Source organism: Cellvibrio polysaccharolyticus, assembly GCF_015182315.1.
Taxonomy (GTDB): domain Bacteria; phylum Pseudomonadota; class Gammaproteobacteria; order Pseudomonadales; family Cellvibrionaceae; genus Cellvibrio; species Cellvibrio polysaccharolyticus.
Genome location: NZ_PRDL01000001.1, coordinates 3686142 through 3740000 on the forward strand (window position 1 = coordinate 3686142; position 53859 = coordinate 3740000).

Sequence of the window (53859 nt, forward strand, 5' to 3'; positions counted from 1 at the left end):
CCACACAAAAAGCCACGGTGAGATGGACAAGCGCAAAAGAAGCAGTTTTAGCCATGGTATTAACCCCGAAAACGTCTGGAAATCAGAACATGGCTCTTATACTAGGCTCGCCTGTAGCATAACCAAAGAAAATTGACTGAATGGATTTGATAGCCAATAACTATGCAAGCATTTGCAGCGACTACCACTGCGACCAGGGATGCCTTACCAGGCTCGCATTGTAATAACGCGCATCGCTGGTAACTTCTTCACCGACCCAGTCCGGTCGAGGGAAATCCGCATCTTCTGAAGGCAGCTCAATCTCGGCAACTACCAGCCCGGCATTCGCCCCGAGAAACTCATCCACCTCCCACACAAAATTCGCTGCCGGAATCTTGCGGCGATACTTCTCAATCAACGGCTGCTCACACATCGCCAGCAACGCTTTGCCATCAGCCAGCGGAATCGGATACTCAAACTCCTGTCGACTAAAACCCTGCGTCTCGCCCTTGATCGTCAAAAATGCCTCATCCCCGGCCACCCGCACACGCACCGTCCGCGACTTTTCCGTACTCAAATAACCCTGCGCAAAATACACCGCTGGCGCTTCGCGCCAGGTGTCGCCTGCCACCAAAAATTTTCGCTCTATCTCTACCACCACAAAATCCTCCAAAATAGTTAGCCCTTACTTGGCACAAAAAAATAAACCTTTATTAAAAAGAATAAAATTTAAGCAACTTTAAATGCACGATCTATGGCATTTTTTTCAACAATGGCTTTAAATACTTCAAAAAGATAAACAAGGGACGTCACGGTTTGACACACCACCGAAACCGGGAAACCCAATAAATACCGGATCTTAAACCTACTTTTATAAAACATTAAACATATAAGGCTGGCAGACAGCCGTAAGGAATATCCTATGGCAAGGAGACCTGATGGGCTAAAAACCCTAATCAAGGTGGTTAAAACCATTAATAAAGCGCAAAAACAAGCGGAGCAGGCCCGGCAGCGCAGTATTAGAGAAAAAGACAAAGCAGAGCAAGCTCAGCAGCGTGCCCAACAACGGGTTCAACAGCAGAAGACGCGCGAAGTAAGCCAGCGCATCAAACAAGCAGAAAAAGCATTCTACCTAAGCGAAAGAGAAAAATCTCAAGCTCAAAAAAACCAAATCAAGGAGAACAACAAGGCAATTAAAGATGAACTAGAAATGGCAAAGCGATCCTATGAAGAGAGAATTGAAGAAAGACGTTTGGCCAAAAACAATATAATGGATAAATTTTTGAGATAACAAAATGGATATAATTTTAGCTCTCGCATTTAGTATTGGCTGTATTGTAACCACCCACTTTCTAACACGGAACAGTCTTAATAAAAGAATAGGGGAATTTAAAAACATAAAAGAGGCAGTAGACTCAATATCTTTAAGAAAAGCAGAATCTGACATAGCACTTAACGAAACTCTAAAAAAAATCGAAGAGTCCAGCACTCAACTTGGAAAACTGGACTTGGAGACAAAAGAGCTACAAGACCTGAAAAAAACATCTCACCAACTAAGAGATGATTTTTTCCGCAACGAAGCCTCACTGATTGATATAAATAATTTAATCGAAAAGCAAAATAGCCAAGCACAGGAATCCAAAAACTCATTGCAAGCGCTAATGGGAAAAATAGATCTTTATAGCCGGCTAGATAATTTTGTAGAACATGGGCACTTTGAAACGCCTGAATATCTATTTGAAACAAGTGAGCGCTTTTCAGCAAGAATCAAAGTAATCAGAGAAAACCAAAAAATTTTGATCCAGAGTGGGCTAGCCATCACCGGCCCCAATATTCCCCGCATTACTGGAGACAAGGTCTTTGACAAGAGAATCATTGACGGGCAAATGAAGCTGACTCTTCGCACATTCAATATTGAGTGCGACTTATTAATAGCTAAAGTAGCACCATCGAACTTTCAAAGAACTCTGGACAGAATTGAAAAGCTGGCAAATGATTTGGAGAAATTGACGGCATCTCTGCGCTGCGGCATCAGCAACGAATATGTAACATTAAAGTATGAAGAGTGCGGCGTTCAATATCAGTACACACTTAAGAAAAAAGATGAACAGGAAGAGCAAAAACTCATCAGAGAACAAATGAGGGAGGAGGCAAGGATTGAAAAAGAATATCGCGAGGCATTAATCGCAGCGGAAAGAGAAGAAAAGCTCTATCGAGATTTGCTTGAAAAAGCCCGGACTGAGCTCAACACATCATCACATGAAGAAAGAGCCGCAGCAGAAGCAAGAATAGCAGAGCTGGAGCGACAACTGGCTGAAGCAGAAGCCAAGGAGCAGAGAGCTAAAAGTCTTGCAGAACAAACCCGCCGCGGCCACGTGTACGTCATTAGCAACGTAGGTTCTTTTGGAGAAAACGTATATAAAATTGGCATGACAAGAAGACTGGATCCAATGGATCGCGTGAGGGAACTAGGGGATGCTAGCGTACCATTTTCATTTGATGTTCATGCAATCATTTTTACGGATGATGCACCAACGATGGAAGCAGCATTACACAGGAAATTTAATCATCACCGTGTTAACGCAGTAAATCTACGTAAAGAATTTTTCCGGGTAGAACTCGAAAAAATCCGGGATGCTGTAGCTGAAATAGATGGAGAAAATCTGGACTTCAAAACCACAATCGTGGCTGAAGAGTATTTTGAAAGCAAAAGATTACGAGAGACAAAGAGTCTGCAACCAGAGAAGCGAGAAGCTTTCGATACAGTTTAAACTGCATTAATAACCCCGAAAAAACCGAACCTTGGGATCAGCCCCCTTAATAGATAAGGGGGGCACCCATCAAGCAACATTGTACCCGGAAAGCCATATCAACACCCAAGGTAGTGTCCTTGTAATCCTTGCAGCCTCAGCGACTACTACTCTTGTTACGACTAACCTATTTTTGATCTAATCGATGTCGTGCAACCTGATAATTTCAATCCATGAAGGATTTTGTCCGGCAGCAATACGTTGCACTGCTTCAAGCTCGCCAGTTTCTGCATTAATGCTGTAAATACTGGCGTGATCAGATTTTTGCCCCACAACTACAAGGTGGCGGCCGTCCGGGGATATTTGAAATGCACGAGGCTGCGTTTCGGTTTTCCATTTTCCTATCGGTGTTATGCGCCCGCTTTTTTTGTTCAGCCGAAAGCCGGACATTTCACCGCTCGTGCGCTCGCTGGCGTAGAGAAAATTTCCGTCCGGTGTTAGATGAATATCGGCAGCCCAGGGCTTTGTGGCCGAACCAGCCCCCAACAGAGCATGATTTTCCAGGTGCGAGCTTTTGCCGCTGATGGGGTTGCGTTTGAGCACATGAATGCGGGCATCCAGCTCGCCAATTACATACCAGTACTTTTCGTCAGCCGATGCCACAAAATGTCGTGGGCCAGCACCCTGTGGAAAAGTCGCAGCGAGACGGGTTTCTGTTGCCTGCGCTTTACCGGAAACGAGTGAACTGAAACGAAAAAAATCCAGCCGGTCTTCGCCCAGCACCGACAGATAAACAAACCGATTGCGGCTGTCTGCCGTAATTTGATGCGGATGTTTGCCTGTTGCAAAAATGCGGGGAGGAACTTCCGGAATACCCGCATCATTTAACGAGTGAACACTGATTTTGTTACCGCCGTAAGAAGCCGCAAAAAGATAACGCCCGCTCGAATCAACAGAAATATTTGCCATGCTGTCGACCAATGGCGTAACCGCTTTTGGCGATAAACGCCCATTGGCAGGGTCAATATCGAGAACCAGCAAGCGATAAGGTTCTGAACGAATCGCGACGTATAAGCGGCGATTATCTGGTGACAATGCCATTGGCATAACGGTGCCTTTTACAGCATAACGCTGCAATAACAGCGGCTCATCAGTGTCGTTATTCAATTGAAAAACAGCGATATCTTGCGAGTCGGCATTTGCGATATAAATTATTGTTTTTGCGAAAGCTGCCGGGTTGAGCAATAACAAAAACAAGACAGCCGCATAAACGCCTGCGCCAGAAAATAACCGGGCATAGCGTTTCGCACCCGGCCTGAAGAGCTTCAATTTACAAGACACATCAATCACCCGACATACGCAGACAAAGTTTGCCCGTTAACGTGAAAAGCACTGGAGATTGAACACTGGAAAGCCACACAGGGCTTCCGTTGATTCCACTCCAGTCTTTGCTTTTTTGGTGCATAAAAAACCCCGAGAGCAGCGCTTTCGGGGTTTTCGGAAGTTACTTTACCAACGCAACCGGAGCCTACCGTTAAAACGGGATATCATCATCAAAACTGTCAAAACCGGCTGGCGATTGTGACGGGTTGTTTTGAGGGTTGGATGGCTGCTGGTTGAAGCCGCCCTGGTTGAAATTGTTGTTGGGGTTGCTGTTGTTCTGGTTAAAGTTGTTACCAGCGCCCTGGTTGTTGTAGCCACCTTGTTGTGGTGGCTGCTGGGCGTAACCGCCCTGTCCGCCTGGCGCCGGTGCAGCCGGGCGTTGTTGTGGTTGCTGGTTGTAGCCGCCATTGTCGCCACCAAACCCGGCGCCGGCGTTGCCGCCTTCATTGCGGCCACCGAGCATTTGCATGGTGCCGGTAACATCAACAACAATCTCTGTGGAATAACGATCGGTGCCGTCCTGCGCTTGCCATTTACGGGTGCGCAGTGCGCCTTCAATATAAACCTGTGAACCTTTACGCAGGTATTCACCGGCAATTTCTGCCAGCTTGCCAAAGAATACAACACGGTGCCATTCGGTACGCTCTTGCGGTTGGCCGGTGTTTTTGTCTTTCCAGCTTTCAGAGGTGGCAATGCTGATGTTGGTGACTGCACCGCCGGAAGGCATGTATTTAACTTCCGGGTCTTGCCCGACGTTGCCAACCAGAATTACTTTATTAATACCTCGAGCCATTGCTGCAATCCTCTTTTTCGGGCGATGTCGTTGCATCGCCATTCAATTTTACATGCGCCGTAGAAACGGAACACATTTGTGTAATACCAACTACCGGGAATACCCGAAAGCGTCAGCCGCCTGCCACCGGCATGGCTTCTACCATGGCCGTTAGCGTTGGGCGGTCAATACGACGCGGGTCTACTTTTAACCAGGCGGTTTGGTCGGAGGTGATAATCAGCACCTCTTCCACACCGTCAACTTGCCGCAACTGCGCCGCCAGCGCTTCGCCATTTCGGCCATGCAGCGGGATGAGTATGCTGGCGAGATACCGTGGTGGCGCCATGAACAAGGCGACCACAAACCATAACAATACCAGCAGCGCACACATTAACAAGACGGCGAGCACACCGTAGTGATGCAGTACCGCACCGCCCGCCGCACCACCGAGAAACGCGCCTAAAAACTGAAAACTGGAGTAGATGCCGGTGGCCGTGCCTTTGGCGCCAGCCGGTGCAACCTTGCTCACCCAGGATGGCAGTGTAGCTTCCAGCAGGTTGAACGCCATAAAAAACAAAAACAGCCCGGGCAGAATCACAAAGTGCCAATCCGGCGCCAGCATCAATAACAATTCCATCGCCGCCAGCAGCGCAATCGCCAGCAGGAAGACAGGCTTCATGCGGCGTTTTTTCTCGGCAACAATGATAAAAGGCAGCATGGCGATAAACGCCCCGACGAGCAAGGGAAAATACACCATCCACAGGTTATCGCGGGCGATTTCCAGTTCGTGCTCCAGCAGCAGGGGCAATACCAGGAAGCTGGCCATCAGCACAAAATGCAGTACAAAAATGCCCACATTCAGGCGCGCCAAATCAACCTGTTTAAGCGTGCTCCATAACAGCGGCAGCACCGCACCGGCATCACGCCGATTGGCCGCCGGTTGCTGCACCGCAGGAATAACGCGGTAAAGGATGTAAATGCCCACCAACCCCAGCAATGCCGTTAACCAGAAAATGGAGGCCATTCCCCAGCGCGAGGCAAGCAAGGGGCCAAGCACCAGCGCTACCGAGAATGACACACCAATAGAGGCACCAATGGTTGCCATGGCGCGGGTGCGCTTTTCTTCCGAGGTGAGGTCAATCATCAACGCCATCACAGCGGCCGAGATAGCACCGCAGCCCTGCAGAAAACGGCCGGCAATCAGTTCGTAAACGCTATCAGCCATCGCGGCGACGACACTGCCAGCGGCAAAAATCAGTAACCCGGCCAGAATCACCGGCTTGCGCCCTACCCGGTCAGACAGCACACCAAAAGGGATTTGCAACAAAGCGTTGCTGAACCCGTAGGCACCCATCGCCAGCCCCAGCAAAAAGGCGTTGGCGTGCTGATAATCCTGACCATACAAGGCCAGCACCGGCAGCAACATAAACAACCCGAGCATGCGGAACGCGTAAAGGGAAGCCAGCGAGAAGACGACCCGCCGCTCAAAGGGTGCAGTAGAAGACACCACAGACAGAACTCCGGTGAAAAAGGGGCAATTCTAACAAGAGGTGTGTGGTGCAATCCATGTAAATACGCGAATGCTGTTATCTGTGCGCCAATTAAACAGGCTCCTGACATTCCCTGACAGGGTTTGTCGTATAATCGGAGACTTTCGTTTTTTTCGGGTAGCAGCGTTTATGGATACCATTATTGTCAGGGGTGCTCGCACCCACAATTTGAAAAACATTGATCTGGATATCCCCCGCGACAAGCTGGTTGTCATCACCGGCCCTTCCGGGTCCGGCAAGTCGTCTCTGGCGTTTGACACGCTCTACGCCGAGGGCCAGCGCCGTTACGTTGAGTCGCTGTCCACCTATGCCCGTCAGTTTTTGTCGATGATGGAAAAGCCCGATGTGGATCATGTGGAAGGCCTGAGCCCTGCCATCTCCATCGAGCAAAAATCTACCTCGCACAACCCGCGCTCTACCGTGGGCACCATTACCGAAATTTATGATTACCTGCGTTTGCTGTATGCCCGCGTGGGTGAACCGCGCTGCCCCATTCACCACGAACCGCTTACTGCCCAGACCGTGAGCGAGATGGTCGATACCGTGCTGGCAATGCCCGAAGGTACCGCGCTGATGTTGCTGGCGCCGGTGGTGCGCGATCGCAAGGGCGAGCACCTGCACATTATTGAGCAACTGAAACGCGATGGCTTTATCCGCGTTCGCGTCAACGGTCTGCTGTGCGATCTCGACGATACGCCCAAGCTCGACAAGAAGAAAAAGCACAGCATCGAAGTGGTGGTTGACCGCTTTAAAGTCCGGGAAGATATCAAACTGCGTTTGGCAGAATCCTTTGAAACCGCATTGAAGCTGTCGGAAGGCATTGCCGCTATCAGCCCAATGGATGGCAAGGGCGCCGATCGCCTGTTTTCTTCCAAGCACGCCTGCCCGGTATGTGATTACAGCCTGACCGAGCTGGAACCCCGCCTGTTTTCCTTTAATAACCCGGCCGGTGCTTGCCCTGGTTGTGATGGTTTGGGATTGAAGCAATTCTTCGACGAAGAAAAAGTAATCCTGAACCCGGAAGCCTCATTAACCGATGGCGCTATTCGCGGCTGGGACAAGCGCAATGTTTACTATTTCCATATGTTGGCGTCGCTGTCAGACCATTACGGTTTCAGTGTCGACACCCCTTGGAAAAAACTGAAAGCCGGTTTTAAAAATGCCATTTTGAACGGCTCCGGCAGCGACGTTATCGAGTTCACGTACATCAATGATCGTGGTGATGTGTATCAGCGCAGCCATGCCTTTGAGGGCGTGCTGCCGAACATGGAACGCCGCTACCGCGATACAGAATCCAGCATGGTGCGCGAGGAACTGGCGAAATTCCTGTCCAGCCAACCCTGCCCGGATTGCAACGGCACCCGCCTGCGTACCGAAGCGCGCAACGTGTTTATTGATGAGCGCACCCTGCCGGAGATTGCCGATTTACCGATCGCTACCGCTTACGATTATTTTCAGCAGCTGGCGTTCACCGGCCGCAAAGCCGGCATCGCCGACAAGATTTTGAAAGAGCTGCGCGATCGCTTCCGCTTTCTGGTGGATGTAGGCCTGAATTACCTGACGCTCAGCCGCAGCGCCGATACGCTGTCCGGCGGTGAAGCCCAGCGTATCCGCCTCGCCAGCCAGATTGGCGCCGGTCTTGTGGGCGTTATGTACATTCTCGACGAGCCGTCTATCGGCCTGCATCAGCGCGATAACGAGCGCCTGCTGAAAACCCTGACCCATCTGCGCGATATTGGTAACACCGTTATTGTGGTTGAGCACGATGAAGATGCTATTCGTCAGGCCGACCACGTAATTGATATTGGCCCGGGCGCCGGCGTTCACGGCGGCATGGTGATTGCCCAGGGCAATGTTAAAGCGATTATGGCCAACAAGGACTCCATCACCGGCCAATACCTTAGTGGCGCCAAAGCCATTGAAGTACCGTCAGAACGCCATCCTTTTGATACGGCCAATGTATTGCGGCTTGAAGGCGCTACCGGCAACAACCTGAAAGATGTCACCTTGGAGATTCCGGTCGGTTTGATGACCTGCGTTACCGGTGTATCCGGCTCCGGCAAATCGACGCTGATCAACGCCACCCTGCACCCGCTGGCAGCGACCGCACTGAACGGCGCCAGCACCCTGAAACCGGCTGCCCACACCGCTGTTCACGGGCTGGATCTGTTTGATAAGTGCGTGGACATCGACCAAAGCCCTATTGGCCGCACACCGCGCTCCAACCCCGCCACCTACACCGGTATTTTTACACCGGTGCGTGAGTTGTTTGCCGGCACCCAGGAAGCGCGCTCACGCGGTTACCAGCCAGGCCGCTTCAGCTTTAACGTCAAAGGCGGCCGCTGCGAGGCTTGTCAGGGCGATGGCGTAACCAAGGTAGAGATGCACTTCCTGCCCGACGTTTACGTGCCCTGTGACGTTTGCAAGGGCAAGCGTTACAACCGCGAAACCCTCGACGTGAAATACAAAGGCAAGAATATCCATGAAGTACTGGATATGACGGTAGAAGACGCGCACAACTTCTTTGAAGCGGTGCCATCTATTGAGAAGAAACTGCAAACCCTGATCGACGTAGGCCTTTCCTACATCCGCCTGGGGCAGGCAGCGACGACGCTTTCCGGCGGCGAAGCCCAGCGGGTAAAACTCGCCAAAGAGCTGTCCAAGCGCGATACCGGCAAGACCTTATATATTCTCGACGAACCCACCACCGGTTTGCACTTCTACGATATCCAGCAACTGTTGAATGTGCTGCATCGTCTGCGCGATCACGGCAATACCGTAGTGGTTATTGAGCATAATCTGGATGTGATTAAAACCGCCGACTGGATTGTCGATCTGGGCCCGGAAGGCGGTAGCGGCGGCGGTGAAATTATTGCCACCGGCACGCCGGAAGATATTGCAGAACTGGAACACTCTCACACGGGCCGCTTCCTTAAACCCATGCTGGCAAACACCCGCAAAACAGCCAAAGGGATCAGTAAGCGTAAAAAATAAAATCAATGCGGCATAAGATTTTGAAAGTCTTATGCCGCCATCCGCTCGCAACTATCTCTGCAAAAAATACAGAAATACAAGTTAACGCGACCTGTAAATTATTTACAGAAACATCTGACAGAGATGCAAATGATTTCAGCAAAATATTACAGGCATAAAAAAACCGGCCGAAGCCGGTTTTTTTATGGGGATGAAACAGAAACTTATTCAGCTTCTACTGCAGTTTCAACCGCACGAGCAGGACGATCTACCAGTTCAACGTAGGCCATAGGAGCCTTATCGCCAGAACGGAAACCGCACTTAAGAATACGCACATAACCACCTGGGCGACCCTGGTAACGAGGACCGAGGTTGCTGAACAACTTACCTACCGCTTCTTTGCTTTGCAGACGAGCAAAAGCCAGACGACGGTTTGCAACGCTATCAACTTTAGCCAGAGTAATCAGCGGCTCGATAACACGACGCAGCTCTTTAGCTTTTGGCAAAGTGGTTTTGATCAACTCATGCTCAACCAGTGACGCAGACATGTTGCGGAACATAGCTTTACGATGAGAAGCGTTACGGTTAAGTTGACGACCGCTAAGACGATGACGCATGACTCAATTCCTTCAAAATGGACCACTATTATGTGGTCTCGTTAATCGCCCGCACCGAAGAGAGTTAACGGGCGAATTAATAATTAATCGTTTCGCAAACTGGCCGGTGGCCAATTTTCCAAACGCATACCTAAAGACAAACCGCGAGAAGCCAGAACATCTTTAATTTCAGTAAGAGATTTCTTACCGAGGTTTGGTGTTTTCAACAGCTCAACTTCAGTGCGCTGAATCAAATCGCCAATGTAATAGATGTTTTCAGCTTTCAGGCAGTTAGCTGAACGCACGGTCAATTCCAGATCATCAACCGGACGCAACAACACCGGATCGATAGCTTCTTCTTTCTGCTCAGGAACTGATTGTTTTTCGCCTTCAAGATCAACGAATACAGCCAGTTGCTGTTGCAGAATAGTAGCTGCACGACGAATCGCTTCTTCCGGATCAATGGTACCGTTGGTTTCCAGGTCCAGAACCAGCTTATCCAGGTCGGTGCGCTGTTCAACACGAGCACTTTCAACAGAGTACGCCAGACGACGTACCGGGCTGAAAGAAGCATCCAGTTGCAAACGGCCAATTGCACGACTTTCGTCATCATCACGACGACGGCTGTCAGCTGGCTGATAACCACGGCCACGAGCAATGGTCAAACGCATTTTCAACTCGGTATTGCCGGTAATGTTGGCAATAACGTGATCAGGATTTTTAATTTCTACATCATGATCCAGTTGAATATCCGCAGCTGTTACAACGCCGGGGCCTTTTTTGCTCAGGGTCAATACAGCCTGGTCTTTACCGTGCATGATCACAGCAACACCTTTGAGGTTCAGCAGGATTTCAATCACATCCTCCCGAACACCTTCGATATCACTGTACTCGTGCAACACGCCGTCAATTTCTGCCTCAACAATGGCACAGCCGGCCATGGAAGAAAGCAGAATGCGACGTAAAGCATTGCCAAGCGTATGTCCAAAACCACGCTCCAGAGGCTCCAGAACCACGCGAGCGTGGGTCGGGCTGCTCTCTGAAACATCGATATGACGCGGGGTCAAAAATTCGTTTACTGCTGTCTGCATAGCCACACCTGTTAGCGGTTAGTCCCTTACTTGGAGTAAAGCTCGACGATGAGGTTTTCGTTGATGTCAGCTGGTAAATCAGCACGATCCGGAATGCGCTTGAACACGCCTTCTTTCTTCTCTGCGTTTACTTCAACCCACTCAACATTGCTGCGCTGACCAGCCAGGTTAATTGCGTTTTGGATACGCAATTGGTTCTTGGCTTTTTCGCGAACAGCAACAACGTCACCAGCGGCGACCTGGTAAGAAGCTACGTTAACGGTTTTACCGTTTACGATAATAGCTTTGTGAGAAACCAATTGGCGGGATTCCGCACGAGTTGAACCAAAGCCCATACGATAAACAACGTTATCGAGACGGGATTCGAGCAACTTCAACAGGTTTTCACCGCTAGCGCCTTTACGACGGGCAGCTTCTTTGTAGTAGCCACGGAATTGCTTTTCAAGTACGCCGTAAATACGACGAACTTTTTGCTTTTCACGCAACTGAACACCGTAGTCGGACAAGCGTCCACGACGCTGGCCGTGCTGACCCGGTGCGGTTTCAATTTTACACTTGGAATCCAGCGCACGAGCACCGCTCTTCAGGAAGAGGTCAGTGCCTTCGCGACGGGATAACTTACAAACTGGACCAATATAACGTGCCATTTATGAAATCCCCCTTAAACGCGACGTTTCTTCGGCGGACGACAGCCGTTGTGAGGAATCGGCGTAACGTCAGTGATGTTGGTAATTTTGTAACCAACATTGTTCAGAGCGCGAACAGCAGATTCGCGACCCGGGCCTGGGCCCTTCACTTCAACGTCGAGGTTTTTCAAGCCGTATTCTTTAGCGGCTTCACCGGCACGTTCAGCAGCAACCTGCGCTGCAAACGGGGTAGATTTACGAGAGCCACGGAAACCTGAACCACCGGAGGTAGCCCAGCTCAGGGTGTTACCCTGACGGTCTGTGATAGTGACAATCGTGTTGTTAAAAGAAGCATGGATGTGGGCAACCCCATCAACCACCGTCTTTTTGACTTTCTTTTTCGTTGCGGTTTTATTACCTGGCTTCGCCATAGCAATCTCTTCCTAACCTGTTGTTACCGTACTTGAATGACTAACGTAAGCAGCAATTATTTCTTAATTGGCTTACGCGGACCTTTGCGGGTACGAGCGTTGGTTTTAGTACGCTGACCACGGAGCGGCAAGCTGCGACGATGACGAAGGCCACGGTAGCAACCCAGATCCATCAGGCGTTTAATGTTCATAGATATAACACGGCGCAAGTCACCCTCAACGGTGAACTTGGCTACTTCGTTACGTACTGTGTCCATTTGTTCTTCAGAGAGAGAACCAATTTTGGTATCTTCAGAGATACCAGCGGCGGCACAGATTTGCTTCGCTGTAGTACGGCCAATCCCGTAGACATAAGTCAGAGAGATAACCGCGTGTTTGTTATCTGGTATGTTTACACCAGCAATACGGGCCATTCAAATTACTCCAGTAACACATAAATTGCAGCGTTGACAGCAATTAACGCCACGCCAACACACCAAAAGGGCGCGCAGCATAGCTGAAAAATTACCCAAAAACAATAGCCTGACCGTTTCCGGTCAAGCGACAGTCAACGCCCCCAGTGGGCAAAACAGCTTTGCTCCAATCAGCAAACGGGCAGATAGAGTTTATCTGCCCGCTACCGACTGAAAACAGAATGTTTTAGCCCTGACGCTGCTTGTGGCGCGGCTCTACGTTACAGATAACACGCAGAACACCATTACGACGCACCATTTTGCAATTGCGACAAATCTTTTTAACAGAAGCACGAACTTTCATGATCCAACCTCAAAATACCGGATTAGCGAACGTTTCCGCTGCCATATCCCTTTAAGTTTGACTTCTTCATCAGTGAATCATACTGATGAGACATCAGATGTGCCTGGACCTGAGACATAAAGTCCATAACCACAACCACCACGATCAGTAACGATGTGCCACCGAGATAAAAAGGCACATTGGTAGCAACGATCAGGAACTGTGGCAGGAGACAAACGGCCGACATATAAATAGCGCCTACCACAGTTAACCGGGTCAGAACACTATCAATATATTTGGCAGATTGCTCACCGGGACGAATACCAGGAATATACGCGCCGGATTTTTTCAGGTTATCGGCAACTTCTTTCGGGTTGAACATCAACGCCGTGTAGAAGAAGCAGAAAAACGCAATCATTACCGCAAACAGTAAAATGTTCAGTGGTTGACCCTGGCCAAGTGCCAGCGCAATTTCCTGAAGAATTTCACTACCGAGACCTTCGCCACCCTGACCGAACCACTGCGCAATGGACGCAGGGAACAACAGAATACTACTGGCAAAAATCGCCGGGATTACACCAGCCATATTCACTTTTAACGGCAAGTGGCTGCTTTGTGCGGCGTAACCTTGCTGGCGCTTGGCATAGTTTACCGTAATGCGGCGCTGACCGCGCTCAATACGTACAACAAACCAGATAACAGCCAAAGCCAGTGCGGCAATAACCAGAACCATTAACAGGTGCAGATCACCCTGACGCGCGCTTTCGAACGTTTGACCGATCGCTCCAGGCAATCCGGCAACGATACCGGCAAAAATCAGCATGGAAATACCATTACCAATTCCGCGCTCGGTAACTTGCTCACCCAGCCACATCATAAATACCGCGCCTGTTACCAGAGATACGATACCGATGAAGTAGAAAGAGAATCCTGGTTCACCACCGTAAGCGTAGGATGAAAAGCCGACAGTCATCGCCAGACCCTGAACAGTAGCAAGAACTACCGTAAAGTAACGGGTGTACTGATTGATTTTTCTACGGCCTGCATCACCTTCTTTCTTCAACTGCTCCAGTGACGGAGTTACCGCAGCCAGTAGCTGCATGATAATGGAAGCAGAAATGTAAGGCATGATACCCAATGCCAGAATACTCATACGCTCCAGAGCACCACCGGAGAACATGTTAAACAAACCCAGGATGGTTCCCTGGCTTTGGTTAAACAGGTTAGCGATACGCTCTGGATCCAGTCCTGGAACCGGAATATGAGTACCGATACGGTAAACGACGATAGCTAAAAACAGAAAGCGAAGGCGAGCCCATAGCTCGCCCAAGCCTCTTTGATTGGCTAACGGCAGATTCGGAGTTGCCATTCGCGCCTCGTTTATTCCTCGATTTTCCCGCCAGCGGCTTCAATCGCAGCTCTGGCACCCTTGGTTACTGCAAGGCCTTTCACAGTAACAGCTTGCTTCAACTCGCCAGACGCAAAAATTCTTGCGCGCTTGACGTTAACACCGATGACATCAGCTTGCTTCAGAGTTTCCAGGTCGATTACACCACCTTCTACTGCGTTCAATTCGGAAAGACGAATTTTTGCAGTAACGCGGCCAATGCGAGAAGAGAAACCATACTTGGGCAGACGGATCTGCAAAGGCATTTGACCGCCTTCGAAACCAGGTCTTACCGAGCCACCAGAGCGGGATTTCAAACCCTTGTGACCACGACCTGCGGTTTTACCCAATCCGCTACCGATACCACGGCCTACACGCTTCTTCTCACGTACGCGACCGGGTGCAGGACTTAGCGTATTCAGACGCATCTTATTCACCCTCTACCTTGACCAGATAGTTCACTAAATTAATCATGCCACGAACTGACGGAGTATCTTCTACTTCGACAGTGTGACCGATACGGCGCAAGCCCAATCCGGCAACGCTGGCTTTATGGTTCTTCAACCGGCCTGCAGTGCTCTTGATCTGAGTCACTTTAATCATTTTCTTAGACATGGTCGTATTCCGTCATAAGTAATCGGCAGGCCGATCAGTTAAGAATGTCTTCTACTGATTTACCGCGCTTTGCAGCAACAGCTTCCGGAGAAGTCATTGATTTCAGTGCGTTAAAAGTAGCGCGTACAACGTTTACCGGGTTGGTAGAACCGTAGCACTTGGACAATACGTTTTGAACGCCGGCAATTTCAAGAACCGCACGCATTGCACCACCGGCGATAACACCGGTACCCTGGGAAGCAGGCTGCATGTACACTTTGGAAGCGCCATGTGCACCTTTGGTCGGGTACTGCAGGGTGTCACCATTCAATTCAACGGTGATCATGTTGCGACGAGCGGCTTCCATTGCTTTCTGGATCGCAGCAGGCACTTCACGCGCCTTGCCACGGCCAAAGCCGACTTTACCGTTACCGTCACCAACAACAGTCAGTGCGGTAAAAGCAAAGATACGACCACCTTTAACAGTTTTGGCAACACGATTTACTTGAACGAGTTTCTCTTGCAAGCCTTCGCTGTTGTCTTCATCTTTCTTGGAGTAAGCCATATCTTAACCTTTAGAATTCCAGTCCACCTTCACGCGCAGCATCGGCCAGAGCTTTAACACGACCGTGGTATTTGAAACCACTACGGTCAAACGCAACCTGGGTAACGCCGGCAGCTTTGGCTCGCTCTGCGATCAGAGCACCTACTGCTTTTGCGGCATCAGCATTACCTGTTTTACCACTACGCAGATCTTTATCAAGAGTAGAGGCGCTTGCTACGACTCTTGAACCATCCTCTGAAATAACTTGTGCATAGATGTGACGCGGTGTGCGGTGAATCGACAAACGTGTAACGTTCAGTTCACGAATCTTTGCACGGGCACGGCGCGCACGGCGAAGACGAGATAACTTCTTATCGCTCATAACCTTGGCCCTTACTTCTTCTTGGCTTCTTTACGCAGTACTGTTTCATCCGAGTAGCGGATACCTTTGCCTTTGTACGGCTCTGGCTCGCGGAATGCACGGATTTCAGAAGCAACCTGACCAAGCAATTGCTTGTCAGCGCTCTTCAGTACAATTTCAGTCTGGCTGGGGGTCTCTACGGTAACGCCAGCAGGAACTTTGTAGTTCACCGCGTTAGAAAAACCAACAGACAGGTTTACAGTGTTGCCTTCTGCTTTAGCACGGTAACCCACGCCTACCAGTGTCAGTTTTCTTTCGAAACCCTGATTTACACCGATAACCATGTTATTTACCAGAGCACGGGTAGTACCCGCTAATGCATCAGACTGCTTGGCGCCATCGCGAGGAGCGAAGGTCAGGACATTGCTGTCCTGCTTCACTTCAACGCTGGGATGGATTTCGAGCGCCAATGTACCTTTGCCGCCTTTAATAGACAGTGATTGCCCGTTCAGGGTAACACTGACTGCAGCAGGTACTTCAACCGGACTTTTTGCAACTCGTGACATGACGATTTCCCAATTAGAATACTGTGCAGAGGACTTCACCGCCCACGCCAGCAGCGCGAGCAGCACGATCAGTCATAACACCTTTACTGGTTGAAACGATCGCGATACCCAAACCACCGCGAACGCTTGGCAACCCGGCTTTCCCGGCATAATTACGCAGGCCAGGACGGCTCACACGGTCAAGCTCGGCGATTACTGCCTTGCCTTCAAAATATTTCAAGTCAACAGTCAGTTCCTGCTTAGCAGCTTCGCTAACGGAAAAACCATTGATGTAACCCTCGTCAGAGAGTACTTTTGCCACACTGATCTTCAATTTTGAAGATGGCATGGTCACAGAAGTCTTGCCCACCATTTGCGCGTTGCGAATGCGGGTCAGCATATCTGCTAACGGATCTTGCATGCTCATCAGATTTTGCTCCTAAAATTAAGCCGTTGGCTTACCAACTGGCTTTAACCAGACCCGGCACATCACCGCGCATGGCCGCTTCACGCAATTTATGACGGCACAAGCCGAATTTGCGGTAAACGCCATGAGGACGGCCGGTTACACGGCAACGGTTACGCTGACGTGAAGGGCTGGCATCACGAGGCATCTTTTGCAATTTGATTTGCGCTTCCCACACCTGCTCTTCAGTAGACGAAGGACTCACGATAATTGCTTTCAACTCGTCGCGCTTGGCGGCGAACTTGTTAGCGGTTTCTGCACGCTTGACTTCACGTGCAATCATCGATTTCTTAGCCATAACGTTACCTTTAGCCTTTGAACGGGAAGTTGAACGCTTTTAACAGCGCACGACCTTCTTCGTCTGTTCGAGCTGTGGTTGTGATACAAATATCCAAACCACGCAGTTTGTCGACTTTATCGTAATCAATCTCAGGGAAGATGATTTGTTCAGTCACGCCCATGGAGAAATTACCACGACCATCAAACTGCTTCGGGCTGATACCGCGGAAGTCACGAATACGTGGGATGGCTACAGCAATCAGGCGATCCAGGAACTCATACATCCGATCACTACGCAGAGTTACTTTGCAACCGATTGGCCAGCCGTCACGAATTTTAAAACCCGCAATAGATTTGCGAGCATTTGTGACAACGACTTTCTGACCGGAAATTTTAACCAGGTCATTAACCGCGTTCTCAAGCACTTTCTTGTCACCAACAGCTTCACCTACACCCATGTTCAGGGTAATTTTGGTGATGCGTGGCACTTCCATAACGTTTGCCAGACCGAGCTCTTCTACCAGCTTGGGGGCAAGTTCTTTTTTGTACAGTTCTTTTAGCCTAGCCATGTTTCATTACGCCCCTACGGCTTCGCCATTGGATTTGAAAACACGAACTTTGTCGCCATTTTCAAGGACCTTGAAGCCAACACGATCAGCTTTCTGAGTTGCACTGTTGTAGATGGCAACATTGGAAGCATGAATTGAGGCTTCTTTTTCAACAATTCCACCAGCCACGCCCAGTTGCGGGTTTGGCTTTTGGTGTTTTTTGATGATGTTAACACCGGATACGATCAGGCGATCTTCGGCCAAAACGCGAACTACTTTACCACGTTTGCCCTTGTCGCGACCGGCGATAACAATCACTTCGTCATCACGTTTAATTTTACGCATTTGTCTGCCCTCGGTTCTCTGGTGAGGAAAGTGCTTAGAGCACTTCCGGAGCCAAAGAAATGATTTTCATAAATTTCTCGCCACGCAACTCACGAGTTACGGGTCCGAAAATACGGGTACCGATCGGAGCATCCTGGTTGTTCAGCAGTACGGCAGCATTATCGTCAAACTTGATTAATGAACCGTCTTGGCGACGCACACCTTTTTTGGTGCGCACGACAACTGCTTTCATTACCTGGCCTTTTTTCACCTTACCGCGAGGAATTGCTTCCTTTACGGTTACTTTGATGATGTCGCCCACTGCGGCATAGCGACGGTGGGAACCGCCAAGAACCTTGATGCACATGACACGGCGAGCACCGCTATTGTCAGCAACATCTAAGTAGCTTTCTGTTTGAATCATCGTCCGTCTCCGAAACTTTAAGTCGCCAGGAGTCTATCAGACTCCGGTGGCGCGCTCTTCAATATTAACCAAAGTCCAAGTCTTGGTTTTAGACAGAGGACGAGACTCAGCAACTGTAACAACGTCACCAATTTTGCATTCGTTGTTTTCGTCGTGAGCTTTTACTTTGGACGATTTGGTAGTGTACTTACCATAAAGCGGGTGCTTTACACGGCGCTCAATCAGAACAGTGATGGTTTTATCCATCTTGTCGCTAACGACCTTACCGGTCAGTGCGCGAGCCAGTGTTGTTTCCTGGGTCATCGTTAGTTACCTGCCTTTTGGTTGAGCACAGTCTTGATCCGAGCAATGTCTTTGCGAACTTGCGCAAGCAAGTGAGACTGAGCCAATTGACCGGTTGCAGCTTGCATACGCAGCTTGAACTGCTCTTTCAATTGGTCCAGAAGTGCGCCATTCAGCTCTTCGACGGACTTTTCGCGGAGTTCTGAAGCTTTCATCACATCACCGAACGTTTAACAAAGGTTGTTGTAACAGGCAATTTCGCCGCTGCGAGAGAGAATGCTTCACGAGCCAACTCTTCGCTCACACCGTCCATTTCATAAAGAACTTTGCCCGGACGAATTTGCGCTACCCAGTATTCCACGTTACCTTTACCTTTACCCTGACGAACTTCCAGAGGCTTTTCGGTAATCGGCTTGTCCGGGAACACACGGATCCAGATTTTACCGCCACGCTTAACGTGACGAGTCATCGCACGACGTGCTGCTTCGATCTGACGAGCAGTAATGCGACCGCGACCAGTTGCTTTCAAGCCAAAATCACCAAAGCTAACTTTGGAGCCACGCTGGGCCAGACCGCGGTTGCGGCCCTTCATTTGCTTGCGAAACTTTGTACGCTTAGGTTGTAACATTATGCGTACTCCTTACTTGGATTTTGCAGGTTTTTTCTTGGATGCAGCTTCGGTTTCTACTACGTCACCGATAACTTCACCTTTGAAAATCCATACTTTTACACCGATGATGCCGTAGGTGGTGCTGGCTTCTGCAGTTGCATAATCAATATCTGCACGCAGAGTATGCAAAGGTACGCGACCTTCACGATACCACTCACTACGAGCGATCTCGGCACCACCCAAGCGGCCACCCACCTGGATTTTGATACCTTCAGCGCCCTGACGCATGGCGTTTTGTACCGCGCGCTTCATAGCACGACGGAACATTACACGACGCTCAAGTTGCTGGGCTACGCTTTGCGCTACCAATACTGCGTCCAGATCCGGCTTGCGAATCTCTTCAATATTGATGTGCACTGGCACGCCCATTTGCTTGCTGATGTCAGCACGCAATTTATCAACATCTTCACCTTTCTTACCGATCACGATACCCGGACGGGCAGTGTGAATGGTAATGCGAGCAGTGTTGGCCGGACGCTCGATATCTACGCGGCTAACAGAGGCACTCGCCAGTTTTTTCTGAATGTACGAACGCACTTTCAGATCGATGTTCAGTTTGTCTGCGTAATCAGTACCATCGGCATACCATACAGAAGTATGCTTTTTGACGATTCCCAGACGAATACCGTTCGGATGTACTTTCTGACCCATAACGCCTGCTCTCTTACTTGTCGGCTACTTTAACGGTGATGTGACAAGTGCGTTTGACAATGCGGTCGGCACGGCCCTTGGCGCGCGGTCTGATGCGCTTCAAGCTGGTACCTTCATCCACAAAAATTGTCGACACTTTCAATTCGTCAACATCAGCGCCTTCGTTATGCTCTGCGTTTGCAATTGCAGATTCGAGCACTTTCTTGATAATTTCTGCGCCTTTCTTGTTGCTGAAAGCAAGAACATCAAGAGCGTCTTCAACGCCTTTACCGCGAATTTGATCTGCTACCAAACGCGCTTTTTGCGCCGACAGACGAGCACCGCTTAACTTTGCTGCTACTTCCATCGTATACCTCGATTAGCGCTTTTTAGCTTTTTTGTCGGCAGCGTGACCACGGTAAGTACGTGTTGCTGCAAACTCGCCAAGTTTATGACCAACCATTTCTTCGTTGACCAGGACCGGTACGTGCTGACGCCCGTTGTGAACAGCCAGAGTCAAACCAACCATTTCCGGCATAATCATTGAACGACGTGACCAGGTTTTGATCGGACGACGATCATTACTCTCGATCGCCGCTTCGACCTTCTTAATCAGGTGAAGATCGATAAAAGGACCTTTTTTCAGTGAACGTGGCACTGTTGCTTCCTCTACTCAGCTCAGATGTTATATCGACGCTTATTTCTTGTCGCGACGACGAACGATCATCTTATCGGTGCGCTTGTTTTTGCGCGTTTTGTAACCCTTGGTCGGGATACCCCATGGAGATACAGGGTGACGACCACCAGAGGTACGCCCTTCACCACCACCGTGCGGGTGATCTACCGGGTTCATCGCAACACCGCGCACTGTCGGACGCACACCGAGCCAACGTTTGGCACCAGCCTTACCGAGAGAACGAAGATTATGCTCACTGTTGGATACTTCACCCAAAGTTGCACGACAATCAGTCAACACTTTACGCATTTCACCACTGCGCAAGCGCAGAGTTGCGTAAGCGCCATCACGCGCAACCAATTGAGCAGATGCACCGGCAGAACGTGCAACTTGCGCACCTTTACCTGGCTTGAGCTCAATACAATGAATCACGCTACCGAGCGGGATATTACGCAGAGGCAAGCTGTTACCAACTTTAATACCTGCGGTATTACCTGATTCAATTTTATCGCCGGCATTCAGACCTTTTGGAGCGATAATGTAACGACGCTCACCATCGGCATAAACAACCAAAGCAATATTGGCAGTACGGTTAGGGTCATATTCCAGACGCTCTACAGTCGCCGGGATACCATCTTTGTTACGACGGAAATCAACCAGACGATAGTGTTGCTTGTGACCACCACCAACATGACGGGTAGTGATACGACCAGTATTATTACGCCCACCGGACTTGGATTTTTTCTCCAGCAAAGGAGCATAAGGTGCACCCTTGTGAAGACCTTCGCTCACGACGCGAACAACAAAGCGGCGGCCTGGCGAGGTTGGTTTACTTTTTACAATAGGCATTGCAACAATCCTCTTACTCAGCTACCGCAAAGTCGATGTCCTGACCTTGCTCAAGACGTACATAAGCTTTTTTCCAGTCGCTTCTTCTGCCAACACCGTAGCGAGTACGTTTGGTTTTGCCCTTTACGTTCAAAACACGCACGCTTTCAACTTTAGCGTTAAACAAAGACTGAACAGCCGCTTTGATTTCAAGTTTGCTTGCATCAGCAAGAACCTTGAATACAACCTGGTTGCCTGACTCACCTGCCGCTGCAGATTTTTCAGAAACCACAGGACCTAACAACACTTTATAAATGCGTTCTTGGTTCATCCCAGGATCTCCTCAAATTTTTTGAGTGCAGGAACGGTAACAACCACTTTCTCAAAACGGATAAGGCTGACCGGATCAACACCCTGAACGTCACGAACATCAACCTTGTGCAGGTTGCGTGAAGCGAGGAACAGGTTTTCACTCAATTCTTCAGTAACGATCAACGCTTCAGACAAATCGTATTGAGCCAGTTTCTGGATCAGTGATTTGGTTTTCGGCGCATCAACATCGAAACTCTCAACAACCAGCAGACGGTCCTGACGGTTCAGCTCGGACAAGATACATTGCAGCGCAGCGCGATACATTTTCTTGTTCAGCTTCTGATCAAAACTACGTGGCTTGGCAGCGAAAGTAACACCACCGGAACGCCAGATCGGGCTACGGATGGTACCGGCACGAGCACGGCCAGTACCTTTTTGACGCCATGGCTTTTTACCACCACCGGATACTTCAGCACGAGTCAACTGTGCTTTGGTACCTTGACGTCCACCAGCCATATAAGCAACAACAGCCTGATGCACCAGATCCTGGTTAAACTCTCTTCCGAAAGCAACCTCGGATACGCTCAGCGTACTTTTGGCACCTTCAGGCGTAACAATATTTAATTCCATCGTCGATTCCCCTCGGATACTTAAGCGTTGTTGCGCGCTTTAACAGCTGGACGCACAATCACATCGCCACCTGGAGCACCAGGAATAGCACCCTTGACCAAAAGCAGATTGCGTTCGACATCAACACGAACCACTTCAAGGTTTTGAACGGTTACGCGCTCAGCACCCATGTGGCCTGTCATTTTCTTGCCTTTGAAAACGCGACCCGGAGTTTGACACTGACCAATAGAACCTGGAACACGGTGAGAACGCGAGTTGCCGTGAGTGGCATCTTGCATGCTGAAGTTCCAACGTTTTACTGTACCAGCGAAACCTTTACCTTTGGAGGTACCGGTAACATCAATGATTTGACCAGCTTCGAAAGCAGCTACGGTGATTTCACCACCGACTTCGAAAGCGTCTTGAGAGTCGTTACGCAATTCCCACAGACCACGACCTGCTTCAGCATTTGCTTTGGCATAGTGACCGGCTTCGGATTTGGTAACACGGGAGGCGCGACGAGAACCTACAGCAACCTGCACAGCAGAGTAACCATCGGTTTCGACATTCTTGACCTGGGTGATGCGGTTAGGCTCAACCTCAATCACAGACACAGGAATGGAAATACCATCATCGGTAAATATACGAGTCATGCCGCTTTTGCGGCCGACAATACCAATCGTCATTGTACTAACCTCTTAGTGTACGGGGCTTTTACCCGCTATGGCCGCCCATTTCAGAGCGTTACACACCCCTGAAGCCCAATGCCGCAGGGGTTTAAACATTTACTTAACCGAGACTAATTTGAACCTCGACGCCTGCAGCCAGATCCAGCTTCATCAGGGCATCTACGGTTTTTTCAGTAGGCTCAACAATATCCAGCAAACGCTTGTGTGTACGAATCTCATACTGATCACGCGCGTCTTTGTTGACGTGCGGGGAGATCAATATTGTGAAGCGCTCTTTACGAGTCGGCAGCGGAATCGGGCCGCGAACTTGTGCACCTGTACGCTTTGCTGTCTCGACAATTTCCTGAGTAGAAGCATCGATGAGCTTATGATCAAAAGCCTTCAGGCGAATTCGAATGCGTTGATTCTGCATGTGAACCAAACTCCAGTTATGTATTAAAGAACAACCTTGCTTACCGACGCAGGATCACCCCGGCAAAAGGAGGCGCAATAGTAATGACGAAGACAGACACTGTCAACTGGCTTGTCAAAAAAGAAGCAGTGGCGATTAAAATTTCATCAGACAGCAATAAAAAAGGCGCCCGAAGGCGCCTTTTTTATCTGAAACGGTATTACTGAATGATTTTGGCTACAACGCCAGCACCAACAGTACGACCACCTTCACGAATGGCGAAGCGCAGACCTTCTTCCATCGCGATCGGGTGAATCAGGGTAACAGACATTTGAATGTTGTCGCCCGGCATAACCATTTCAACGCCTTCCGGCAATTCACAAGCACCGGTTACGTCGGTAGTACGGAAGTAGAACTGAGGACGGTAACCTTTGAAGAATGGAGTATGACGACCACCTTCATCTTTACCCAGTACGTATACTTCAGCTTCGAACTTGGTGTGCGGAGTTACTGAACCCGGCTTGCACAAAACCTGACCACGCTGAACGTCGTCACGCTTGGTACCACGCAGCAGAACACCAACGTTCTCACCGGCACGGCCTTCGTCCAGCAGCTTGCGGAACATTTCAACACCGGTACAAGTAGATTTCTGAGTATCGCTGATACCAACGATCTGAATCTCTTCACCAACCTTGATAATGCCACGCTCAACACGACCGGTTACTACAGTACCACGACCGGAGATAGAGAATACGTCTTCTACCGGCATCAGGAACGGCAGGTCGATTGCACGAACCGGCTCAGGAATGTAGCTGTCCAGAGTTTCTACCAGAGTTTTAACAGCGGTAGTACCCAGACCGTTTTCATCTTCACCGTTCAACGCCATCAGCGCAGAACCCGGGATGATCGGAGTGTCGTCAGCAGGGAAGTCATAAGTAGACAGCAGCTCACGCAGCTCCATCTCTACCAGCTCCAGCATCTCATTGTATTCGTCAGTGCCTACGCCGCCACAGTCAGCAGCCAGCAGGTCAGCTTTGTTCAGGAATACCACAATGTAAGGTACACCTACCTGACGGGACAGCAGGATGTGCTCACGGGTTTGCGGCATAGGACCATCGGTCGCGCCACATACCAGGATAGCACCATCCATCTGCGCAGCACCGGTGATCATGTTTTTCACATAGTCGGCGTGGCCCGGGCAATCTACGTGCGCGTAGTGACGAGACGGTGAATCATATTCAACGTGAGAGGTGTTGATGGTGATACCACGCTCACGCTCTTCCGGTGCATTGTCGATACCGTCGAATGCTACTGCTTTACCGCCCCAGATTTCTGCACAAACGCGAGTCAGCGCTGCAGTCAGAGTGGTTTTACCATGGTCAACGTGACCAATGGTGCCCACGTTGACGTGGGGCTTGTTACGTTCAAACTTTTCTTTAGCCACTTTTCAATTCCTCCAAAAAAGAGATACGAATAATTAATCTTCGTCTTTTTTAACTTTGCTTTTGGCAATAACTTCTTCAGCTACGTTGCGCGGCGCTTCAAAATACTTCAGGAATTCCATGGTGAAGGTCGCACGACCCTGAGTTTGTGAACGCAGAGAAGTGGCATAACCGAACATTTCAGCCAGCGGAACTTCAGCGTTAACAATACGACCACTCGGGCTGTCATCCATACCCAGGATCATACCGCGACGACGGTTCAAGTCGCCCACTACGTCACCCATGTTTTCTTCCGGAGTAACCACTTCAACCTTCATGATCGGCTCAAGCAGTACTGCACCACCGTGCTGAACCAATTTTTTGGTTGCCATGGAAGCAGCGATCTTAAACGCCATTTCCGAGGAGTCAACGTCATGGTAAGAACCGTCAAACACAGTCGCCTTCAAACCAAGCAACGGATAACCGGCAACAACACCGTTTTGCATCTGCTCGGCAATACCCTTCTGAATGGCAGGGATGTATTCTTTCGGAACCGTACCACCAACAACTTCGTTGACGAACTCCAGACCTTCAGCATTCTGATCTTCAGCTGGCTCGAAGCGAATCCAGCAGTGACCAAACTGACCACGACCACCGGACTGACGAACGAATTTGCCTTCGATTTCACACTTGTTGCGAATCGCTTCACGGTAAGCAACCTGCGGCTTGCCGATGTTTGCCTCAACGTTGAATTCGCGACGCATACGGTCAACGATGATGTCGAGGTGCAACTCACCCATACCACCAATGATGGTCTGGCCGGTTTCTTCATCAGTGCGAACACGGAATGATGGATCTTCCTGAGCCAATTTGCCCAGTGCGATACCCATTTTTTCCTGATCAACCTTGGTTTTCGGCTCAACAGCAACGTGGATTACCGGCTCCGGGAACTCCATACGCTCAAGCGTAATGATGCTGTCCAGAGAACACAGCGTGTCACCCGTGGTTACGTCTTTAAAGCCGATACCGGCAGCGATATCGCCACACAGTACTTCTTTAATTTCCTGGCGCTGGTTAGCGTGCATCTGCACCATACGACCAACGCGCTCTTTCTTGCCTTTCACCGAGTTGTATACGGTATCACCAGAACTCAATACGCCAGAGTAAACGCGGAAGAAGGTCAGTGTACCCACGAACGGGTCGGTAGCAATTTTAAATGCCAGAGCAGAGAAGGGCTCGCTGTCGCTTGCTTCACGAGTAGCAACGGTTTCGCCATCTTCCAGAACACCCTCGATCGCCTTAACTTCAGTCGGCGCCGGCAGGTAGTCAATAACGGCGTCAAGCATTGCCTGAACACCTTTGTTCTTGAACGCAGAACCACCGAGAACCGGAATGATTTCATTCGCGAGAGTACGCGCACGAATACCACCCTTGATTTCTTCTTCAGTCAGCTCGCCACCTTCAAGATACTTATTCATAAGCTCATCAGAAGATTCAGCTGCCGCTTCAACCAGCTGCTCGCGCATAGCGGCGCAAGTCTCTGCCAGATCAGCAGGAATATCTTCATAGGTGAAGGTCATGCCCTGATCAGCTTCATTCCAGATGATCGCACGCATTTTGACCAGATCGACCACACCGAAGAACTGATCTTCAGAGCCGATGGTCATTTGCAGAGGAACCGGATTGGCACCCAGACGGGTTTTCAGCTGCTCAACAACACGCATGTAGTTGGCACCGGTACGGTCCATCTTGTTTACGAATACCATACGTGGCACTTCGTATTTGTTCGCCTGACGCCATACGGTTTCAGTTTGCGGCTGAACACCTGAGGAACCACACAACACAACTACCGCACCATCCAGTACGCGCAATGAACGCTCTACTTCAATGGTGAAATCCACGTGTCCGGGAGTATCAATTACGTTAATACGGTGTTCGTCGAACTGGGCAGCCATACCTTTCCAGAAGGTAGTTACGGCAGCAGAGGTAATGGTAATACCACGCTCCTGCTCCTGCACCATCCAGTCAGTAGTAGCAGCGCCATCATGCACTTCACCCAATTTATGCGACAAACCGGTGTAGAACAGAATGCGCTCGGTAGTCGTTGTCTTACCAGCATCAACGTGCGCACAGATACCGATATTGCGGTAGCGTGCGATAGGAGTTTTACGTGCCACGGTGTAGTCCCCGATTTACGAATTCTTTAAAAAGGTAAAAGGCAGCCATGAGCTGCCTTTTCGACCCAACACTTTATCAGAAGCGGTAGTGCGAGAACGCCTTGTTGGCCTCAGCCATACGGTGAACGTCTTCACGCTTCTTAACGGCAGCACCTTTGCCCTGGGCCGCATCCATCAACTCACCAGCCAGACGCTGAGGCATGGATTTCTCACCGCGCTTACGGGAGTAATCTACCAACCAACGCATTGCCAGAGCTGTACGACGTGACGCACGAACTTCTACCGGTACCTGGTAAGTAGCACCACCAACACGGCGGGACTTAACTTCTACCAACGGAGCAATGTTTTCCAGTGCTTCGTTAAAAACCTCCAGAGGATCTCTGTTGGTTTTGGTTTTTACAGTATCCAATGCGCCGTAAATAATACGCTCTGCAATAGATTTCTTACCACTGATCATCACGTGGTTCATAAACTTCGCCAGAGTAACATTGCCGAATTTTGGATCCGGCAACACTTCGCGCTTGGCGACAACTCTTCTTCTTGGCATCTTAATAGCCTCTCTTCAGGAATCATCCAGGACGAACAAACGCCTGGCCTTACTCGGTTCTTACCGAAAACGTGTTGCATCCAGTCAATCAGACGAGCCGAAGCCCATGATGATTACTTGGGACGCTTGGCACCGTACTTGGAACGCGCCTGCTTACGCTTGGCAACACCGGAAGTATCCAGTGAACCACGCACTGTGTGATAACGCACACCTGGCAAGTCTTTAACACGACCGCCACGGATCAGCACCACACTGTGCTCCTGCAAGTTATGCCCTTCACCACCGATATAAGAAGACACTTCAAAACCATTGGTCAAACGCACACGACATACTTTACGCAGCGCTGAGTTAGGCTTCTTAGGTGTAGTGGTATAAACACGGGTACAAACGCCACGCTTTTGCGGGTTGCCTTGCAGAGCAGGAACATCGCTCTTTTCTACCACACGTTTTCTCGGCTTACGAACCAACTGGTTGATCGTTGCCATGAAAATAAACTCCACAGATAAAAACGCCTTATAAATAAGGCAGGATTAATGAGAATGGATACCCATTCCCCACTCGGAAAAAGCGGGTTGCGCATTGTAAAGATGCAACCCGCTCACGTCAAGACGGGACAATTCGGTTGTCAATACAAAATTCGTTAAAATCATCTACCGACGCAAACACCCCATCCAACTCCCGCCACAGGGGCGGGAGCAGATTCAGGCCAGATTAACTGGCGCTGGATTTCAATGCTTCGGTCAATGCTGCTTCGACATCTTCAGCGCTAACACCCACATCTGCCGACAACTGCTGCGACGCTTCGCGGCGACGCTTGCGGTCTGCATGATAGGCCAGACCGGTACCGGCAGGGATCAAACGACCCACAACCACGTTTTCTTTCAAGCCGCGCAAACTGTCTTTCTTGCCAGTCACCGCTGCTTCGGTCAATACGCGGGTAGTTTCCTGGAACGAGGCGGCCGAAATGAAGGATTCGGTAGCCAAAGATGCCTTGGTAATACCCAGCAATTGACGCTCGTACTGTGCCGGTTGTTTGGCTTCAGCACGCAGACGTTCGTTTTCTTCCAGCACATGATTGTATTCAACCTGCTCGCCTTTAACGAAGCTGGAGTCACCCATGGTGGTAATTTCAACTTTACGCAACATCTGACGAACAATAGTCTCGATGTGCTTATCGTTAATTTTTACACCCTGCAAGCGGTAAACGTCCTGAATTTCGTTGGTGATGTAACGCGCCAGCGCCTCAACACCTTGCAAGCGCAGGATATCGTGCGGATTGCTTGGGCCGTCAGAAACAACCTCGCCCTTCTCTACCATCTCACCTTCGAACACCGTCAGCTGACGATGCTTGGGGATAAGCACTTCGTAGTAGGTAGAACCGTCTGGCAATGCCTGGCCATCGGTCGGGGTAATAATCAAGCGACGCTTGCCCTTGGTTTCCTTACCGAAGCTGACGGTACCGGAAATTTCCGCCAGGATAGACGGCTCTTTCGGGCGACGCGCTTCGAACAGGTCGGCAACGCGCGGCAGACCACCGGTGATGTCACGAGTCTTGGAACCTTCCTGCGGAATACGCGCAATAATGTCACCAACGTTGATATTGTCGCTGTTGTTGATGCTCAGAATTGCTTTGGACGGCAGCATATAGTGCGCCGGCACATTGGTATTGGCGAGGAACAGCTCTTTACCTTTGGCATCGACCAGCGTAACCGCCGGACGAAGGTCTTTACCGGCAGATGGACGCTCGGCCGGATCCAGCACTTCAATAGAACTCAAACCGGTCAGCTCGTCAGTTTGACGACGAATGGACAGACCGTCTTCCATGCCGGAGAAGGACACAGTACCCGCCACTTCCGATACGATCGGGTGGGTGTGCGGATCCCATTTCGCAATAATCTGGCCGCCTTTTACGGATTCGCCATCTTTAACAGTGATCAATGCACCGTAAGGAATCTTGTAACGCTCACGCTCACGACCGCTGGCATCCGCTACTGCCAACTCACCGGAACGGGATACCGCTACCAGGTTGCCTGCAGGGTTGGATACCACTTTTACGTTCAACAGACGAACCGAACCGTCCTGTTTAACCTGCACGCTATCTGCAGCAGACGCTCGCGATGCCGCACCACCGATGTGGAAGGTACGCATGGTCAGCTGGGTACCCGGCTCACCGATTGACTGAGCAGCGATAACACCAACCGCTTCACCGGCGTTAACACGGTGACCACGCGCCAGATCACGGCCATAACACATGGAGCAAATACCGTTACGGGATTCACAGCTGATTGGCGAGCGAACACAAACCTCGTCAATACCCATGGCCTCAACGCGCTCAACCCAGGCTTCATCAATCATGGTGCCAGCGGCAAGCAGAATTTCGTCGGTGCCCGGACGTACCACATCACGCGCAACAACACGACCCAGAATACGGTCACCCAGCGATTCGATAACGTCACCGCCTTCAATAACCGGTGCCATGGTCAAACCTTCGTCGGTACCACAATCGGTCATGGTAACAACCAGATCCTGGGCAACGTCTACCAGACGGCGGGTCAGGTAACCGGAGTTCGCGGTTTTCAACGCGGTATCCGCCAAACCTTTACGCGCACCGTGCGTAGAAATAAAGTACTGAAGAACGTTCAGGCCTTCACGGAAGTTCGCCTTGATCGGCGTTTCAATAATAGAACCGTCCGGACGTGCCATCAGACCACGCATACCGGCCAGCTGACGAATCTGGGCTGGCGAGCCCCGCGCGCCCGAGTCGGCGTACATAAATACCGAGTTGAAAGAAGCTTGCTGCTCTTCTTCACCATCGCGGTTGATCACGGTTTCTTTACTGATACCTTCCATCATCGACTTGGCAACCAGGTCGTTGGCACGGGACCAGATATCGATCACTTTGTTGTACTTCTCGCCCTGGGTTACCAGACCTGAAGCATATTGTGATTCGATCTCTTTTACTTCTGCATCGGCACGGCCAATGATGTCGGCTTTGGCAGCAGGAATAGTAAAGTCGTTTACACCAATGGATGAGCCTGACTTGGTGGAGAAGTCATAACCCATGTACATCAGGCGGTCAGCAAAAATAACAGTCGCCTTCAAACCCACTACGCGGTAGCAATAGTTGATAACACCGGAAATGGCTTTTTTAACCATTGGGCGGTTAATCATTTCCAGCGGAATACCGGCCGGTACAATTTCCCACAGCAGCACGCGGCCAACGGTGGTATCGACCATTTTGGTTTCAGTGTGCTTCTCGCCTTCTGCGTCAATCAGGGTTTCTGTGAGACGCACTCTAATACGTGCTTGCAGATCAACCTGCTTGGAGTAATAAGCGCGTGATACCTCGGCGGTATCAGCAAACACCATGCCTTCACCCAGCGCATTAACGCGCTCACGGCTCATCCAGTACAGACCCAGTACCACGTCCTGAGACGGAACAATGATCGGCTCACCGGAAGCAGGCGAAAGAATGTTGTTGGTAGACATCATCAACGCACGCGCTTCCAACTGGGCTTCCAGTGTCAACGGAACGTGAACAGCCATCTGGTCACCGTCGAAGTCGGCGTTATAGGCCGCACAAACCAACGGGTGCAACTGAATGGCTTTACCTTCAATCAGTACCGGTTCAAACGCCTGAATACCGAGACGGTGCAGTGTTGGCGCACGGTTCAGCAATACCGGGTGCTCGCGAATAACTTCGTCCAGGATATCCCAAACAACCGCTTCTTCACGCTCTACCATTTTCTTGGCAGCTTTAATCGTCGTGGCCAGGCCACGCAGTTCCAGCTTGCTGAAAATAAACGGCTTGAACAATTCCAGAGCCATTTTCTTCGGCAGACCGCACTGATGCAGGCGCAGGGTTGGACCTACCACGATCACCGAACGACCGGAGTAATCCACACGCTTGCCGAGCAGGTTCTGACGGAAACGACCTTGCTTACCTTTGATCATGTCAGCCAAAGATTTCAGTGGACGCTTGTTGGAACCGGTGATCGCACGACCGCGACGGCCGTTATCCAGCAGCGCATCAACAGATTCCTGCAGCATACGCTTTTCGTTGCGCACGATAATATCCGGCGCATTCAAGTCCAGCAGACGCTTCAAACGGTTGTTACGGTTGATCACGCGACGGTACAAATCGTTCAGGTCGGAGGTCGCAAAACGGCCACCGTCCAACGGCACCAGCGGACGCAAATCCGGCGGCAATACCGGCAGTACTTCCATTACCATCCACTCCGGCTTGTTGCCGGAAAAGTGGAAAGCTTCCAACAGCTTCAAGCGCTTGGAATACTTTTTGATTTTGGTTTCGCTGGTGGTGTTGGGAATTTCTTCACGCAGACGCTGAACTTCAGATTCCAGATCGATATCACGCATCAGGGTTTGAATGGCTTCCGCACCCATTTTTGCTTCGAACTCGTCACCGAATTCTTCCATAGATTCGAAATACTGTTCGTCGCTCAGCAGCTGACCACGCTCCAGGGACGTCATCCCCGGATCAGTAACTACGTAAGATTCAAAATACAGCACGCGCTCGATATCACGCAGGGTCATATCCAGCAGCAAACCAATACGGCTCGGCAGTGATTTCAGGAACCAGATGTGAGCAACCGGGCTGGCCAGCTCAATGTGGCCCATGCGCTCACGACGCACTTTAGCCAGCGTGACTTCTACGCCGCACTTTTCACAAATAATACCGCGGTGCTTCATGCGCTTGTATTTGCCGCACAAACATTCGTAATCTTTTACCGGGCCGAAAATTTTCGCGCAAAACAAACCTTCACGCTCCGGCTTGAAGGTACGGTAGTTAATGGTTTCCGGCTTTTTAACTTCACCAAATGACCATGAACGAATCATCTCGGGTGAAGCAAGACTAATACGGATAGCGTCGAATTCTTCGACTTGTCCCTGGGACTTGAGTAAATTCAGTAAGTCTTTCAAGGCATTTTCTCCAATGAGCTGCAATGAGTGAGCTTCAGTGAGTGCTGTAAGCACAACAGGGGTTCACCAGGAACCCCTACTGATAGATGACGTAACGATTACTCGTCCTGCTCCAGTTCCATATTGATACCGAGCGAGCGGATTTCCTTAACCAGTACGTTAAAGGATTCCGGCATGCCAGGTTCCATACGGTGATCACCATCAACAATGTTTTTATACATCTTGGTACGGCCGGCAACGTCGTCCGATTTCACCGTCAACATTTCCTGCAGGGTGTAAGCGGCACCGTAAGCTTCCAGTGCCCACACTTCCATCTCCCCGAAACGCTGACCACCGAACTGGGCTTTACCACCCAACGGCTGCTGGGTAACCAGGCTGTAAGAACCGGTGGAACGGGCGTGCATCTTGTCGTCAACCAGGTGGTTCAGTTTCAACATGTACATGTAACCTACGGTTACCGGACGTGTGAATTGATCACCGGTACGGCCGTCAAACAGGATGGTTTGACCGGTATCGGACAAATCAGCCAAGCGCAGCAGCGCTTTGATTTCGTGTTCTTTGGCACCATCGAACACCGGCGTGGCCATTGGCACACCCGCACGAAGGTTGTTGGCAAGATCAACGATTTCAACATCGGAGAAAGTCGACAGCTCTTCTTTCGCAGCAACATCACCGGTGCGGTTGTAAATTTCTTCAAGGAATTCACGAACCTCGGCCACGGCTTTTTGCTGGCGAACCATCTGGTCAATTTTAACGCCCAGACCTTTCGCTGCCATACCCAGGTGCATTTCCAGAACCTGACCCACGTTCATACGTGAAGGTACGCCCAGCGGGTTCAGAACGATATCAACCGGCTCACCATTTTTGTCGTGCGGCATATCTTCGATCGGCATAATGACCGAGATAACACCTTTGTTACCGTGACGTCCCGCCATCTTGTCGCCCGGCTGGATACGACGTTTGATCGCCAGGTAAACCTTGACGATTTTCAATACGCCCGGAGCCAGATCATCACCGGTAGACAATTTACGACGCTTGTCTTCAAAACGCTCATCAAGAATCTTGCGACGCTCTGCCAATTGCTCTTCTGCACGGTCGATCTGCTCATTCAGCACATCTTCGTTCATACGCAGTTTGAACCACTGATCTTTTTCCAGACCATCAAGCAATTCGTCAGTCAGCACATCGCCTTTTTTGACATTTTTGCCAGAGGCAACTTTCTGACCCAGCAGGGCTGCACGCAGACGCTCAAGCGTTGCGGCTTCCATGATGCGGTATTCTTCGTTCAGATCTTTACGCACTTCATCGAGCTGGGATTTTTCAATCTCCAGGCTACGCTGATCTTTTTCAAGACCATCACGCGTGAATACCTGTACGTCGATAACCGTACCTTTGGTGCTGGATGGCACGCGCAGGGAGGTATCTTTAACATCAGAGGCTTTTTCACCGAAGATCGCACGCAGCAGTTTTTCTTCCGGCGTCAGCTGGGTTTCACCTTTCGGCGTTACCTTGCCAACCAGAATATCGCCACCAACCACTTCTGCACCGATATAAACAATACCGGACTCATCCAGTTTGCTCAGGGCGCTTTCACCGACGTTGGGAATATCCGCTGTAATTTCTTCACTACCCAGTTTGGTATCACGAGCAATACAGGTCAGTTCCTGAATGTGGATAGTGGTGAAACGGTCTTCCTGAACCACGCGCTCGGAAACCAGAATCGAGTCTTCGTAGTTGTAACCATTCCAGGGCATAAATGCGATACGCATATTCTGACCCAGTGCCAGCTCACCCATATCTACCGATGGACCATCGGCCAGAATGTCACCACGAGCAACGATATCGCCCATGTTTACAATCGGACGCTGGTTGATACAGGTGTTCTGGTTGGAACGGGTGTATTTGGTCAGGTTATAAATATCAACACCGGCATCACCGGCTTCTACTTCAGCATCGTGTACTTTAATCACAACGCGACCGGCATCTACGCTGTCGATCACACCACCGCGACGGGCAACCACACAAACACCGGAGTCAGCAGCAACGTTGCGCTCCATACCGGTACCAACCAGTGGCTTCTCTGATTTCAGAGTCGGCACCGCCTGACGTTGCATGTTGGAACCCATCAATGCACGGTTGGCGTCATCGTGCTCAAGGAACGGGATGAGTGACGCAGCAACAGATACAACCTGGCGAGCAGATACGTCCATATACTGAACGTCAGCCGGAGCCTTCAGAGTAAATTCGTTAACGTGACGAACCGATACCAGATCTTCAGTCAGCTCACCGGCATCATTTAACGATGCAGAGGCCTGTGCAATCACGTATTCGGATTCGTTAATCGCCGACAGGAATTCAATGTCATTGGTCACCTTGCCGTTTATCACTTTACGGTACGGGCTCTCAAGGAAGCCGTAGCTGTTAGTGCGGGCATAAGTTGCCAAAGAGTTGATCAGACCAATGTTCGGACCTTCCGGTGTTTCAATAGGGCAAACACGACCGTAGTGAGTCGGGTGTACGTCACGGACTTCGAAGCCGGCACGCTCACGGGTCAAACCGCCCGGGCCAAGCGCAGAAACACGACGCTTGTGCGTCACTTCCGACAGCGGGTTGTTCTGATCCATAAACTGTGACAACTGGGAAGAACCGAAGAACTCCTTAACCGCTGCCGCAACCGGCTTGGCATTGATCAGGTCTTGCGGCATGAGGCCTTCGCTTTCTGCCATGGACAGACGCTCTTTAACCGCACGCTCAACACGCACCAGACCAACACGGAACTGGTTTTCAGCCATCTCACCTACGGAACGAACACGACGGTTACCGAGGTGATCGATATCATCCACAATGCCTTTACCGTTACGGATGGAGATCAAGGTCTTCATTACGTCAACGATATCGTCGTTGGACAAGGTACCTTCGCCAGTTTCGATTTCACGACCCAAGCGGCGGTTGAACTTCATGCGGCCAACCGCAGAAAGGTCGTAACGCTCCTGGGAGAAGAACAGATTCTGGAACAGCGCTTCGGCAGATTCCTTGGTTGGTGGCTCACCAGGACGCATCATGCGGTAAATTTCTACCAGCGATTCCAATGCAGTTCTGGTTGGATCTACACGCAAGGTTTCGGAAATAAACGGACCGCAATCCAGTTCGTTGGTGTACAGAGTTTCAATTTTCTCTGCACCACCAGCAACCAGCTTGGCCAGTACATCAGCGGTAATTTCAGTGTTACATTCGAAGAGCACTTCGCCGGTGATGGTGTTAGGAACGTCTTTTGCCAGAGAGCGACCCAGCAGATATTCAGCCGGCACTTCCATCTCATTAACGCCAGCTTTTTCCAGCAAGCGAATGTGACGTGCAGTAATACGACGGCCTTCTTCTACGATTACATTTCCTTTGTCATCTTTGATGTCAAAGGTTGCAACGTCACCGCGCAAACGGGAAGGAACCACTTCAAAGTTGAACTGACCGTTTTTACCGACCGTAAAGGTGCTGGTATCGAAGAACATGGTTAACATTTCTTCGGAACTGAAGCCCAGAGCGCGCAGCAAAATAGTTGCCGGCAATTTACGACGACGGTCAATACGTACGTATAACAGATCCTTCGGATCAAATTCGAAATCCAGCCATGAACCACGGTAAGGAATAATACGCGCGGAGTACAACAGCTTGCCGGATGAGTGGGTTTTACCTTTGTCATGATCAAAGAAAACACCCGGAGAACGGTGTAACTGGGACACAATTACCCGCTCGGTACCATTGATAACAAAAGTACCGTTGTCCGTCATGAGTGGAATTTCACCCATGTAGACTTCTTGTTCTTTAATATCCTTGATCGCCTTATTGGAAGACTCACGATCATAAATAATCAGGCGCACTTTAACGCGCAGTGGCACGGCATAGGTTACGCCGCGCAAAATACATTCGTTTACATCGAATGCCGCTTTTCCGAGGTTGTAACTCACATACTCAAGTGCAGCATTACCGGAATAGCTGACAATTGGAAATACGGAACGGAACGCCGCATGAAGACCAACATCTTCACGCTTACCGGCAGCCAGATCTGCCTGGGTAAACTTCCGGTATGAATCCAGCTGAATCGCCAAGAGATAAGGCACATCCATGACGTGAGGCAATTTGCCAAAATCCTTGCGGATACGTTTTTTCTCAGTATATGAGTAAGCCATCTGTATTCCCCAGCTTGTTCGCGGATCGGGCTTGATCGCAGCCATAAAAACGCAAGAGCGTTTTCTATTTAACTCGGTACCGATAACTGTTTTATTTTAAGCTGCTGTCAGTATCACCAGCAGTACTGCCTTACAACGCCTTGCCCGGCCATTTTAAATCTACATTCACCGGAAACGGAAAAAGGCTGGCAGGCATAAGCCCACCAGCCTCGCGTCCAATTTGCAAATGGACTGGGCAGTGCACGCGTAAAATTATTTCAATTCTACGATAGCGCCAGCTTCTTCCAGTTTTGCTTTGGCTGCATCAGCGTCAGCTTTGGAAACAGCTTCTTTAACAGCTTTAGGAGCGGCTTCAACCAGGTCTTTGGCTTCTTTCAGGCCCAGACCGGTCAGCTCGCGAACTGCTTTAATTACGTTTACTTTCTTGTCGCCTACAGAAGACAGAATTACGTCGAATTCAGTTTGTTCTTCAGCAGCGGCAACCGGGCCAGCAGCCGGGCCAGCAACAGCTGCTGCAGCGCTAACACCGAATTTTTCTTCCATAGCGGTAATCAGTTCAACAACATCTTTAACAGAAAGCTCTGCAATAGCGTTGATGATATCGTCTTTAGTCAGAGACATGTCTCAATTCCTAATCAATGGAGCAATGATGCTCGTTAAAATCAATAAAAGCTGAAATCGAAAATCAGGCTGCTTGTTGTTCTTTCTGATCGCGGATAGCCGCAATAGTACGAACCAGCTTGCCTGCTGCTGCTTCTTTCATCACGCTCATCAGGCGGGCAATCGCTTCGTCGTAAGTCGGCAGAGATGCCAACAGAGAAACGTTTACCAACTCACCTTCAAAAGATGCAGCTTTCAGTTCGAATTTGTCATTTTCCTTGGCGAAATCCTGGAGGATGCGAGCACCGGCACCTGGATGTTCATTGGAAAATGCAATCAGGGTCGGACCAACAAAAGAGTCGACCAGACATTCGTAAGCTGTACCTTCAACCGCGCGACGAGCAAGCGTGTTACGAACGACTTTGATCCAAACGCCATTCTCACGTGCTTGCTTACGCAGAACCGCCATCTTGCCTACTGTTACACCGCGCGAGTCGGCAACAACAGCAGAGAGAGCGCTCTTCGCAGCTTCATGGACTTCAGCGACAATGGCTTTCTTACCATCAAGTCCTAATGCCACGGGATTTCTCCTGCATGGACAGATTTGCATCTGTCGTTAACTTCAAACTCCGTCGAAACAGAGTCATATATTTGGTGATTTCACTCAGAAAATTCTGATTGGGCCTCACCATCTGCGTAGGCAAAATTACGAATAATTTCCTATTAAGCAACCGTTACCGGATGCACCTACGGTCTTTGATAGCCCGCGCCGGCCAAAGCCAACGCAGACCCCAAAGTTCTTTTTACTACCCGGCTTAAACAGCCAGAGTAGATTGATCAATTACAATGCCTGGGCCCATAGTGGTGCTCAGTGCAATCTTCTTCAGGTAGATACCTTTGGAAGTTGATGGCTTGGCTCTTTTCAGGTCATTAACCAGAGCTTCCAGGTTTTCTTTCAGCGCAACGGTGTCAAAAGACAGCTTGCCGATACCACCGTGAATAATACCGCCTTTCTCTGCACGGTAACGAACCTGACCGGCTTTGGCGTTTTTCACTGCGGTAACAACGTCAGGCGTCACAGTACCGGTTTTCGGGTTAGGCATCAGACCACGAGGACCCAGTACCTGACCTAATTGGCCTACAACACGCATTGCGTCCGGGCTTGCAATAACAACGTCAAAGTCGTTTTTGCCAGCTTTGATTTCTGCTGCCAGCTCATCCATACCCACGAACTCTGCACCGGCAGCTTTAGCTGCTTCGGCATTGGCGCCCTGGGTGAATACAGCTACGCGAACGTCTTTACCGTTACCGTGAGGCAGGGTAGTTGCACCGCGAACTGACTGATCGGATTTACGCGGATCAATACCAAGGTTGATGGAAACATCAACAGTTTCTGCAAACTTTACTGAAGAAACTTCTTTCAACAGGGCAATTGCAGACTCAATAGAGTATTGCTTGGTTGAGTCAATTTTTTCGCGAATAGCGCGTTGACGCTTTGATAATTTAGCCATGTTACACACCCTCCACTTCGATACCCATTGAACGGGCAGAACCCGCAATGGTACGAACTGCTGCATCAAGATCCGCTGCGGTCAAATCCGGCAATTTGGTGTTTGCAATTGCTTCCAATTGCTCACGGCCTACTTTGCCTACTTTGTCAGTATTTGGACGACCACTGCCGCTGGTGATACCAGCTGCTTTTTTCAGCAGGAACGATGCTGGTGGGGTTTTCATGATGAAAGTAAAGCTACGATCACTGTACACGCTGATAACAACCGGTACAGGAGCACCAACTTCCAGACCCTGGGTCTGAGCGTTGAACGCTTTACAGAATTCCATAATGTTTACACCGTGCTGACCCAGAGCTGGACCAACTGGTGGACTTGGATTTGCTTTACCAGCTGCAACTTGCAGCTTGATATAGGCTGTGACCTTCTTTGCCATTTTCGTACTCCCCTTTGGGTATTAGCGCCTCCAGTCTGCTTTTGGCAAAGCAAACCTTCTCAGGCTCCCCTCCTGACTGTGGCGAACCACAAAATCAGGACGCGAAAACCCTTCTTTGCGGTAAAGCAAAGAAGGGTGTTAAATAAAGCGGTTATCAGGTCTTTTCGACTTGACTGAATTCCAGTTCAACCGGTGTAGAACGACCGAAAATCAAAACAGCAACACGTAAACGGTTTTTATCGTAGTTGACCTCTTCAACAACGCCATTAAAGTCGTTGAAAGGACCATCTGTTACGCGAACCATTTCACCCGGCTCAAATATGGTTTTTGGCTTCGGCTTCTCAATAGAGTCGTCTACACGCCTCAGAATTGCTTCAGCTTCTTTTTCGGTAATCGGCGCAGGCTGATCACCTTTGCCACCGATGAAACCCATCACTCTTGGCGTATCTTTCACAAGGTGCCAGGTGTCATCGTTAAGTTCCATCTGCACCAGCACATAGCCCGGGAAAAACTTTCTTTCGCTTTTCCGCTTCTGGCCGCCGCGCATTTCTACAACTTCTTCGGTAGGCACAAGAATGTCACCGAAGCTTTCTTCCATCTGGTGCAAAGCGACACGCTCTTTCAAAGAGGTTGCCACCTTTTTTTCGTATCCGGAATAGGCGTGTACCACGTACCAACGCTTAGCCATAGTACCTATCCTATGATCATGGCTGCGATCCATCCGAAGAATGTATCCAGCAACCAGAGAATAATGGACATCACAATCACTACCGCGACAACAATCAGCGTAGTTTGATTGGTTTCCTGACGTGTTGGCCAAACAACCTTTCTCAGCTCAACAATCGAGCCCTGAATCAACTCCCAAAAACTGGCGCCTTTTGCGGTTTTATACGCAACAACACATGCAGCAGCAGTAAGAGCTAATAAAGCAAGAACACGATACAGCAGCGGTTCTGCAGAGAAATAGGAGTTGCCAGCAACGCCAGCGACAACCAGCAAAACCACCAGAAGCCATTTAATGCTATCAAGGCGGTATTCTTTTGCTTCGCTTTTTACGTTCATAAGCACCCTGCAAAACGCTATATTGATTGGCAGGCCAGGAGGGACTCGAACCCCCAACACCCGGTTTTGGAGACCGGTGCTCTACCAATTGAACTACTGGCCTTTAAGCAGAATTGCACAGAGAAAAACTTCTCTGTGCAACTTTTTCAGAGTTACTGAATGATTTTGGCTACAACGCCAGCACCAACAGTACGACCACCTTCACGAATGGCGAAGCGCAGACCTTCTTCCATCGCGATCGGGTGAATCAGGGTAACAGACATTTGAATGTTGTCGCCCGGCATAACCATTTCAACACCTTCCGGCAACTCTACCGCACCAGTTACGTCGGTAGTACGGAAGTAGAACTGAGGACGGTAACCTTTGAAGAATGGAGTGTGACGACCACCTTCATCTTTACCCAGCACGTAAACTTCAGCTTCGAACTTGGTGTGCGGAGTTACTGAACCCGGCTTGCACAAAACCTGACCACGCTGAACGTCGTCACGCTTGGTACCACGCAGCAGAACACCAACGTTCTCACCGGCACGGCCTTCGTCCAGCAGCTTGCGGAACATTTCAACACCGGTACAAGTAGATTTCTGAGTATCGCTGATACCAACGATCTGAATCTCTTCACCAACCTTGATAATGCCACGCTCAACACGACCGGTTACTACAGTACCACGACCGGAGATAGAGAATACGTCTTCTACCGGCATCAGGAACGGCAGGTCGATTGCACGAACCGGCTCAGGAATGTAGCTGTCCAGAGTTTCTACCAGAGTCTTAACAGCGGTAGTACCCAGACCGTTTTCATCTTCACCGTTCAACGCCATCAGCGCAGAACCCGGGATGATCGGAGTGTCGTCAGCCGGGAAGTCATAAGTAGACAGCAGCTCACGCAGCTCCATCTCTACCAGTTCCAGCATCTCATTGTATTCGTCAGTGCCTACGCCGCCACAGTCAGCAGCCAGCAGGTCAGCTTTGTTCAGGAATACAACGATGTAAGGTACACCTACCTGACGGGACAGCAGGATGTGCTCACGGGTTTGCGGCATAGGACCATCGGTCGCGCCACATACCAGGATAGCACCATCCATCTGCGCAGCACCGGTGATCATGTTTTTCACATAGTCGGCGTGGCCCGGGCAATCTACGTGCGCGTAGTGACGAGACGGTGAATCATATTCAACGTGAGAGGTGTTGATGGTAATACCACGCTCACGCTCTTCCGGTGCATTGTCGATACCGTCGAATGCTACTGCTTTACCGCCCCAGATTTCTGCACAAACGCGAGTCAGCGCTGCAGTCAGAGTGGTTTTACCATGGTCAACGTGACCAATGGTGCCCACGTTGACGTGGGGCTTGTTACGTTCAAACTTTTCCTTCGCCATTGCGAGCGCCTCCTCGGACCATTAAAAAAAATTACTGAAGCCGTATATAAAAATAGCCGCGAGAGAAAACCTCCCACAGCATACATGGAGCTCATGAGCAGATTCGAACTGCTGACCTCACCCTTACCAAGGGTGTGCTCTACCAACTGAGCTACATGAGCAAAACCTTTAAAAACCTGGAGCGGGTAGCGGGAATCGAACCCGCGTCATCAGCTTGGAAGGCTGAGGTTCTACCATTAAACTATACCCGCCTTACCTGAAAAAACGCTCAATGACGAACTCAGGTTGCTGCCGACTCAAACTCATCAACAGCTGCCTTTCGGCTAATGTGGTGCAGGGGGGTGGATTCGAACCACCGAAGCTCACGCGTCAGATTTACAGTCTGATCCCTTTGGCCGCTCGGGAACCCCTGCGAAAACAGGCGGCATTCTGTGCCTTGCCTTCGCTCATGTCAACTTATTTTTTTCAATAAATTCACTGAGTTACACAATATTCTTTCCGTTAAATGGAGCTGGCGAGAGGAATTGAACCCCCGACCGGCTGATTACAAGTCAGCTGCTCTACCTACTGAGCTACGCCAGCCTTTTAACTACCAGAGCTATCGTGGAGGCGAAATTCTAGAGAAACTTTTACAGGGAAGCAACACTTAAACAGAAAAAATGTTGTTTTTCTGAGGACGGAAATGCATTTAACAGTTGAAGCCACTGTTTTTTGTTCAATTTGTTCGATTCCTGAACGGGCATCACCACCCAGTGATCTCCGCCCGTGATTTTATGGCGAACAATTGATGCCGAATATTCAGATTGTGGCAGCGTTTCTATCGCAGCCAGCGCATCGGCCTCCTGCTCAAACACCCCCAGCGACAAGTTATCGCTATCCGCCAGGATATAGGCATTTACCCCCTGCTGCTGCAGTTCCCGAATTGCTGATGCAGTGTCGCCGGCATTGGTTACCCCTTTTTTGGCCACATCAACCCGGTATCCCAGGGATTCCGGACTCACCATTTTTTTGATTCCCGCCGCGACACCCAGCGCTGATATATCCTCGTGAAAATATTCAGCCTGCAATAACTGACGAAAAGGCCCTACACGAACACACATGGGTTCAAGGTTAGTGCCGACATTTGCGGCAAGCTCTTCTTCATTTAACAAGCGGATGGTCTGACCGGAGTTGGAATTATCGGCCAACTCGTTCGCCACGACCGGTGCCGATGACAACCAATGTGCTGAAAATAAAATAACGTTGAGCAATACCAGCCCGAGCAGCAACTTACGCATAGTTATCTCTCCTTGCAATCCTCTACCTGATCGGAAGTTTCAAAAAACAGTGCCAAACCATCCAATACCAGCTCGGGCTTTAGCAATGCATCGGGGCGAATTCTTTGCACCTGTATAGCGTCGCCACCGGTGGCCATCAGTAACAGCTGCGAACCATTGGACTTTGCCAGCAACGCCCTTTCAGCCTCGACAATTAATCCGGATAACATCGCGAGACGAGCATTTCCGATGGCTGCTGATGTATTAAGCCCTGGTGCCGACGAATGGCTATAGGCAGTTTGCACGGGAGGTATCAGGGTAGTATTGAAGAGAGCCTGATGCAGAGCGCCAAACCCGGGAGCAATATAACCACCGCAATGATTTCCCTCTGCATCAATAGCATCTACGGTAATGGCTGTGCCGCAATCCACAACGATGCAAGCTCCATGATTTTCATGAACGGCAGCAATCATTGCCAGCCAACGATCTACCCCCAGCTTTTCAGGGTGATCATAGCCATTTTTCAAGTGATTCCATGAAGCAGTGCTTTTCGCAAAACAGACAACGATTGCCATTTTTTCTTTAAAAAAAAGACTCAGCTGTGCATTCCTTTCTGCATCCAATACGCTGGATATTAAAATTTTTTCTATTTTGTATTCGGCAAGATTTGCTTTGAAATAAAAATCCTGCAGTCCGGCAGCAACACCAACTTTAATATCAAGAACACCGCGTTGATGTATTACGCCGGCTGTACGCAAGCGCCATTTGCCCCGCGTATTACCCATATCAATATCAAGTATCACCGGAGACACCTCTCAGCGAAACTTCACCACCATAAAATACTTTTTCCTGACCATCACAATCCAATACCAGCGCCCCGGCATCGGTTACACCTGACATTTTTCCGGAGAAGGTTTCGTTGGACGTAGTGAGTATTACGGGTTGATTGGAGAATGCATTTAATGCTTGCCAATCGTTTTTATAAGCCACAAAACGTTTGCCGGCATAGCTTTCCAATACAGAGAAAAGCTGCTCGATCAGCAGAGCCGCCAACAAATTTCTTCCAGGATTATTTTTTGAATTCTCTCGGGCGATGCTGTGCAGATCAACCCACTGCTGGGAAATGTCTTTGGCATCATGCTCGGACATTTCAACGTTTATACCAATGCCGACCACCACGTAACATCGACCGGAGGCGTCACCACTCATCTCCAATAGCACGCCAGCCAATTTCTTTCCTTGCCACAATACATCGTTGGGCCATTTCAGCTGAACGCCTGGAATACCAGCAGCAGAGAATGCTTTTACAATGGCCACACCGACCGCAAGACTGAGCCCTTCAAGCACGGCGGCGCCGCCCTCGTATTCCCAGCCGGCCGATAAATAAATATTTTTACCGAAGGGGCTGATCCATTGCCGCCCCCGCCGCCCTCGCCCGGCAGTTTGCTGCTCGGCAAGGCACACATATCCGGAACCAGCCTGGCGCGCCTGTGATAAGACCTGGTCGTTGGTTGATGAAGCGCTGGCAAGAACCTCAAGCCGCGTTAGCAATGCCCTGCTGTGTGCCGGCAAATGGTGTTGTATTGTCGCCGCGTCAAGCAGCTCCAAACCACCGACGATGCGATAGCCTTTTCCTTTAACCGTTTCCAGGGCGATACCTGCCGCTTCAAGTTTTTGCAAATGTTTCCATACCGCAGTTCGACTGACGCCCAGCTTGTTGGCAATCTCCTGCCCGGAATGGAGTTCGCCATCAGCCAATGTCGTCAACATCACGCTCTGATACTCGTCAAATTGTGTTCCATTCGCCATGAGCTTTATCCACTGTCAAACAATCGGGCTACAGAATACCACGGCAGTTACCGCAATAACGTGCATAAAAAAACCCCGCACTTCTCACGAAGGCGGGGCTTTGCCAAACACCACAATTACATTATTTTTGCGGAAACTTGTAGAGCGTGTAAAACGCGCCAGGCTCACGGTCACCCGGTTTTACAAGACTACCGGTCAGTTGGATGTGATAGACACGGGCTGTTTGCTGCGGATGCACTTTCGTTTGCTCAAGGCTATCCAGCGAAATCCGAATCACTTTCCGGCTACTATCAAGACTTACCGCTTTTACACCGTCTTTTCGCTCATCCATGGTCGGCGAACCGTAATCCGGCGCATCGCGGTATACCCATGAGCCGATCTGCAGAGCGTCCTTCAAAGCAGCCTCGGTAACCCCGGCATCCAGAGCCTGGGTGAGCGTTACCTCGAAGCCATCCGGTTTTGCTGCCACATGATGTATTGCCTGGGTGACGGTTTTTCTGTCCCACCAGATACGCTGCAAGCTGGCCACATGGCCACCACGCGCCTGCCAGCCGCGACCGGTTTGCCCGACCAGCAAACTACCGTCCGGCAGGAACACCGGACGCATTACACCGGACTCAAGACCATCAATAAAGGGCATCACGGCACCCTGTCGGGTTCCATCAACCGTTTCTGTGGTCACGCGCAACAGGTTCGACTGGGTTTGATCGCCGATAAATATCTGATCATTGAAAGCGCTGAACTTGCCCTTGGTGGTATCCCACACCGGGTGCCCGGGAGAGTTGGCAACCTGATTATGCGGGAACAGCACCAGCGCATGCTCACGTTTATCCTGCACATTTTCCCAGGCAATTTCCGGTGAATCGGGTGTCATGCCTGGCAAGTCAACCAGCCCGGACGGATGCCCGTAAAACTTGTCTTTTTCCAGCACAAACAGCTTGGAGGTAGAAACAAATTCACCCTGGTTATCGGCATACCAGATAGTGCCATCCGGCGCCGTTGAGATACCGGCCGGACTACGCAAACCATTAGCCCAGAGTGAAGATTTTCCTTCCGGCGTGACTCTGATGGCCCAACCGGCAAGTCCACCTTCCGAGCCCATGTATTTACCATCAGCTTTGTACACAGCTACATTAGTGTGCGACAGGTTCAGGGTTACATAGTAAGCGCCATCGCCGCCTTTGGCCGGACCGTGCATATAAGCGTGGTAATTGCTGTGGTAACTGTGCGAGTCGAATAAGGTTTCAAACTTGTCTGCCAGTCCGTCGCCATTGGTATCACTGACACGGGTCAGCTCGGCTTTCTGGCCAATAACGACCTTGAGACCTTTCTTATCTTCAATGACCACACCCAGACTGTCAAAGACACCTTCAGCAAACAAATGCCATTCGCCTTTGACGATGCGCCAGATCCCCGCAGTGCGGGTAGAGACGACGATAGTACCGTCCGGAGCCACGGCAATGCCCAGCGCTTCAAATAATTGCGAGCGACCAAAATTATCTTTCGGCGGCAAATAACTTTCTACCTGGTAGCCTGCCGGCATATTGGCTTTTGCATCAACCACACTCAGCTTTTGGCGAAGATGATTGAAACCGGATTTTTCCGGTTGCCAGACATGGCTTGCCACTTGCAATTTTCCACTCAGTTGCGCATCAACTTTACCCGCGGGCAATGTCCACACCAGATCCTTCACTTCACCTTTTGATACCGAAGCATCCGCCAACAAGCGACTGTTGAGAGAAAACTGCTGGGCTGTTTTCAATTGGCCTTTCACACGCACAACCAACTCACCATCCGCATTTAACTGATGGGAGATAGCGATAGTGTTTTCCCCGATACGGTAGTTAAAAACCGGGGCATCGGTTTTTTGTTTGGTGTTGACTTCATAGCCTTTAAAAGCAGCATCAACGGCTTTAACCAGATCCAGATGATCTTCTTTGTTATAAAGTGATTTTTCGATCGTTGCTGTATCGCCGAATACAGATTCCTTGAAAGAAAAATCGATTAACTTACCGTCTTTGTTCAGTGGTGCTAGCAGATAGCCTTCTTTGCCAAGATCAATTACCTGACTATCAAAGCCCGTTTTCAAACCCTTTCCACCGCGGTTGGTCCATTCACCGGATACATCCAGAAAACCACCCTGCCAGATTTTCGCAACAGCCAACAGACGCGGATCAAAGCTGTAATGAATACCACCGGGTTGACCGACGTGAATCGAACGGCCGGAAAGCCCTTCGATGGGGCCACGCTGAATACGGACGCGATCACCCACCAGAAATTGCAAACCGTCTTCCATCGGGTCATATTGCTCCGGACCATCAGCGGTTACCAGTTTCACCACCGGCCCCTGATTGGAACGGGTATTTAATGTCGCGATATAGGCACCGAGCGCTTCGATTTGCTTGTCAGCAATAATTTCAGCGCTGTAAGGCGGCATTACCGGCAGATAAGCTTCGCCCTCACCTTCACCCTGCTCACGAACAGCAAGCTGCGCACCCGGGTTACGAATACTCGCATGCAGGTATGAACGGTCTGCTTTTACTGTAAAACGACCGCCGGAACTGCCATCAACGACCTCTCTGTCACGCGGCGTTGCAGTCATCAAGCCAAACAGGTTGGGGCCGGTTTTAAAGGAAGTATCGTTCTGGCCAACAGCGTGACACTCACCACAGCCAAAGGCGGTGAAGTATTCTTTTCCTTCCGCTACAAAGTCTGTCAACTCCGCGAGATTGGTTGCCTTTCCTTGTTCGGCAGGTACTTCCACTGCAGCGAAATCTGCATGGCGCATATCAATATCGGAAAGCACCAGTGAGCCTTCCTGGAGAATAAAACGCAACGGCCCGAAGGGTTCTTCCCAATTGTATTTGGCACCGTAAGAGAAGCTGGTGAGAAAGGTATTTGAGTGAATAACCACATCATCGATTTTAGCCTCAAGGATCATGGCATTATCGGTTTTGTTGTTCGCCTCATCGTAACGGGGCGCACGAAATTTCAACTCCAGGCTATGCAATTTCCCTGGAGTTAATTCCACTTTTTTGGCGGCGTCGATACCGGTCAGTTTTAATAAGTCAGAAACACCTTCATTTTTATTCAGCAAGGCACCCGGCTGCAAAGCAGCAGAAGATTGCACTTTGGACCCGGTAGAAAGCGATAACGCATAGCGGGATTGAATATATACCCAGGCCAAGGTATTTTCAGTCACCATAAAATTTACTTTTAGCCAGGCGTCACCAAACCCGGAGCGGCTGAGCAACTCGAAGGGTTCGGAACCTGACATCTGGCTGAGCACGACTGGCGCATCTCCCGCATTGACGGAGAAAGAGTTACCATCCTTTGCCAGGGTTACACCATCAACAACTTTCCAATCCTTGTTTTCGACAAAATCAGCTAAAGGCCCCTTGGGTTCCGGGTAGTAGGCATTGGCCATCAATGCACACGCGAACATGGCGGATGACAAAAGCCATTTTAAAATTATATTTTTCATAACTTACTCTTTATCTGCTCACGCAACATAAATGAACAGATTTCTGTATTTTTAAAGAGGCCAAAACAAAACAAGCAAGAAGTCATACTCCCTGCCTGATTTGTAATGCCACCATGAGGTTGTTGGATAACTTACAACTTTCTGACCCAAATATTTCTGAAGCTGACCAGATCGCCATGATCCTGCAGTCGCAAAGGCGCGCAATCATGCGCTTTGTAAGGGTGCTTGCCAATCCACTCGGTAGGACCTTCGATCTCGGTATGGTTCTGCACCAGAACACCGTTATGCAAAACAGTTACATACGCGGGACTTACCAGCTTTTCACTGTTATCAAATACCGGAGCCTTATAGATGATGTCGTAGGTTTGCCACTCTCCCGGAGCACGGGTGGCATTAACCAAAGGAATCACCTGCTTATAAACAGAAGTAGCCTGACCATTGGGGTAAGTCGGATTTTCATAAGAGTCGAGAACCTGTATTTCATAACGCTCTTGCAGAAACACACCGCTGTTGCCTAACCCCTGTCCTTCTTTACCAGCGATCTTGGCCGGTGAACGCCATTCAAGATGTAATTGAATATCACAGAAAGATTCTTTGGTTCTGATATCGCCAGTTTTAGGAACAACGGTAACAGCGCCATTCTCAACTTTCCAACCAGCGGCCTTACCCTCGAGGTTGCTCCAGGCATTCAGGTTCTTACCATCAAATAATACGACGGCATCCGATGGCGGCTGATTTGGCTGAGCAGAAACAACAGGCGGTACCGGTTCCCACACTTCAGTCTCCTGAGCCTGCTCCCACGGTTCCTTCTCTTTTTTTGCTTCGGCAAGCACCAAGGCGGACGACAGCAAAAAAGTAAAGCCACCAGCCAATGCAACAGGTAATGACAATTTACGATAAAGACTTGATTTAAATAGCATGTAATACCCCGGTTATTGTTTTATTAAATAGCAAATAGTCATATTTGATAGAAGCTAATAAGGGTAGAGAAAAAGACCCCATATATCTTCTCAAGATTTGTAAAGAAGGATAATGCAACAGACCTGCTATCAAGCAAAAATTTGCCTACTTTTAATAACACGTCAAATCGTATTTTATATTGGGCAAGGAGAGATAAAAAATTCTGCAATTTTTCTATTAATAATAAATAAACAGGCTTTTGTTTTTACAGCGGTAGCTTTTAGAAGCTCTTGATCAAGAGCCCACTGATAATTCATCTTATTAAATTATAATACCCTACTCCGGTCATTATCAAACTACCGAATCGGTAAAGGTACAGAGATAAACTTTATATGTCAGGCCGTGCGGGGCAGATTACAAAACAACAGGGATTTAAAACAGGAACCAGACAGCTCGCTGTACAGGTCACACCTTCGTAACGGTAAAAACACAGGCGGTAGGGAAGTCTACGGATGGGAGATATTCAGGAAGAGAAGAATGAAACGCAATGAGAAAAAATCAACCGCCTGCTGGATAGTGACTCCCCCTGCTCAGACAGAGAAGTTCTGTTTGAAGTGATAAGGGCGTTGATTAAAGCGATTCAGGACAGGTCAATAAACAGCTTGCCGAGAGCCGATCGTGCCGAGTAACGGTTATTGATGCAGGTAAACAGTGCTCCACATCGGGAGATAGCAGTGCAGGAGAAGCCGGAGTAATTATGCAGGAATCGCGGGCATCCGGATGCCAGTTTTAGGCCGGCTACACCTTCAGCGCAGGTCGACTCGGCTTGTCAGCTTTTAACAGGGAACAACCGAAAGGGGCTGACGTTTGGAGTTACAACAAAAAATCGGAGTATAAAAAAACCCCGTGCACGGAGTACACGGGGTTTAGTATTAGGCGCTTGACGATGACCTACTCTCACATGGGGAAACCCCACACTACCATCGGCGCTAAGTCGTTTCACTTCTGAGTTCGGAATGGGATCAGGTGGTTCCAACTCGCTATGATCGTCAAGCAATTCGGTTGAGTTCGAAGGTCTTACCGCCGTTTCCGGAGGGCCTTGATGGACTCGAATAAGGTGATGGAAAGTAAAGTATACAGCATTCGCCGATCGATTAACGAGGGTGCGAATGTTCTTTCTGTCGGTTAATTGCTGCTATGGCCATGTGTTTCCACAAAGTCCGTCGTTCTGTGTTGTAACGTGAATCAGTCGATTCTGTTATATGGTCAAGCCGCACGAGCAATTAGTACTGGTTAGCTCAACGCCTCACAGCGCTTCCACACCCAGCCTATCAACGTCGTAGTCTTCAACGGCTCTTCAGGGGGCTCAAGGCCCCGGGGAGATCTTATCTTGAAGGAGGCTTCCCGCTTAGATGCTTTCAGCGGTTATCCCGTCCGCACATAGCTACCGGGCAATGCCATTGGCATGACAACCCGAACACCAGAGGTGCGTTCATTCCGGTCCTCTCGTACTAGGAACAACTCTTCTCAAATCTCCAACGCCCACGGCAGATAGGGACCGAACTGTCTCACGACGTTCTAAACCCAGCTCGCGTACCACTTTAAATGGCGAACAGCCATACCCTTGGGACCGGCTTCAGCCCCAGGATGTGATGAGCCGACATCGAGGTGCCAAACACCGCCGTCGATGTGAACTCTTGGGCGGTATCAGCCTGTTATCCCCGGAGTACCTTTTATCCGTTGAGCGATGGCCCTTCCATACAGAACCACCGGATCACTAAGACCTACTTTCGTACCTGCTCGACATGTCTGTCTCGCAGTCAAGCGTGCTTTTGCCTTTACACTAACCTCATGATTTCCGACCATGATTAGCACACCTTCGTGCTCCTCCGTTACTCTTTGGGAGGAGACCGCCCCAGTCAAACTGCCCACCATACACTGTCCGTAGCCCGGATTACGGGCCGACGTTAGAACCTCAAACATACCAGGGTGGTATTTCAAGGACGGCTCCATTAAGACTGGCGTCTTAACTTCAAAGCCTCCCACCTATCCTACACAGACAGGTTCAAAGTTCAGTGCAAAGCTACAGTAAAGGTTCACGGGGTCTTTCCGTCTAGCCGCGGGTACACGGCATCTTAACCGCGATTTCAATTTCACTGAGTCTCGGGTGGAGACAGCGCCCCCATCATTACGCCATTCGTGCAGGTCGGAACTTACCCGACAAGGAATTTCGCTACCTTAGGACCGTTATAGTTACGGCCGCCGTTTACCGGGGCTTCGATCAAGAGCTTCGCTTGCGCTAACCCCATCAATTAACCTTCCGGCACCGGGCAGGCGTCACACCCTATACGTCCACTTACGTGTTTGCAGAGTGCTGTGTTTTTAATAAACAGTTGCAGGGGCCTGGTATCTTCGACCGGCCTCAGCTCAGGGAGCAAGTCCCATCACCAAAACCGGTGCACCTTCTCCCGAAGTTACGGTGCCATTTTGCCTAGTTCCTTCACCCGAGTTCTCTCAAGCGCCTTGGTATTCTCTACCTGACCACCTGTGTCGGTTTGGAGTACGGTCTCTTTTTACCTGAAGCTTAGAGGCTTTTCTTGGAAGCATGGCATCAATCACTTCATGTTCCGAGGAACACTCGTCATCAGTTCTCGGCCTTGATATCCCGGATTTGCCTGAGATATCAGCCTACCACCTTAAACACGGACAACCAACGCCGTGCTGATCTAGCCTTCTCCGTCCCCCCATCGCAGTAAAAAGCGGTACAGGAATATTAACCTGTTTTCCATCGACTACGCCTTTCGGCCTCGCCTTAGGGGCCGACTAACCCTGTCCCGATTAACGTTGGACAGGAACCCTTGGTCTTCCGGCGGGGGAGTTTTTCACTCCCCTTATCGTTACTTATGTCAGCATTCGCACTTCTGATACCTCCAGCAAGCTTCTCAACTCACCTTCAACGGCTTACAGAACGCTCCCCTACCATGCGTGCAAGCACGCATCCGCAGCTTCGGTTGCCAGTTTTAGCCCCGTTACATCTTCCGCGCAGGCCGACTCGACTAGTGAGCTATTACGCTTTCTTTAAAGGGTGGCTGCTTCTAAGCCAACCTCCTAGCTGTCTAAGCCTTCCCACATCGTTTCCCACTTAACTGGCATTTGGGACCTTAGCTGGCGGTCTGGGTTGTTTCCCTCTTCACGACGGACGTTAGCACCCGCCGTGTGTCTGCCATGATTGCACTCCGCGGTATTCGTAGTTTGCATGGGGTTGGTAAGTCGGGATGACCCCCTAGCCCAAACAGTGCTCTACCCCCGCGGGTGAGACATGACGCACTACCTAAATAGTTTTCGGGGAGAACCAGCTATCTCCCGGCTTGATTAGCCTTTCACTCCGATCCACAGGTCATCCCCGTCTTTTTCAACAGACGTGGGTTCGGTCCTCCAGTAAGTGTTACCTCACCTTCAACCTGCCCATGGATAGATCGCCGGGTTTCGGGTCTATTGCCAGCGACTGAACGCCCTATTAAGACTCGCTTTCGCTACGGCTCCCCTATTCGGTTAACCTTGCCACTGACAATAAGTCGCTGACCCATTATACAAAAGGTACGCAGTCACAGAACAAGTCTGCTCCTACTGCTTGTACGCACACGGTTTCAGGATCTATTTCACTCCCCTCACAGGGGTTCTTTTCGCCTTTCCCTCACGGTACTGGTTCACTATCGGTCAGTTGGGAGTATTTAGCCTTGGAGGATGGTCCCCCCATATTCAGACAGGATAACACGTGTCCCGTCCTACTCGTTTTCATGATTAAGGCCTTTTCGTGTACGGGGCTATCACCCTGTATCGCCGCACTTTCCAGAGCGTTCCACTAAAACCAAAACCACTTAAGGGCTGGTCCCCTTTCGCTCGCCGCTACTGAGGGAATCTCGGTTGATTTCTTTTCCTCCGGGTACTTAGATGTTTCAGTTCCCCGGGTTCGCTTCCTGTACCTATGTATTCAGTACAGGATACTCAGGTTACCCTGAGTGGGTTTCCCCATTCGGACATGTCAGGATCAAAGCATGTTTGCCGGCTCCCCTGACCTTTTCGCAGGCTCCTACGTCCTTCATCGCCTCCAACTGCCTAGGCATCCACCGTGTGCGCTTAGTCGCTTGACCATATAACACAAGCGACTGATTAACAATTACAACTTTGATGTGCTCACGATAATAAGCACATCACATAAGTATTGATCGCCGGACTTTGTGTAGAGAAACACAATCGCCCATATCAGCAATTATTAACTTTACTTTCCATCTTGTTAAAGAACGTCTGGTGTAAAAACCAGTCAGTTGTTTTCTTTGTTCATCAAGCAATTTGCTTCGCTGAACCAGACAACAAGTGACTGACTTCTTCGTATTAACAGTGAAGTGGTGGAGCTAAGCGGGATCGAACCGCTGACCTCCTGCGTGCAAGGCAGGCGCTCTCCCAGCTGAGCTATAGCCCCTTAATATTCAACCAAAGGGTTAGGGTTTTTCATTTGTCTCATTCGAGGTGATACGAGGCGAAGCATGTAGATACATGATGGCGTACTATCAACGATGAGTGAGGCAAATTGGTAGGCCTGGGCAGACTTGAACTGCCGACCTCACCCTTATCAGGGGTGCGCTCTAACCAGCTGAGCTACAGGCCTGTAATCGTCAAGCTTCAGGTTAAGCATCAAGGTTGCTTGAGCTCCAC

54 protein-coding genes, 7 tRNA genes and 2 rRNA genes (1 of these 63 cut by a window edge) are annotated in these 53859 nt (G+C 49.9%); 3 read left to right on the forward strand and 60 right to left on the reverse strand.

Annotated features, from left to right (window positions below; genetic code table 11):
• Positions 1–55: the beginning of a DUF2061 domain-containing protein gene (locus tag C4F51_RS15465; protein WP_193911323.1), read on the reverse strand. Its footprint begins 164 nt before the window's first position; 55 of the gene's 219 nt are visible here — the first part of the coding sequence; the start codon lies at positions 53–55; its stop codon lies beyond the left edge, outside the window.
• A gap of 126 nt (positions 56–181) precedes the next feature.
• Positions 182–652, reverse strand: a complete 471-nt coding sequence (locus C4F51_RS15470; RefSeq protein WP_202987704.1) for a CYTH domain-containing protein — start codon at positions 650–652, stop codon at positions 182–184.
• 249 nt (positions 653–901) lie between these two features.
• On the opposite strand from C4F51_RS15470, the gene C4F51_RS15475 reads away from it, so the two are divergent.
• Positions 902–1270, forward strand: a complete 369-nt coding sequence (locus tag C4F51_RS15475) for a hypothetical protein (RefSeq protein ID WP_193911324.1) — start codon at positions 902–904, stop codon at positions 1268–1270.
• A 4-nt stretch (positions 1271–1274) separates the two neighbouring features.
• Positions 1275–2750: a DUF4041 domain-containing protein gene (locus tag C4F51_RS15480; RefSeq protein ID WP_193911326.1), complete on the forward strand. Its 1476-nt coding sequence runs from the start codon at positions 1275–1277 to the stop codon at positions 2748–2750.
• Positions 2751–2927: 177 nt separating this feature from the next.
• On the opposite strand, the gene C4F51_RS15485 is transcribed toward C4F51_RS15480, so the two are convergent.
• From C4F51_RS15485 to C4F51_RS15495, 3 genes are all read right to left on the reverse strand, one after another.
• The gene (locus C4F51_RS15485; protein ID WP_328701395.1) at positions 2928–4079 is read right to left on the reverse strand and encodes a lactonase family protein; all 1152 of its coding nucleotides are present in this window, start codon (positions 4077–4079) and stop codon (positions 2928–2930) included.
• Between the two features lie 184 nt (positions 4080–4263).
• Positions 4264–4905, reverse strand: coding sequence for a single-stranded DNA-binding protein (ssb, locus tag C4F51_RS15490; protein WP_193911330.1), 642 nt, complete (start codon positions 4903–4905; stop codon positions 4264–4266).
• Positions 4906–5017: 112 nt separating this feature from the next.
• On the reverse strand, positions 5018–6394 hold the full coding sequence (locus C4F51_RS15495; protein ID WP_193911332.1) for an MFS transporter: 1377 nt from the start codon (positions 6392–6394) through the stop codon (positions 5018–5020).
• A gap of 169 nt (positions 6395–6563) precedes the next feature.
• Here C4F51_RS15495 and uvrA point away from each other — a divergent pair, with 169 nt between their 5' ends.
• Positions 6564–9428: an excinuclease ABC subunit UvrA gene (uvrA, locus tag C4F51_RS15500; protein ID WP_193911334.1), complete on the forward strand. Its 2865-nt coding sequence runs from the start codon at positions 6564–6566 to the stop codon at positions 9426–9428.
• Positions 9429–9631: 203 nt separating this feature from the next.
• On the opposite strand, the gene rplQ is transcribed toward uvrA, so the two are convergent.
• The 55 genes from rplQ to C4F51_RS15775 all read right to left on the reverse strand — a co-directional run bounded on the left by rplQ (position 9632) and on the right by C4F51_RS15775 (position 53812).
• The gene (rplQ, locus tag C4F51_RS15505) at positions 9632–10024 is read right to left on the reverse strand and encodes a 50S ribosomal protein L17 (RefSeq protein WP_193911335.1); all 393 of its coding nucleotides are present in this window, start codon (positions 10022–10024) and stop codon (positions 9632–9634) included.
• Positions 10025–10107: 83 nt separating this feature from the next.
• Complete coding sequence (locus tag C4F51_RS15510) at positions 10108–11094, reverse strand: DNA-directed RNA polymerase subunit alpha (RefSeq protein ID WP_193911337.1); 987 nt, start codon at positions 11092–11094, stop codon at positions 10108–10110.
• 26 nt (positions 11095–11120) lie between these two features.
• A complete protein-coding gene (rpsD, locus tag C4F51_RS15515) occupies positions 11121–11741 on the reverse strand; it encodes a 30S ribosomal protein S4 (RefSeq protein ID WP_193911339.1) in 621 nt (206 codons plus the stop codon).
• Between the two features lie 14 nt (positions 11742–11755).
• Complete coding sequence (rpsK, locus tag C4F51_RS15520) at positions 11756–12151, reverse strand: 30S ribosomal protein S11 (RefSeq protein WP_087466547.1); 396 nt, start codon at positions 12149–12151, stop codon at positions 11756–11758.
• A 56-nt stretch (positions 12152–12207) separates the two neighbouring features.
• A complete protein-coding gene (gene rpsM / locus C4F51_RS15525) occupies positions 12208–12564 on the reverse strand; it encodes a 30S ribosomal protein S13 (RefSeq protein ID WP_193911341.1) in 357 nt (118 codons plus the stop codon).
• A 226-nt stretch (positions 12565–12790) separates the two neighbouring features.
• Complete coding sequence (rpmJ, locus tag C4F51_RS15530) at positions 12791–12907, reverse strand: 50S ribosomal protein L36 (RefSeq protein ID WP_039912586.1); 117 nt, start codon at positions 12905–12907, stop codon at positions 12791–12793.
• A 22-nt stretch (positions 12908–12929) separates the two neighbouring features.
• Entirely contained in the window at positions 12930–14255 is a 1326-nt protein-coding gene (gene secY / locus C4F51_RS15535; RefSeq protein WP_193911343.1) for a preprotein translocase subunit SecY, read from the reverse strand.
• Between the two features lie 11 nt (positions 14256–14266).
• Positions 14267–14701, reverse strand: a complete 435-nt coding sequence (rplO, locus tag C4F51_RS15540; protein WP_193911345.1) for a 50S ribosomal protein L15 — start codon at positions 14699–14701, stop codon at positions 14267–14269.
• 1 nt (position 14702) lies between these two features.
• Positions 14703–14888, reverse strand: coding sequence for a 50S ribosomal protein L30 (gene rpmD, locus C4F51_RS15545; protein WP_193911347.1), 186 nt, complete (start codon positions 14886–14888; stop codon positions 14703–14705).
• Between the two features lie 34 nt (positions 14889–14922).
• The gene (gene rpsE, locus C4F51_RS15550; protein WP_193911348.1) at positions 14923–15432 is read right to left on the reverse strand and encodes a 30S ribosomal protein S5; all 510 of its coding nucleotides are present in this window, start codon (positions 15430–15432) and stop codon (positions 14923–14925) included.
• A gap of 10 nt (positions 15433–15442) precedes the next feature.
• Complete coding sequence (gene rplR, locus C4F51_RS15555; RefSeq protein WP_193911351.1) at positions 15443–15793, reverse strand: 50S ribosomal protein L18; 351 nt, start codon at positions 15791–15793, stop codon at positions 15443–15445.
• Positions 15794–15804: 11 nt separating this feature from the next.
• Positions 15805–16338, reverse strand: coding sequence for a 50S ribosomal protein L6 (rplF, locus tag C4F51_RS15560; RefSeq protein ID WP_193911352.1), 534 nt, complete (start codon positions 16336–16338; stop codon positions 15805–15807).
• 13 nt (positions 16339–16351) lie between these two features.
• On the reverse strand, positions 16352–16744 hold the full coding sequence (rpsH, locus tag C4F51_RS15565; RefSeq protein WP_193911354.1) for a 30S ribosomal protein S8: 393 nt from the start codon (positions 16742–16744) through the stop codon (positions 16352–16354).
• Between the two features lie 31 nt (positions 16745–16775).
• Positions 16776–17081 carry a 30S ribosomal protein S14 gene (gene rpsN, locus C4F51_RS15570; protein WP_193911356.1) on the reverse strand — a complete coding sequence of 102 codons (306 nt, stop codon included), beginning with the start codon at positions 17079–17081 and terminating at the stop codon, positions 16776–16778.
• A gap of 10 nt (positions 17082–17091) precedes the next feature.
• Positions 17092–17631: a 50S ribosomal protein L5 gene (gene rplE / locus C4F51_RS15575; protein ID WP_193911358.1), complete on the reverse strand. Its 540-nt coding sequence runs from the start codon at positions 17629–17631 to the stop codon at positions 17092–17094.
• Between the two features lie 6 nt (positions 17632–17637).
• A complete protein-coding gene (gene rplX / locus C4F51_RS15580) occupies positions 17638–17955 on the reverse strand; it encodes a 50S ribosomal protein L24 (protein WP_193911360.1) in 318 nt (105 codons plus the stop codon).
• 34 nt (positions 17956–17989) lie between these two features.
• On the reverse strand, positions 17990–18358 hold the full coding sequence (gene rplN, locus C4F51_RS15585) for a 50S ribosomal protein L14 (RefSeq protein WP_007644480.1): 369 nt from the start codon (positions 18356–18358) through the stop codon (positions 17990–17992).
• A gap of 36 nt (positions 18359–18394) precedes the next feature.
• Complete coding sequence (gene rpsQ / locus C4F51_RS15590; RefSeq protein WP_193911362.1) at positions 18395–18661, reverse strand: 30S ribosomal protein S17; 267 nt, start codon at positions 18659–18661, stop codon at positions 18395–18397.
• Between the two features lie 2 nt (positions 18662–18663).
• Positions 18664–18855, reverse strand: a complete 192-nt coding sequence (gene rpmC / locus C4F51_RS15595) for a 50S ribosomal protein L29 (RefSeq protein ID WP_193911364.1) — start codon at positions 18853–18855, stop codon at positions 18664–18666.
• A complete protein-coding gene (gene rplP, locus C4F51_RS15600; RefSeq protein ID WP_193911365.1) occupies positions 18855–19268 on the reverse strand; it encodes a 50S ribosomal protein L16 in 414 nt (137 codons plus the stop codon). The genes rpmC and rplP overlap by 1 nt, the downstream gene beginning before the upstream one ends.
• 12 nt (positions 19269–19280) lie before the next feature.
• Positions 19281–19961 (reverse strand): 30S ribosomal protein S3, encoded by a 681-nt coding sequence (rpsC, locus tag C4F51_RS15605; RefSeq protein ID WP_193911367.1) that lies wholly within the window; start codon positions 19959–19961, stop codon positions 19281–19283.
• Positions 19962–19974: 13 nt separating this feature from the next.
• The gene (gene rplV, locus C4F51_RS15610) at positions 19975–20307 is read right to left on the reverse strand and encodes a 50S ribosomal protein L22 (RefSeq protein ID WP_193911369.1); all 333 of its coding nucleotides are present in this window, start codon (positions 20305–20307) and stop codon (positions 19975–19977) included.
• Between the two features lie 12 nt (positions 20308–20319).
• On the reverse strand, positions 20320–20598 hold the full coding sequence (gene rpsS, locus C4F51_RS15615) for a 30S ribosomal protein S19 (protein WP_193911371.1): 279 nt from the start codon (positions 20596–20598) through the stop codon (positions 20320–20322).
• Positions 20599–20637: 39 nt separating this feature from the next.
• On the reverse strand, positions 20638–21465 hold the full coding sequence (gene rplB, locus C4F51_RS15620) for a 50S ribosomal protein L2 (protein ID WP_193911373.1): 828 nt from the start codon (positions 21463–21465) through the stop codon (positions 20638–20640).
• Positions 21466–21478: 13 nt separating this feature from the next.
• Positions 21479–21775, reverse strand: coding sequence for a 50S ribosomal protein L23 (gene rplW, locus C4F51_RS15625; RefSeq protein WP_193911375.1), 297 nt, complete (start codon positions 21773–21775; stop codon positions 21479–21481).
• Positions 21772–22386, reverse strand: coding sequence for a 50S ribosomal protein L4 (rplD, locus tag C4F51_RS15630; RefSeq protein ID WP_193911377.1), 615 nt, complete (start codon positions 22384–22386; stop codon positions 21772–21774). The genes rplW and rplD overlap by 4 nt, the downstream gene beginning before the upstream one ends.
• Positions 22387–22406: 20 nt before the next feature.
• Positions 22407–23051 (reverse strand): 50S ribosomal protein L3, encoded by a 645-nt coding sequence (gene rplC / locus C4F51_RS15635; RefSeq protein ID WP_193911379.1) that lies wholly within the window; start codon positions 23049–23051, stop codon positions 22407–22409.
• Positions 23052–23154: 103 nt separating this feature from the next.
• The gene (gene rpsJ / locus C4F51_RS15640) at positions 23155–23466 is read right to left on the reverse strand and encodes a 30S ribosomal protein S10 (RefSeq protein WP_193911380.1); all 312 of its coding nucleotides are present in this window, start codon (positions 23464–23466) and stop codon (positions 23155–23157) included.
• A gap of 199 nt (positions 23467–23665) precedes the next feature.
• Entirely contained in the window at positions 23666–24889 is a 1224-nt protein-coding gene (gene tuf, locus C4F51_RS15645) for an elongation factor Tu (RefSeq protein ID WP_193911382.1), read from the reverse strand.
• 33 nt (positions 24890–24922) lie between these two features.
• Entirely contained in the window at positions 24923–27043 is a 2121-nt protein-coding gene (gene fusA, locus C4F51_RS15650; protein ID WP_193911384.1) for an elongation factor G, read from the reverse strand.
• A 76-nt stretch (positions 27044–27119) separates the two neighbouring features.
• Positions 27120–27590: a 30S ribosomal protein S7 gene (gene rpsG / locus C4F51_RS15655; RefSeq protein WP_193911386.1), complete on the reverse strand. Its 471-nt coding sequence runs from the start codon at positions 27588–27590 to the stop codon at positions 27120–27122.
• Between the two features lie 113 nt (positions 27591–27703).
• Entirely contained in the window at positions 27704–28075 is a 372-nt protein-coding gene (rpsL, locus tag C4F51_RS15660) for a 30S ribosomal protein S12 (RefSeq protein ID WP_193911388.1), read from the reverse strand.
• Positions 28076–28301: 226 nt separating this feature from the next.
• A complete protein-coding gene (gene rpoC / locus C4F51_RS15665; protein WP_193911390.1) occupies positions 28302–32531 on the reverse strand; it encodes a DNA-directed RNA polymerase subunit beta' in 4230 nt (1409 codons plus the stop codon).
• A 98-nt stretch (positions 32532–32629) separates the two neighbouring features.
• Complete coding sequence (gene rpoB, locus C4F51_RS15670; RefSeq protein ID WP_193911392.1) at positions 32630–36715, reverse strand: DNA-directed RNA polymerase subunit beta; 4086 nt, start codon at positions 36713–36715, stop codon at positions 32630–32632.
• Positions 36716–36967: 252 nt separating this feature from the next.
• Positions 36968–37336: a 50S ribosomal protein L7/L12 gene (gene rplL / locus C4F51_RS15675; RefSeq protein WP_193911394.1), complete on the reverse strand. Its 369-nt coding sequence runs from the start codon at positions 37334–37336 to the stop codon at positions 36968–36970.
• A gap of 64 nt (positions 37337–37400) precedes the next feature.
• Entirely contained in the window at positions 37401–37895 is a 495-nt protein-coding gene (gene rplJ / locus C4F51_RS15680; protein WP_193911396.1) for a 50S ribosomal protein L10, read from the reverse strand.
• Positions 37896–38130: 235 nt separating this feature from the next.
• Positions 38131–38826: a 50S ribosomal protein L1 gene (rplA, locus tag C4F51_RS15685; RefSeq protein ID WP_193911398.1), complete on the reverse strand. Its 696-nt coding sequence runs from the start codon at positions 38824–38826 to the stop codon at positions 38131–38133.
• A gap of 1 nt (position 38827) precedes the next feature.
• Entirely contained in the window at positions 38828–39259 is a 432-nt protein-coding gene (rplK, locus tag C4F51_RS15690; RefSeq protein ID WP_193911400.1) for a 50S ribosomal protein L11, read from the reverse strand.
• 154 nt (positions 39260–39413) lie between these two features.
• A complete protein-coding gene (gene nusG, locus C4F51_RS15695; RefSeq protein ID WP_193911402.1) occupies positions 39414–39947 on the reverse strand; it encodes a transcription termination/antitermination protein NusG in 534 nt (177 codons plus the stop codon).
• Positions 39948–39952: 5 nt separating this feature from the next.
• Positions 39953–40321 (reverse strand): preprotein translocase subunit SecE, encoded by a 369-nt coding sequence (secE, locus tag C4F51_RS15700; protein ID WP_193911404.1) that lies wholly within the window; start codon positions 40319–40321, stop codon positions 39953–39955.
• Positions 40322–40348: 27 nt separating this feature from the next.
• Positions 40349–40424, reverse strand: a tRNA-Trp gene (locus tag C4F51_RS15705).
• A gap of 49 nt (positions 40425–40473) precedes the next feature.
• Positions 40474–41697, reverse strand: coding sequence for an elongation factor Tu (gene tuf, locus C4F51_RS15710; RefSeq protein ID WP_193911406.1), 1224 nt, complete (start codon positions 41695–41697; stop codon positions 40474–40476).
• 85 nt (positions 41698–41782) lie between these two features.
• A tRNA-Thr gene (locus tag C4F51_RS15715) sits at positions 41783–41858 on the reverse strand.
• 16 nt (positions 41859–41874) lie between these two features.
• Positions 41875–41948, reverse strand: a tRNA-Gly gene (locus C4F51_RS15720).
• 78 nt (positions 41949–42026) lie between these two features.
• Positions 42027–42110 (reverse strand) — tRNA-Tyr (locus tag C4F51_RS15725).
• 93 nt (positions 42111–42203) lie between these two features.
• Positions 42204–42279: transfer RNA gene (locus C4F51_RS15730), tRNA-Thr, on the reverse strand.
• Positions 42280–42326: 47 nt separating this feature from the next.
• Positions 42327–42974 (reverse strand): hypothetical protein, encoded by a 648-nt coding sequence (locus C4F51_RS15735; RefSeq protein WP_193911408.1) that lies wholly within the window; start codon positions 42972–42974, stop codon positions 42327–42329.
• Positions 42975–42976: 2 nt separating this feature from the next.
• On the reverse strand, positions 42977–43756 hold the full coding sequence (locus C4F51_RS15740; RefSeq protein ID WP_193911410.1) for a type III pantothenate kinase: 780 nt from the start codon (positions 43754–43756) through the stop codon (positions 42977–42979).
• Positions 43746–44762 (reverse strand): bifunctional biotin--[acetyl-CoA-carboxylase] ligase/biotin operon repressor BirA, encoded by a 1017-nt coding sequence (gene birA, locus C4F51_RS15745; protein ID WP_193911412.1) that lies wholly within the window; start codon positions 44760–44762, stop codon positions 43746–43748. The genes C4F51_RS15740 and birA overlap by 11 nt, the downstream gene beginning before the upstream one ends.
• Before the next feature lie 121 nt (positions 44763–44883).
• Positions 44884–48246, reverse strand: coding sequence for a DUF7133 domain-containing protein (locus C4F51_RS15750; RefSeq protein ID WP_193911414.1), 3363 nt, complete (start codon positions 48244–48246; stop codon positions 44884–44886).
• 131 nt (positions 48247–48377) lie between these two features.
• A complete protein-coding gene (locus tag C4F51_RS15755) occupies positions 48378–49166 on the reverse strand; it encodes a 3-keto-disaccharide hydrolase (RefSeq protein ID WP_193911416.1) in 789 nt (262 codons plus the stop codon).
• Between the two features lie 918 nt (positions 49167–50084).
• A 5S ribosomal RNA gene (gene rrf / locus C4F51_RS15760) occupies positions 50085–50200 on the reverse strand.
• 208 nt (positions 50201–50408) lie between these two features.
• Positions 50409–53297, reverse strand: a 23S ribosomal RNA gene (locus C4F51_RS15765).
• A gap of 253 nt (positions 53298–53550) precedes the next feature.
• A tRNA-Ala gene (locus C4F51_RS15770) sits at positions 53551–53626 on the reverse strand.
• 109 nt (positions 53627–53735) lie between these two features.
• Positions 53736–53812 (reverse strand) — tRNA-Ile (locus C4F51_RS15775).
• Between the last annotated feature and the right edge of the window lie 47 nt (positions 53813–53859).

Excerpts from the sequence above, each read along its gene's own strand:
- C4F51_RS15475 (WP_193911324.1), top strand. The coding sequence starts at position 902 with ATGGCAAGGAGACCTGATGGGCTAAAAACCCTAATCAAGGTGGTTAAA.
- C4F51_RS15480 (WP_193911326.1), top strand. The coding sequence starts at position 1,275 with ATGGATATAATTTTAGCTCTCGCATTTAGTATTGGCTGTATTGTAACC.
- ssb (WP_193911330.1), bottom strand. The coding sequence starts at position 4,905 with ATGGCTCGAGGTATTAATAAAGTAATTCTGGTTGGCAACGTCGGGCAA.
- uvrA (WP_193911334.1), top strand. The coding sequence starts at position 6,564 with ATGGATACCATTATTGTCAGGGGTGCTCGCACCCACAATTTGAAAAAC.
- rplQ (WP_193911335.1), bottom strand. The coding sequence starts at position 10,024 with ATGCGTCATCGTCTTAGCGGTCGTCAACTTAACCGTAACGCTTCTCAT.
- C4F51_RS15510 (WP_193911337.1), bottom strand. The coding sequence starts at position 11,094 with ATGCAGACAGCAGTAAACGAATTTTTGACCCCGCGTCATATCGATGTT.
- rpsD (WP_193911339.1), bottom strand. The coding sequence starts at position 11,741 with ATGGCACGTTATATTGGTCCAGTTTGTAAGTTATCCCGTCGCGAAGGC.
- rpsK (WP_087466547.1), bottom strand. The coding sequence starts at position 12,151 with ATGGCGAAGCCAGGTAATAAAACCGCAACGAAAAAGAAAGTCAAAAAG.
- rpsM (WP_193911341.1), bottom strand. The coding sequence starts at position 12,564 with ATGGCCCGTATTGCTGGTGTAAACATACCAGATAACAAACACGCGGTT.
- rpmJ (WP_039912586.1), bottom strand. The coding sequence starts at position 12,907 with ATGAAAGTTCGTGCTTCTGTTAAAAAGATTTGTCGCAATTGCAAAATG.
- secY (WP_193911343.1), bottom strand. The coding sequence starts at position 14,255 with ATGGCAACTCCGAATCTGCCGTTAGCCAATCAAAGAGGCTTGGGCGAG.
- rplO (WP_193911345.1), bottom strand. The coding sequence starts at position 14,701 with ATGCGTCTGAATACGCTAAGTCCTGCACCCGGTCGCGTACGTGAGAAG.
- rpmD (WP_193911347.1), bottom strand. The coding sequence starts at position 14,888 with ATGTCTAAGAAAATGATTAAAGTGACTCAGATCAAGAGCACTGCAGGC.
- rpsE (WP_193911348.1), bottom strand. The coding sequence starts at position 15,432 with ATGGCTTACTCCAAGAAAGATGAAGACAACAGCGAAGGCTTGCAAGAG.
- rplR (WP_193911351.1), bottom strand. The coding sequence starts at position 15,793 with ATGAGCGATAAGAAGTTATCTCGTCTTCGCCGTGCGCGCCGTGCCCGT.
- rplF (WP_193911352.1), bottom strand. The coding sequence starts at position 16,338 with ATGTCACGAGTTGCAAAAAGTCCGGTTGAAGTACCTGCTGCAGTCAGT.
- rpsH (WP_193911354.1), bottom strand. The coding sequence starts at position 16,744 with ATGAGCATGCAAGATCCGTTAGCAGATATGCTGACCCGCATTCGCAAC.
- rpsN (WP_193911356.1), bottom strand. The coding sequence starts at position 17,081 with ATGGCTAAGAAATCGATGATTGCACGTGAAGTCAAGCGTGCAGAAACC.
- rplE (WP_193911358.1), bottom strand. The coding sequence starts at position 17,631 with ATGGCTAGGCTAAAAGAACTGTACAAAAAAGAACTTGCCCCCAAGCTG.
- rplX (WP_193911360.1), bottom strand. The coding sequence starts at position 17,955 with ATGCGTAAAATTAAACGTGATGACGAAGTGATTGTTATCGCCGGTCGC.
- rplN (WP_007644480.1), bottom strand. The coding sequence starts at position 18,358 with ATGATTCAAACAGAAAGCTACTTAGATGTTGCTGACAATAGCGGTGCT.
- rpsQ (WP_193911362.1), bottom strand. The coding sequence starts at position 18,661 with ATGACCCAGGAAACAACACTGGCTCGCGCACTGACCGGTAAGGTCGTT.
- rpmC (WP_193911364.1), bottom strand. The coding sequence starts at position 18,855 with ATGAAAGCTTCAGAACTCCGCGAAAAGTCCGTCGAAGAGCTGAATGGC.
- rplP (WP_193911365.1), bottom strand. The coding sequence starts at position 19,268 with ATGTTACAACCTAAGCGTACAAAGTTTCGCAAGCAAATGAAGGGCCGC.
- rpsC (WP_193911367.1), bottom strand. The coding sequence starts at position 19,961 with ATGGGTCAGAAAGTACATCCGAACGGTATTCGTCTGGGAATCGTCAAA.
- rplV (WP_193911369.1), bottom strand. The coding sequence starts at position 20,307 with ATGGAAGTAGCAGCAAAGTTAAGCGGTGCTCGTCTGTCGGCGCAAAAA.
- rplB (WP_193911373.1), bottom strand. The coding sequence starts at position 21,465 with ATGCCTATTGTAAAAAGTAAACCAACCTCGCCAGGCCGCCGCTTTGTT.
- rplW (WP_193911375.1), bottom strand. The coding sequence starts at position 21,775 with ATGAACCAAGAACGCATTTATAAAGTGTTGTTAGGTCCTGTGGTTTCT.
- rplD (WP_193911377.1), bottom strand. The coding sequence starts at position 22,386 with ATGGAATTAAATATTGTTACGCCTGAAGGTGCCAAAAGTACGCTGAGC.
- rplC (WP_193911379.1), bottom strand. The coding sequence starts at position 23,051 with ATGACGATTGGTATTGTCGGCCGCAAAAGCGGCATGACTCGTATATTT.
- rpsJ (WP_193911380.1), bottom strand. The coding sequence starts at position 23,466 with ATGCAGAATCAACGCATTCGAATTCGCCTGAAGGCTTTTGATCATAAG.
- rpsG (WP_193911386.1), bottom strand. The coding sequence starts at position 27,590 with ATGCCAAGAAGAAGAGTTGTCGCCAAGCGCGAAGTGTTGCCGGATCCA.
- rpsL (WP_193911388.1), bottom strand. The coding sequence starts at position 28,075 with ATGGCAACGATCAACCAGTTGGTTCGTAAGCCGAGAAAACGTGTGGTA.
- rpoB (WP_193911392.1), bottom strand. The coding sequence starts at position 36,715 with ATGGCTTACTCATATACTGAGAAAAAACGTATCCGCAAGGATTTTGGC.
- rplL (WP_193911394.1), bottom strand. The coding sequence starts at position 37,336 with ATGTCTCTGACTAAAGACGATATCATCAACGCTATTGCAGAGCTTTCT.
- rplA (WP_193911398.1), bottom strand. The coding sequence starts at position 38,826 with ATGGCTAAATTATCAAAGCGTCAACGCGCTATTCGCGAAAAAATTGAC.
- rplK (WP_193911400.1), bottom strand. The coding sequence starts at position 39,259 with ATGGCAAAGAAGGTCACAGCCTATATCAAGCTGCAAGTTGCAGCTGGT.
- nusG (WP_193911402.1), bottom strand. The coding sequence starts at position 39,947 with ATGGCTAAGCGTTGGTACGTGGTACACGCCTATTCCGGATACGAAAAA.
- secE (WP_193911404.1), bottom strand. The coding sequence starts at position 40,321 with ATGAACGTAAAAAGCGAAGCAAAAGAATACCGCCTTGATAGCATTAAA.
- tuf (WP_193911406.1), bottom strand. The coding sequence starts at position 41,697 with ATGGCGAAGGAAAAGTTTGAACGTAACAAGCCCCACGTCAACGTGGGC.
- C4F51_RS15735 (WP_193911408.1), bottom strand. The coding sequence starts at position 42,974 with ATGCGTAAGTTGCTGCTCGGGCTGGTATTGCTCAACGTTATTTTATTT.
- birA (WP_193911412.1), bottom strand. The coding sequence starts at position 44,762 with ATGGCGAATGGAACACAATTTGACGAGTATCAGAGCGTGATGTTGACG.
- C4F51_RS15750 (WP_193911414.1), bottom strand. The coding sequence starts at position 48,246 with ATGAAAAATATAATTTTAAAATGGCTTTTGTCATCCGCCATGTTCGCG.
- C4F51_RS15755 (WP_193911416.1), bottom strand. The coding sequence starts at position 49,166 with ATGCTATTTAAATCAAGTCTTTATCGTAAATTGTCATTACCTGTTGCA.